Origin of the sequence: Tepidibacillus sp. HK-1 (assembly GCF_001748485.2) — a bacterium.
GTDB classification, from domain to species: Bacteria; Bacillota; Bacilli; order Tepidibacillales; family Tepidibacillaceae; genus Tepidibacillus_B; species Tepidibacillus_B infernus.
Genome location: NZ_BDGM02000019.1, coordinates 1 through 57,071, shown reverse-complemented (window position 1 = coordinate 57,071; position 57,071 = coordinate 1). Strand labels below are relative to the sequence as shown.

Below are 57,071 nucleotides of genomic sequence, written 5' to 3'. Positions count from 1 at the left end.
CGATGGATCTCTGGATCTTCAACGCCTTTTAAGGCCTCAAGGATTTGTTCCTTTGTAATCATGTTGGCACCCCGCTTTACTTTTACAGTTTTTCATAGTACAAACTTTATTATAGCATAAAATATTCCCCTCGTAGTGAGTGATTTTTATTCTGCAGGAACGTCATCACCTGAATAGTATCTTAATATTCCCTGATAAATAGCGAAAGCGATTTTCTGCTGGTATTCTGTTTGATTTAATAAAGCTGCTTCTGTAGGATTTGATAAGAATCCAACCTCTACCATGGTGGAAGGAATATTCGCATATTTTAATACCATAATATCGTTACGGGGTAGGGCAACACGATCTGTATTTTTTAGGTTGATCCTTAATTGCTCTTGGATTAACCTAGACATTTGTTCATTTTCACTTCGAATTGGATAATAAAAGGTTTGTGCCCCATGCCATTTTTCTGAAGGTATACTATTTAAATGGATACTAATAAAAAAGTCTGCATCACTATCATTCGTTAATCTCACTCTATTTTGTAGATCCTCAAGTTTTCGATTAGCGATTCCTCTTGTATGTTCATCTGCCAAATCAACATCTGATTCTCTTGTCATGATCACTAATGCTCCAGCCTCATTTAAATAATCCTGTAGATATTTTGTGATTTTCAGGGTGATATCCTTTTCAACGATACCATCTTTACTGACTGCACCTCCATCAGGGCCACCATGTCCAGCATCTAAAATAAGGATTTTACCTGATAACGGAAGGGACCATACAGACCATGAATCATTTATAGGCACATCATACAACATGATTGTAATTAGCAAAACAAGTGCTAAAATAAAGCTTACGATTTTCATTTTCAACATCGATTTTCCCCCTTGCTATCTTTCTTCCCTTTCATAATGTATGGGACGAGTTAGGGGTTTATGACAAAAAAGAAAAGCACCCAAAAAAATGAGTGCTTTTGAAATCGAAAAAAATTAACGTTTAGAGAATTGTGGTGCACGACGAGCAGCTTTGAGACCGTATTTTTTACGCTCTTTCATACGTGGATCACGAGTTAAGAATCCTGCCTTCTTTAATGTAGGGCGATACTGAGAATCTACTTTTAATAATGCCCTAGCGATTCCATGACGAATCGCTCCCGCTTGACCAGTAAATCCGCCACCTCGAACATTTACTAAAACATCATAGGCATTGGTTGTATCTGTTGCAACCAATGGTTGTTTTACAATTAATTTTAATGTTTCTAAGCCAAAATAATCATCTAAATTGCGTTTATTGATAATGATTTGACCGTCCCCAGGTACCAAACGTACACGGGCTACAGAATGCTTACGACGACCTGTACCATAGTATTGAACTTGTGCCACAAGCTAAACCTCCTTATTAGCCTCTAATTTCCCAAACTTCTGGTTGTTGTGCTTGATGTGGATGTTCTGATCCTGCATAAACTTTTAATTTCATACCTTGTTTACGACCTAATGAACCTTTTGGTAACATACCTTTTACCGCAAGTTCAATCATTTGTTCTGGTTTATTCTTAACCATATCAGCAGCAACTGTTACTTTTAAACCACCTGGATAACCTGAATGACGGTAGTATTTTTTGCTTTGCATCTTCTTACCGGTTAATTCAACTTTACCAGCATTAATAATGATTACAAAATCTCCCGTATCTACGTGTGGAGTAAATTGTGGTTTATGTTTACCGCGAAGGATTGTTGCAGCTTCAGTAGCTAAGCGACCAAGTGTTTTACCTTCAGCGTCGATAATGTACCATTTACGTTCAACTTCGTTAGGTTTTGCCATGTATGTGGTACGCATCGTTTTCCCTCCTAATCTATTACAAATCATCTTTATCCATTATACAAATTCATAGTTGTTCTGATTTTATTTTAAGACCCGGGGCTAGTGGGTTTTAAAATACCAAAGAATATAATACTATACTCAATCATAAGAGTCAAGGATTTTATACGCGAGGTTCTGTTGTCTAATATTGGACATCCCAAAGTGTAAGTCCCTTTGCTGGCGCTGTTAAACCTGCTAATGATCGATTCTTTTTTTCGAAAAGTTCCATTACTTCTTCTGGATCCATTTTATTTCTGCCGACCTCAACCAATGTTCCCACCACGATTCGAACCATATTATACAAAAAACCATTACCTGTAATCTGAAAATAGATTTCATTTTCCTTCTTCCAAAGATCTGCGGCATAAATTTTCCTTACTTTATTTTCGACAGTGGTTTTTGCTGAAGAAAAAGCAGTAAAATCATGTTCCCCTATAAATACTTTGCTTACTGCTTTCATTTTTTCCACATCCAGTGGGTATGGATAATGCCAGGTGTAATGCCGGCGAAATATGTTTACGTATGTATGATGATAGATAGAATATCTGTATGTCTTTTGTCTTACGTCAAACCGAGAATGAAATTCTAATGGGACCTCACTAGCAGAATTGACAACAATATCTTCTGGCAAAAGAGCATTTAGTGCAACAGGCCATTTAGATAAGGGCATCGAGTGGTTAATCTTAAAATTACAAACTTGTTTTTTTGCATGTACTCCTGCATCTGTTCTTCCCGATCCAATAATCTTAACTGGTTGGTTAGTCAGTCTTTGCAATGCATCTTCTAATTCTCCTTGTATCGTTCGTTGATTTGGTTGGACTTGAAACCCATGGAAAGCTGTCCCATCATAACTAACTTCTAGTTTAATATTCTTTATTTCTTCCATCTAAGAACCCCTCAAACTGTTATCATTAAAATAAATAGGAGAAGGAAAATGAACATAAGTAAAAGATCCCTCCATGTAAATACAGACACTCTTAACCTTGTTCTACCTTTTCCACCTCGATAGCCTCTGGCCTCCATAGCAATTGCTAATTCATCTGCACGTTTAAATGCACTGATAAATAATGGAATGATGATTGCCACCATATTTCTTACTCGTTTATGAATTGGACCAGATTCAAAATTTGCGCCTCTGGCTGTTTGGGCTTTTATAATTTTGTCTGTTTCATCAAGTAAAGTTGGAATAAAGCGAAGTGATATAGACATCATTAAAGCCAATTCATGTACAGGTACCTTTAAAAAAGTGAAAGGATACATCAATCTTTCAAGTCCCATAGTTAAATCTATCGGAGATGTGGTTAAGGTTAAAATAGTCGCAGTTAAGACAAGAAGAAGCAATCTTATCGAAATATAAATCGCTTGTTTTACCCCCTCTTCATAAATGGTTAACCAGTGCCACTGAAATAAAAGGTTACCCCCTTTTGTCATGGATAGATGGAGAATAATCGTTAATATAATCATCCAAAAGATAGGGAGTAATCCTTTAAAATAATAAGAGAAAGGAATACGTGAAAGAATAACTCCTGATAAAATAGTTAAGATGAGAACGAAATAGCTTGTTAGATCCTTGGCAAGAAAAACAAGGATAATAAATAAAAACGTAAAAATAAGCTTTGATCTTGGGTCAAGTCGATGTAAAAATGATTGATTCGGTATGAATTGTCCGATAATCATGTATTGAGATAGACTCATACTTTTTTCCCCTTCAATAGCCAATCGATTAAATATTCTTCTAATTCTTCCCTAGAAAAACAATCAAGGGGGATAGGCGGATTTATTTTCTGGTTTAATCGTTGAATAAATTTCGTGATATCAGGAATATCAAGGCCTATTTGCTGTAAACGTTCTTCTTCCTTAAAAATTTCCTTAGGGGTTCCCTCTAATATGATCTTTCCTTGATTCAACACAATAAGACGTTCAACCATATTTGCAATATCATCCATACTATGTGAAACCAAGATTGTTGTTATTTCTCTGGACTGATGTAATTCTTTAATCATGTTGAGAATTTCTTTTCGCCCTTTTGGATCTAAACCTGCAGTTGGCTCATCTAAGATTAATATTTTAGGTTGAAAGGCAATGACTCCTGCGATTGCAACTCTTCTCATTTGTCCCCCACTTAGTTCAAAAGGGGAACGTTTTGCAAATTGTTCATAGTCTAGTCCTACTTGTTTCATTGCTTCTTTTACACGTATTGCTATAAGCTCCTCTGGAAAGTCAAAATTTCGGAGTGCAAAAGAAATATCCTTTTCAACGTTTTCTTCAAATAATTGATGTTCAGGGTATTGAAAAACCACCCCAATCTTATTCCTAATTGGTGATAGATTTTTCCTTTTGGATGACCACGCTAAATCTCCTACTTTGATTGTTCCATTTGTGGGAAGGATGAGTCCACTTATCAGTTGAATCAGTGTCGACTTACCTGATCCAGTATGTCCGATAACACCAATGATCGATCCGCTCTTTATCGTTAGATTTACTTCTTGTAAAGCAATTTTCTCAAAAGGAGTATTTTTCATATAAGTGACAGAAACATCTTTTAACGTAATGTCCATAATGCCTCAATAAACTCCTCTTCTCTTACAAGATCGGTATGAAATGAATATCCTTTTTCTTTAAGTCTATGAGCTAAATCAACGGCAATCGGTACATCTAACCCTGTTTCTTCCAAAAGATCTTTTTTAGACAAAATCTCTTTAGGGGATCCATCTGCAATTATATATCCTCGATCCATGATGAGAATCCGATCAGCCAATAAGGCTTCTTGAACAAAATGAGTAATATGAAGAATGGTAATTCCTTCTTCCTCATTTAATTGTTTTGCCACTTTGAGGACTTCGGCTCTTCCTATTGGATCAAGCATGGATGTCGCTTCATCAAAGATAATCACTTTAGGTTTCATCGCAATGATGCCAGCAATCGCTACTTTTTGTTTTTGGCCTCCAGAAAGATGGTGAGGTTCTGTGTGTTTATATTCTTCTAGATTCACCTTCTGTAAAGCATCTTCAACCCTTTTTGCCATTTCACTTGATTCGATCCCCTGATTTTCTAACCCAAAAGCAACATCTTCTTCGACCGTACTTGCGACAATTTGATTATCAGGGTTTTGAAAGACAACTCCAACATGTTGCCTAATATGCCAAATCAAATCCTCATTCTTTGTGTCGATTTGGTCTACGATCACTACGCCATCTGTAGGATGTAATATTCCATTTAGACATTTAGCTAATGTAGACTTTCCAGAACCATTTGGTCCTAATATCGTGATAAACTGTCCCTCAAAAAGATTTGTAGTTAAATTGTTTAATACCCTTTCTGCATTCTTATACTGAAAGGAAAGATTCCTAAGTTGGATGATTGGTTGCATGTTTTCTGCCTCCAAAGTTAAAAAACTTTCTAAAATCATAAAGAAAAAAGGGCATTGAATCAGAATCAAATGATTCTGCCCTCACCCTTTTCTTTCATCATTATTCTACTAATTCTAAATATACCATAGGTGCTGCGTCCCCGCGGCGAGGCCCAATCTTTAAAATACGTGTATATCCCCCTTGACGTTCAGCAAATCGAGGAGCAATTTCACTAAATAGTTTTTGAACTGCATCCTGACCACTTTCACGATCAGCTACTTCTTTTCGAACATATTCTGCAACTTGACGTCTTGCATGTAAATCGCCACGTTTTGCAAGAGTAATCAATTTTTCAGCAATTGAACGAACTTCTTTCGCCTTTGATTCAGTGGTTTCAATACGTTCATTAATAATTAAATCCGTCACGAGATCACGGAACAGTGCCTTACGTGCTGCTGAATTACGACCAAGTTTTGCGTATGCCATCCCTTGTCCCTCCTTTATTCAGTTCACAATTTCTACTCTTCTTTTTTAAGTTCAAGTCCAAGTTCAAGCAACTTTTGTTGAACTTCTTCCAGTGATTTGCGCCCAAGATTACGAACCTTCATCATATCTTCTTCTGTTTTCGTAGTTAATTCCTGCACGGTATTGATACCAGCACGTTTCAAGCAGTTATAGGAACGAACAGAAAGATCCAATTCTTCAATGGTCATCTCAAGAACCTTTTCTTTTTGGTCTTCTTCTTTTTCCACCATAATTTCCGCTTCTTTTGCTTCTTCAGTTAAGCCAACGAATAAATTGAGATGTTCTGTTAAGATCTTTGCTCCTAAACTAACAGCCTCTTCTGGATGAATACTGCCATCAGTCCATACTTCTAAAGTTAACTTATCATAGTTTGTAACCTGACCTACACGAGTGTTATCTACTGTATAATTAACCCTTGTAATCGGAGTATAAATGGAATCGACTGGAATAACTCCAATCGGTTGATCTTCCCTTTTATTTCTGTCCGCTGGAACATAACCACGACCACGGTTCGCATGAATTCTCATATGAAATCTTGAATTTTCATCGACCGTAGCAATATGAAGATCAGGGTTTAGAATCTCAACATCACTATCTGCACGAATATCAGCAGCAGTGATATCCCCACCACCATCAACATCAATTTCAAGAACTTTCTCTTCATCAGAGTGAATCTTTAAGGAAAGCTTCTTAAGGTTTAATATAATCTCTGATGTATCTTCAACGACACCAGGAATTGTAGAAAATTCATGAAGAACACCATCGATTTGAATAGAGGTTACAGCAGCACCTGGCAAAGAAGAAAGAAGAATTCTTCTTAGAGAATTACCAAGTGTTGTACCATATCCTCGTTCTAAAGGCTCTACTACAATTTTCCCGTAAGTAGATTCTGAATTAATTTCTACGACTTCAATTCTAGGCTTTTCGATTTCGATCATTTATCTAAACCCTCCTTCAAAACGTCCATTTCAATGGCAACCACGATATTCGAGGGTAAGGTACCAAAAAAGAACAATCGGTGGTACCGTTTATTAACCTAACCATGTTCTAAAATAAGTAGATCTAGTTGAGAGAGTACATACTTACCCTATCTTACCATTCTATTATTCACATGTTCAGGCAATCTATACATCTATTGGTAAAAATATCACTAGACACGACGACGTTTTGGTGGACGGCAACCGTTATGAGGTATCGGCGTGACATCTTTAATCATATTAACCTCTAGTCCAGCTGCTTGTAAGGAGCGAATAGCTGCCTCACGTCCAGCACCAGGACCTTTAACTAATACTTCAACAGTTTTCATGCCATGCTCCATTGCTGTTTTGGCAGCTGCTTCAGCAGCCATTTGTGCAGCAAAAGGGGTACTTTTTCTTGAACCTTTAAACCCAAGTGCACCTGCACTACTCCAAGAAATTGCATTACCATGTGTATCAGTGATGGTAACAATGGTGTTGTTAAAAGTAGACTTAATATGTGCTACTCCTGACTCAATATTTTTACGATCGCGCCTTTTTGTACGAGTTGTGGTTTTTCTTGTAGCCATTTCGTCATCCCTCCTTACTTCTTCTTGTTCGCTACGGTACGACGTGGACCTTTACGTGTACGTGCATTGGTTTTAGATTTTTGACCACGGACAGGTAATCCACGACGATGACGAATGCCTCGATATGAACCAATTTCAATTAGGCGCTTAATATTAAGAGCCACCTCACGTCGCAGATCTCCCTCAACCTTAACGTTTTTGTCGATAATTTCACGTAATTTTGCTACTTCATCTTCTGTTAAATCACGTACTCTAGTATCTGGATTGATTCCTGTTTCAGTTAAAAGTTTTTTGGATGTTTGAATACCAATACCATAAATATAGGTTAATGCAACTTCTACTCGTTTATCACGAGGTAAGTCTACACCTGCAATACGTGCCATTTAACACACCTCCTTGAATTAACCTTGTTTTTGTTTGTGTTTTGGGTTTTCACAAATGACCATGACTGTGCCTTTACGACGAATAACTTTGCACTTTTCACAGATTGGTTTGACGGATGGTCTAACCTTCATGTTTATAACCTCCTTATGTGCAAACAAATACCTACTTATAACGATACGTAATCCGACCACGTGTCAAATCATAAGGTGATAACTCTACAGTAACTTTATCACCAGGTAAGATCCTAATAAAATGCATTCTAATTTTCCCTGAAACGTGAGCCAAAATTTTGTGACCATTTTCTAATTGGACTCGAAACATTGCATTAGGAAGAGGTTCAATCACTGTACCCTCAACTTCAATCACATCATCTTTAGCCATTTTCATTCTCCTTTCTCTTCATCCAAAGGCAAGCGGTTTGAAAGATAATCCTGCAAGACATATCGTAATTTTGCATTTGTCACTTTGCCGTTTTTATCTAGAGAATCTACTATTTCTTTAGAAATATATCCAGTTGCTCGTATATGGCGAATGTTTTTCCTTTTTGGTTGGTCAAACTTACGTTTATCACCATCTGCAATGAATATATACCGATCGTTTTCTTTCCCAATAATAACCCCGTATTTCCCTTTTTCGCGTCCTGTTAAAATCTCAACGATTTCACCTATATTTAATAAAGGCTTTTCTTTTATCATCACTTCACCCATCATTTCGTCAAAATTTCATGACCAGACTCTGTAATGATAATCGTGTGCTCAAAATGAGCACATAATGAATGATCTTCAGTAACTACAGTCCAGCGATCAGCTAATGTTTTAACATATCGCTTTCCCATATTTACCATCGGCTCAATCGCTAATGCCATCCCTGGCTTTAGTATAGGACCTCGATTGGGTGGGCCATAATTAGGAACTTGTGGATCTTCGTGTAGATTCTGTCCAACTCCATGACCAACATATTCCCTAACAATAGAGTAACCAAAAGCCTCTACATGTTCTTGAATAGCGTGCGATATATCAGATAATCTATAGGCTGGAGTAGCCTTTTCCAGTCCTTTATATAATGATTCTTCTGTAACTTTCAATAATCGATCTGCTTCGTCAGAGATCTTCCCAACAGGATAAGTCCAAGCAGAATCACCATGATATCCCTTGTATTCTGCCCCGATATCAATACTAATGATATCTCCTTCTTTTAATACACGATCACTTGGAATACCATGAACCAATTCATCATTTACAGAAGTACATATACTTGCTGGAAATCCTCCATAACCTAAGAAAGAAGGAATGGCTCCTTTACTGCGAATGAATTCTTCTGCAATATGGTCAAGTTCTTTTGTTGTAATTCCAGGGCGAATTGCCTCTTTTAAAACTTGATGAGTCTCTGCAACAATTCGTCCAGCAATTCGCATCAGGTCAATCTCAAAATCGGATTTACGTATAATCATTACGCCTGACCTCTCAGTATTTTTTCAATTGAATGAAATACCTCATCGATCTCTTGATTACCCTCTATTGTTCGTAAGACTTGCTTATTCTGATAGTAATTCAATAATGGTTCAGTTTGCTTGATATTTACCTCAAGTCTTGTTGCGACTGTTTCTTCTTTATCATCATCACGTTGATAAAGTTCTCCGCCACATTTATCACATCTTCCCTCAATTTTAGGAGGGTTATAAATAATATGATAAGTAGCACCACATTCACGACAAATTCTACGACCAGTTAGACGATTTAATAATAGATTCTTGTCTACATCTATATTGATTACATGTTCGATCTCTTTATTCATTTCGCCAAGCATTTTATCTAGCGCTTGAGCTTGAGCTACTGTACGCGGAAAACCGTCTAGTAAAAAACCTGAGTTTGTGTCTTCTTTACTTAGACGATCTTTCACAATACCAATTACGACTTCATCGGGTACAAGCAATCCTTGATCCATATAAGACTTTGCTTCTAATCCCATTTTAGTTCCTTCTTTAATTGCGCTTCTAAACATATCTCCAGTAGAAATATGTGGGATTAGAAATTCAGCAACGATTTTTTCAGCTTGAGTTCCCTTACCTGCCCCCGGAAGACCCATGAGCACGATATTCAAAAAACATCCCTCCATCAAAATGGCCTATTTTTACTTTTTAATAAAGCCATCATAATGACGCTTGATCAGTTGTGTTTCAATTTGCTTCATTGTATCAAGCGCTACACCAATAACGATGAGTAATGAAGTTCCACCAATCCTTACAGATTGAGGTAAAGTTGTTGCAGCAGTAAAGATGACTGGTAAGATAGCAACAGCTGCTAAAAAAATAGATCCAGCTAAAGTGATTCGGTTTAACACTTTAGAAATATAGGTGGAAGTTGCCTTTCCTGGTCTAATCCCTGGAATATAACCACCATTCTTCTTCATATTCTCTGCCATTTGTATTGGATTGATTTGTACGAATGTATAGAAATAGGTAAATCCAATAATCAATATCACATAAAGAAACATTCCAAATGGATCAGCATAGTTAAAGTGTTTGATAAACCACTGAGCTATACCATTGTTTGGCCAAAAACTTGCGATCGTTGATGGAAACATGAGTAGAGAAAGCGCAAAGATGACCGGAATAACTCCAGCTGAGTTAACTTTAAAAGGAATGTGGCTGGATTGGCCACCGTACATTTTTCTACCTACAACACGTTTTGCATAATGAACTGGAATCTTTCTAATTCCTTGTTGAACATAAATAACGCCAACAACAATTAGAAGAATGACTAACAAGATCAATAGTAACTTAATAATATTAAGGAATAACTGATCAGTAGCCCCTTTAAATTGGGTATCATAAATCGCATAGATTCCATCAGGAATCCCCGCAATGATACCTGCAAAAATGATAATGGAAATCCCGTTGCCAATACCATTTTCTGTGATTTGTTCACCAAGCCACATTAAGAAAGCAGTTCCTGCGGTTAGCGTAATGGCAATAAGAGCATAAGTTGTGAAACTTGGATCGATGACTAAACCTGGATAAATATTGTTAAAACCAATCGATAATCCAATAGATTGGATCAACCCAAGTACAATCGTGCCATAACGGGTAACTTGAGCTAATTTTCTACGTCCTGTTTCTCCTTCTTTTGCCCACTCAACAAATTTAGGTACAACATCCATAGTTAATAGTTGGACAATGATTGACGCTGTAATATAAGGCATGATACCCATTGCAAAAATAGAAAAATTACGTAATGCTCCACCAGAAAAAGTATTTAAGAAACCAAAAATATCTCTTTCAGTTAAAGCAGTTAACGCATCAGCATTGATATTTGGTACTGGAATAAAACTTCCAATACGGAACACGACTAGCATAAGAAGAGTAAAAATGATCTTCTTACGCAAGTCGTTTACCCTAAATATGTTGGAGATCGTATTAAACATTAGATCACCTCAGTTGTACCGCCTGCAGCAGCAATTTTCTTAACAGCAGTTTCTGAAAACTTATTTGCTTTTACTGTTAGTTTTACAGTCAATTCTCCGTTGCCAAGAACCTTAATGCCATCTTTTACTTGTTTTACATACCCTTTTTCAGTCAATAACTCTGGAGTAACTACAGTACCGTCTTCAAAGTTATTAAGAAGATCTAAATTGATTATAGAGTATTCTTTGCGAGTTGGATTATTAAATCCTCGCTTTGGTAAACGACGGTATAATGGGTTTTGACCACCTTCAAAACCAGGGCGTACACCACCACCGGAACGTGCATTTTGACCTTTATGACCACGTCCAGCCGTTTTACCCGTTCCAGAACTAGTTCCACGTCCTACACGTTTGCGTGTATGACGCGCACCTTTCACTGGTTTAAGTTCATGTAACTTCATGGTAGCACCTCCTCTATCTTAAAGCATGTTATTACGCTTCTACTTCAACTACATCAAGTAAATGCTTTACTTTGTTAACCATCCCACGAATCGCAGGATTATCATTATGAATAACTGTTTGGTTAACTTTACGTAATCCCAAAGTACGAACGACTACTCTTTGTGATTCAGGACGACCTATAACGCTACGTTTGAGGGTGATTTGTAATTTTTTCTCCATCATAATCCCTCCTTATCCTAACAGTTCTTCGATCGATTTACCACGTAATTTAGCAACCTCTTCAACGCGTTTTAAACGTTTCAAACCATCAATTGTGGCATGAACCATATTGATTGAATTTGAAGAACCTAAAGATTTACTTAAGATGTCTTCAATTCCTGCTAACTCAAGTACTGCACGAACAGGTCCACCAGCAATTACTCCAGTACCTTCAGAAGCAGGTTTTAATAACACTTTACCTGCACCGAAAATTCCTGTAATAGGATGTGGAATTGTTTTGCTAGTTAATGGTATATGAATTAGGTTTTTCTTTGCATCTTCAATTCCTTTGCGGATAGCATCTGGCACTTCACTAGCTTTACCAATACCAGCACCTACCCAACCATTTTTATCACCAACGACAACCAATGCACTAAAGCTAAAGCGGCGTCCACCTTTAACAACTTTAGCTACTCGATTGATGTGAACCACTTTCTCTTGTAGATCAAGGGTATTTGGGTCAATTCGCATCTTTTTCCCTCCTTCGTATCCGATTAAAACTGAAGCCCTGCCTCACGCGCAGATTCAGCTAAAGCTTTAATTCTTCCATGATATAGATAACCACCACGATCAAATACTACTGAAACATAACCTTTTTCAACAGCACGTTTAGCTACTAGTTCACCAACTAATTTAGCAGCTTCAATATTTCCGCCGTTTTTAATTTCACCGCTAAGTTCTTTATCTAAAGTGGATGCAGAAACTAGAGTTGTTCCAGTTACATCATCAATCAATTGAGCATAAATGTTTTTAGATGAGCGAAACACGTTTAAACGAGGACGCTCAGCTGTTCCAACAATATTCTTGCGAATGCGTAAGTGTCTTCTTTTACGTATTTTATTTTTATCTTGTTTGTTAATCAACTTCAATTCACTCCCTTCGTTTGAACGAAAGTTCTATTGCTAAGTCGTTTATACAAGAAATTACTTACCTGTCTTACCAACTTTACGACGAATACGTTCATTTTCGTATTTAATCCCTTTTCCTTTATAAGGTTCAGGTTCACGGATTGAGCGGATCTTTGCAGCCATCTCACCAACACGCTCTTTATCGATTCCTTTTACAACCACTTTGTTTTGTGCAGGAACTTCTAAATCAATTCCTTCTTCAGGGAATACTTCAACAGGATGTGAATAACCTACATTCAATGTTACCTTATTACCAGACTTTGCTGCACGGTAACCTACACCAACTAATTCTAAAGTCTTTTCATATCCTTTGGTTACACCCTCAACCATGTTATTGATAATACTACGAGTAGTACCATGTAAGGCACGGTGTAGTTTGTTATCAGATGGGCGTTCAACAGTTAGTTGATTATCTTGAATAACAATCTTGATATCTTTATGAAATGATTTTGTTAAAGTTCCTTTTGGCCCTTTAACAGTCAAAATGTTTTTATCATTTGTAATTTCTACACCTGATGGAATTTCAATCGGTTTTTTACCAATACGAGACATTGTTACACCCCCAATCGGATTTGAGTTGATTACCAGATGTACGCTAAAACTTCTCCACCAACTTGGGCTTTGCGGGCTTCTTTATCAGTTAAGACGCCTTGTGGTGTTGAAAGAATCGCTATTCCTAATCCACCAAGCACTTTAGGAATTTCGTTACTCTTTGCGTAAACACGCAAACCTGGTTTACTAATACGTTTTAATCCAGTAATTACACGCTCATTATTTGAACCGTACTTTAAAAATAAACGGATGATCCCTTGTTTATTATCTTCAACAAATTCAGCATCACGGATAAATCCTTCACGTTTTAAAATTTCGGCAATATCTCTTTTGATTTTGGATGCTGGTACTTCAACGATTTCATGACGAACAATATTTGCATTTCGAATACGAGTTAGCATATCTGCAATTGGATCTGTCATCGCCATAACGAAAAACCTCCTTCCCTAACTAGGTTTTACCAACTAGCCTTCTTCACTCCAGGAATTTGCCCTTTGTAAGCAAGTTCGCGGAAGCAAATACGACACAACTTAAACTTACGCATTACACTATGTGGACGACCACAGCGTTCACAGCGAGTATATTCTCTCACTTTAAATTTTTGAGGCCGTCTTTGTTTAGCGATCATTGACTTTTTTGCCACGCTATTTCCTCCTCAAATTTAAGATCACTTATTTTGCAAAAGGCATTCCTAACTGATTTAATAACTCATGAGCTTCTTCATCAGTATTTGCAGTTGTAACAAATACAATATCCATTCCACGAATTTTATCGATCTTATCATATTCAATTTCCGGGAAAACCAATTGTTCTTTTAAACCTAATGTATAGTTCCCACGACCGTCAAAAGCTTTATTGGATACTCCACGGAAGTCACGCACACGTGGTAATGACACATTAAATAACTTGTCGATAAAATGGTACATACGTTCACCGCGAAGAGTTACTTTTACACCAATAGGCATCCCTTCACGTAATTTAAATCCAGCAATAGATTTTTTTGCACGAGTTACAACAGGTTTTTGACCAGAGATTAACTCTAAGTCAGCAACAGCACTATCTAAAACCTTTGGGTTTTGAACGGCATCACCAACACCCATATTGATTACTACTTTCTCTACACGTGGTACCTGCATCACAGAAGCGTAGTTGAATTTTTGCATCAATGCAGGAACAACTTCTTTACTATATTTTTCTTGTAATCTTGCTGCCATTGTTTTTGCCTCCCTTCTTCACCTGACTACTTATCTAACTCTTCGCCAGACTTTTTAGCAATACGCACTTTTTTACCATTAGCTAAAATTTTATGCCCAACTCTTGTTACTTCACCGGTTTTAGGGTCAACTAACATCACATTTGAAGAATGAATTGGAGCTTCTTGAGATACAATGCCGCCATTTGGGTTTGCTTGAGATGGGCGTGTATGTTTCTTAACAATATTTACACCTTCAACAAGTACACGTCCTTCTTTTGGAAAAGCTTCTAAAATACGACCTTTTTTACCCTTATCCTTACCACTAATAACAATAACTGTATCGCCTTTTTTAACATGAAGTTTATTTTTTGAGGATTTCATAAAAGCACCTCCTTTTAAAACAATTCCCTTAGGATATTTAGATAACCTCTGGAGCTAGAGAAATAATTTTCATAAAGTCCTTTTCACGCAGCTCACGTGCTACTGGACCAAAAATACGAGTTCCACGAGGACTTTTATCATCTTTGACAATAACAGCCGCATTCTCATCAAATCGGATATAAGATCCATCATTACGACGAACACCACGAGTAGAACGAACAATAACCGCCTTAACTACGTCACCTTTCTTGACAACGCCTCCTGGTGTCGCTTCTTTTACCGAACAAACAATAACGTCACCAATATTAGCAAATTTACGATGAGAACCACCTAATACTTTGATAGCCATTAGTTTTTTAGCACCGGAGTTATCTGCTACTTGTAATAACGTTTGTGGTTGAATCATTGAATAGTCCCTCCTTCCGGAACATGAGTAAATATACAGTTTATTAGATAATTACAGCTTCTTCAACAACCTCAACTAATCTCCAACGCTTATCTTTGGATAATGGTCTGGTTTCCATAATTTTAACAATATCGCCAATTTTCGCTTGATTGTTTTCATCATGAGCTTTAAATTTTTTGGTGTATTTAATACGTTTTCCGTATAATGAATGCTTTTTATAAGTTTCAACAGCAACGACGATGGTTTTATCCATTTTGTCACTAACAACTTTACCTATTTGTACTTTACGTTGATTACGCTCTGACATTTGATAACCTCCTTTCAGGATTATTTACTGATCCCTAATTCTCTTTCACGCAAAACAGTTTTCGCACGTGCGATCGCTTTGCGCACTTCTGAAATGCGCGTTGGAGTTTCTAATTGACCTGTTGCCAATTGAAATCGGAGGTTGAATAATTCTTCTTTTAAAGAATTGATTTTTTGTTCTATTTCAGCAGTGGTCATATTTCTTAACTCATTAGCTTTCATTTGCGTCACCACCCACTTCTTCACGCTTAATAAACTTAGTCTTAATTGGCAGCTTATGGGATGCCAGACGCATAGCTTCACGTGCTACTTCTTCAGAGACACCAGCTAATTCAAACATAACTTTACCAGGTTTTACAACCGCTACCCATTTTTCTGGAGAACCTTTACCACTACCCATACGAACTTCAAGCGGTTTTTGAGTAACTGGTTTTGAAGGGAAAATCTTAATCCATACTTTACCGCCACGCTTAATATAACGTGTCATTGCAATACGAGCTGCTTCAATTTGACGATTCGTTACCCATGCTGGTTCTAATGCCTGTAATCCGTATTCACCGAAAGCTATCTCTGTGCCGCCTTTAGCGCGACCACGCATTTTTCCACGATGTTCTTTACGATGTTTTACACGTTTTGGCATCAACATAATTATCTGCCTCCTTCCTTTGTTTCTCTATTCTTCGCAACTGGAAGAACATCCCCGCGATAAATCCAAACTTTTACTCCTAGACGTCCATAGGTTGTATGTGCCTCTGCAGTACCGTAGTCAATATCTGCACGAAGTGTATGAAGAGGAACAGTTCCCTCACTATAACCTTCACTACGAGCAATTTCAGCCCCACCTAAACGTCCACTTACTTGAGTCTTAATTCCTTTAGCGCCGGCACGCATTGTACGTTGAATCGCTTGTTTCATAGCGCGGCGGAAAGAAATACGACGCTCTAATTGTTGTGCAATATTTTCAGCAACTAATGTTGCATTGACGTCTGCATTTTTTACTTCACTAATATTGATATGAACCTTTTTACCAGTCATCTTGCTTAACTGTTGACGAAGAACTTCTACTTCTGCTCCACCTTTACCAATAACCATACCAGGTTTTGCAGTATGAATGGTAATATTCAAACGATTTGCAGCTCTTTCAATTTCAATTTGAGGAACTGCAGCATCATAAAGGCGTTTCTTTAAGAATTCACGAATTTTGATATCTTCAAGTAAAAGATCAGCATAATCTTTACCTGCATACCATTTTGAATCCCAGTCGCGTATAATTCCTACACGAAGTCCATTTGGATTAACCTTTTGACCCACGCTTTATCCCTCCTTTTTTTCCGTTAATACAACAGTGATATGACTCGTACGCTTATTGATACGACTTGCACGTCCCATAGCTCTTGGACGAAAACGTTTCAAGGTAGGACCTTGATTTGCATATGCTTCACTAACCACTAGTTCTTCAACATTCATATTATAATTATGCTCTGCATTCGCAATCGCAGAGTTTAACACTTTTTCAATCACTGGAGAAGCTGCTTTTGGCGTATGGCGAAGAATTGCAATTGCTTCTCCAACTTTTTTGCCCCGAATAAGATCTAATACAAGACTTACCTTGCGAGGAGCAATCCGCACGTATCTGGCTACAGCTTTTGCTTGCATGAACGTAAACCTCCTCTCAACTCAATTAGCGCTTGGTTTTCTTATCATCGCCAGCATGTCCTTTGAAAGTACGTGTAGGTGCAAATTCACCTAACTTATGACCAACCATATCCTCAGTCACATAGACTGGTACATGTTTCCTTCCATCATACACGGCAATTGTGTGTCCAACAAAATCAGGGAAAATAGTAGAACGACGAGACCAAGTTTTGATCACTTTCTTTTCATTTTTTTCGTTCATTTCAACGACCTTTTTCATTAGATGATCATCTACAAAAGGTCCTTTTTTCAAACTACGCCCCATACATAAACCTCCCTTCGAGATGAAGAATAGTGGCAATTGACATATTACTTCTTACGACGACGTACAATATATTTATCAGATGCTTTATTTTTCTTACGAGTTTTGTAACCCAATGTTGGTTTACCCCAAGGAGATACAGGTGATTTACGTCCGATAGGAGCTTTACCTTCTCCACCACCGTGTGGGTGATCGTTAGGATTCATAACAACCCCACGAACAGTAGGTCTTTTACCTAACCAGCGTGAACGTCCAGCTTTACCGATCGTTACGTTTTCATGATCTAAGTTACCTACTTGACCAACAGTTGCACGGCATTCTTTACGAATCATGCGCACCTCGCCAGAGCCAAGGCGAATGATTACGTAGTCTCCATCTTTACCTAGTAATTGTGCTTCAGCACCAGCAGCACGAGCTAATTGTCCACCTTTTCCAGGCTTTAGTTCAATATTGTGAATGACTGTACCAACTGGGATGTTTTCAAGTGGAAGTGCATTCCCAATTTTAATATCTGCATTTGGACCAGATTCAATTTGATCGCCAACCTTTAATCCTAAAGGTGCAAGAATATATCTTTTTTCACCGTCAGCATAATTGATTAAAGCAATATTTGCTGAGCGGTTTGGATCGTATTCAATCGTCGCTACGCGTCCAATCACATTATCTTTGTTACGTTTAAAATCAATGATACGATATTTACGTTTATGACCGCCACCTTGATGACGTACAGTAATTTTCCCTTGATTATTACGTCCAGCATTCTTGTTTAAAGGCGCTAACAAGGATTTTTCCGGTTTGTCTGTGGTGATTTCTTCAAAAGTTAACACTGACATTCCGCGACGGCCAGCTGAAGTTGGTTTATATTTTTTGATTGCCATTGTGTTTTCCCTCCTTCACTGATGAATTAAACTTCAAAAATTTCGATTGGTTTGCTATCTTCTTTTAATGTAACAACTGCTTTCTTCCAAGCAGATGTATATCCACTAAAACGACCATAGCGTTTAGGTTTTGCAGGCATTTTAATGGTGTTTACTTTAGCAACTTTAACTCCAAAAATACTTTCGATCGCAGATTTGATCTCTGTCTTGTTTGAACGCATATCTACTTCAAAAACATATTTATTTTCAGCCATTAAATCACTTGTTCTTTCAGTAACAACTGGGCGCTTAATGATATCGCGAGGATTTTTCATTACGCAAGCACCTCCTCTACTTTCGCCACTGCCTCTTTCGTCATGATCAACTTATCATGTTTTAAGATATCAACAACATTGACACCTTCAGCAGATACGAATTTAACCCCTGGAATATTACGTGTTGATAATGCCAAAACATCATTGTAATCTTTATCAACGATTAATGCTTTACGATCTACTTTTAAATTATTTAAGATGCCAGCCATTTCCTTTGTCTTTGGTGCAGATAATACAATTTCATCCAATACGATGATTTGACTATCTAAAACTTTACTGGAAAGTGCTGATTTTAACGCTAAACGGCGAACTTTTTTAGGAAGTTTGTACGCATAACTTCTTGGTGTTGGACCAAAAACTGTACCACCACCAACCCATTGTGGAGCACGAATACTTCCTTGGCGTGCACGTCCTGTCCCTTTTTGACGCCATGGCTTACGACCACCACCACGCACTTCAGAACGACCTTTAACTTTGTGAGTTCCCTGACGTAAAGACGCTTGTTGCATGACAACAGCATCATGTAGTACTGACTCATTAGGTTTTATTCCAAAGACAGCGTCAGATAACTCGATTTCTCCTATTTGAGCACCATTTACATTATATAGAGCTACTTTTGGCATAGCGAATCCTCCTTTCCTACAACAACTTACTTACCTGCATTTTTTACTGTTTCTTTAATGACAACATAACTATTTTTTGGACCAGGAATAGAACCTTTTACAAGGATAACGTTACGATCTGTATCCACTTTTACAATTTCAAGGTTCTGAATTGTTACTTGGTCTGTACCCATACGTCCTGGCAATGGTTTTCCTTTCAATACTCGGTTTGGAGCAATTGCTCCCATAGAACCTGGGCGTCTGTGATAACGTGATCCGTGCGCCATTGGTCCACGAGATTGATTGTGTCTTTTAATGGAACCAGCAAAACCTTTACCTTTTGTTGTTCCTGTTACGTCAACCATCTCACCTTCAGCAAATAAGTCAGCCTTGATTTCTTGTCCTACAGCGACATCCATAGACATGCCACGGATTTCTTTTATGAAGCGCTTAGGTGCTGTGCCAGCTTTTTTTGCATGACCTAGCTCTGGTTTATTTGCACGGAATTCCTTTTGATCATCGAAACCTAATTGAACAGCTTCATAACCGTCATTTGCAAGGTCTTTTTTTTGAAGAACAACACAAGGGCCTGCTTGCACTACAGTAACTGGTACTACTTTGCCTTCAGGAGTAAAAACTTGTGTCATTCCTAGTTTTTTCCCTAAGATTCCTTTGGCCATATTTGCCACCTCCTATATCTATTTCAACACATTTTCTCATTATAATTTGATTTCGATATCTACACCAGATGGTAAATCCAATCTCATTAATGAATCAACTGTTTGAGGTGTTGGATTTAGAATATCGATCAAACGCTTGTGTGTGCGCATTTCAAATTGCTCACGAGAATCTTTATATTTGTGAACTGCTCTAAGGATTGTGTAAACTGATTTTTCTGTTGGTAAAGGAATTGGTCCAGATACACTTGCCCCAGAACGTTTTGCAGTTTCAACAATTTTCTCAGCGGATTGATCAAGAATTCTGTGATCATATGCTTTTAAACGAATTCTAATTTTTTGTTTTGCCATTTAAATTCCCTCCTTCTCGCCCATTTTATTAACGGACAGTTTCTCAGTAGAAATTTCCTGCTCACATCCATGGCAAAGGGGCCGGGTGTGTCAGCAACCTTCTACCTCATCGCAGTCCTTTGACCAACGATAAATATTATATAAAAAAGAGTCTATTTATGCAAGTTTTATTTTCAATTAATTATTTTGAACGATTTGGTAACGTTGAAAAACATATAGACCAAGGAGGATAATCAATCCACCAATGATCTGTATTAGGGTGGGTGCTTCTTTATATATCAAGGTTGCTAAAATTGAGGCGCCGATTGGTTCCCCTAACAATACCATTGAAATCGTTGTAGCATTCGTATATTTAATTGCCCAATTAAATACGGTATGACCTAGGATATTGGGTATCACAGCTAAGGCAATGAAAACGATCCAGTCTGTTTTTTCGTATTGAGTAAATGAATAGTGAAAAGAAAACGAGTAAATCACCAAAATGATCGTTGAAGAACCATAGACTAATAATGTGTAGGGAAGTAATGTTAATCTTGTTCTTACTTTTTGCCCAAACAGCCAATAAACTGTCACCATAAGTGCACCTAACAATGCAAGTAGATCACCCAAAAGTGCTTTTCCGCTGATACGAAAATCTCCAAGGCCGATCAAAATGCCTCCGATAATTGAAACAAGGCTACCTAATATAGAAAGTAAGGGATATCTCTTTTTAAAAAAAATAGATTCTCCGATCATTGAGAAGATGGGTGACATCGTAACCAATACGACTGAGCTTGCAATAGAAGTATACTTTAGTGATTCGAACCATGTAATAAAGTGAAATGCCAGAAAAAGTCCTGATAAAAAAGAGTATAGGTAATCTTTCTTCTGCAACTTCTTCATCTCTTGAAAATGAAAAAAGAACGTTGGAATGATCATAATTAAAACAGTAAACATCATCCGATAAGTAGCAATGATCGCAGAGGGAGCTGTTGTTTGTTTTACAAGTATAGCGGATGAAGAGACGGCGATGATTCCTATGAATAAAGCTATGGCTAATTTTATTTGGCTGGGTTTATCAGAATTCATTTTATATCCCCCACCTCAGAAAAAAAGAGCCTCAATTGAGGCCCTTTTATTTTAAGATGTTATTACTTAGAAATAGAAGCTACAACTCCAGCACCAACAGTACGTCCACCTTCACGAATAGCGAAGCGTGTACCTTCTTCAATAGCGATAGGAGCAATTAGTTCAACATCCATAGTAATGTTATCTCCAGGCATAACCATTTCTGTACCTTCTGGTAATTTGATAACACCAGTTACGTCAGTTGTACGGAAATAGAATTGAGGACGGTATCCGTTAAAGAATGGAGTATGACGTCCACCTTCTTCTTTTGTTAAGATATAAACTTCTGCTTTGAATGTAGTATGAGGTTTAACAGAACCTGGCTTTGCTAATACTTGTCCGCGCTCGATCTCTTTACGATCAACACCGCGTAATAAAGCACCGATATTGTCACCAGCTTGTGCTTGGTCTAGAAGCTTGCGGAACATTTCTACCCCAGTAACAACAGATTTTTTAGTCTCTTCATGAATACCAACGATTTCAACTTCATCTTGAACTTTAACAGTACCACGCTCAACACGACCTGTTGCAACAGTACCACGACCTGTAATGGAGAATACGTCCTCAACAGGCATTAAGAAAGGTTTATCAGTATCACGCTCTGGAGTTGGAACATATTCGTCAACTGCAGCCATTAATTCATGAATTGCATTAGCCCATTCACTGTCTGGATTTTCTAATGCTTTTAATGCAGAACCTTTAATAACTGGAATGTCGTCACCTGGGAATTCATATTCAGATAGAAGATCACGAATTTCCATTTCAACTAATTCTAATAGTTCTTCGTCGTCTACCATGTCAACTTTGTTCATGAATACAACGATGTATGGTACACCTACTTGACGAGAAAGAAGAATGTGTTCACGGGTTTGTGGCATTGGACCATCAGCAGCAGAAACTACTAGGATGGCTCCGTCCATTTGTGCAGCACCAGTGATCATGTTTTTAACATAGTCAGCGTGTCCTGGGCAGTCAACGTGTGCATAGTGACGATTTGCAGTTTCATACTCAACGTGTGCAGTTGAGATAGTGATACCGCGTTCGCGCTCTTCTGGAGCTTTGTCGATTTGATCATAAGCAGTAGCTTGCGCACCACCTGTTTTAGCTAATACAGTAGTGATTGCAGCTGTTAAAGTTGTTTTACCATGGTCAACGTGTCCAATCGTACCAATGTTAACGTGTGGTTTAGTACGTTCAAATTTTGCTTTTGCCATTTTAATAATCCTCCTTAAGTATATATTTATTTAAAAGAAAGGTACCCGCAGAAAAATCTGCAGGTAAAATTCTATGTGGTTTTTAATACACGAAATTATTCTCCCTTATTCTTGGCAATGACAGTCTCAGCAATGCTCTTTGGAACTTCTTCATAATGGTCAAAGTGCATGGAATAATTACCACGACCTTGAGTACGTGAACGAAGTGCAGTTGCATAACCAAACATCTCTGCTAATGGAACCATTGCACGAATATTTTGGGCTCCTGAAGCAGCTTCCATCCCTTCAATACGACCACGACGGGAGTTAAGATCACCCATTACATCGCCCATATATTCTTCTGGAACAGTAACTTCAACTTTCATTACAGGTTCTAGAAGAACAGGATCACATTTAGATTTTGCAGCTTTTAATGCCATAGAACCAGCAATCTTAAATGCCATTTCTGAAGAGTCAACATCATGGTAAGATCCGTCAACAATGGTTGCTTTTAGATCAATAACAGGATAACCTGCTAGCATACCATTTTGCATGGACTCCTCAATACCAGCCTGAACCGCAGGGATATATTCTTTAGGAACGACCCCACCAACGATTTTATTTTCAAAAATAAAACCTTGGCCTGGTTCAAGTGGTTCAAATTCAATCCAGACGTGACCATATTGTCCGCGACCACCAGATTGACGAACAAATTTACCTTCAACCTTCGCAGGTTTACGAATGGTTTCTTTGTATGCCACTTGAGGAGCACCTACATTTGCTTCAACTTTAAACTCTCGACGTAAACGGTCTACGATGATATCTAGATGTAATTCACCCATACCAGCAATAATGGTTTGTCCAGTTTCTTCATCTGTATGAGTCTTAAATGTTGGATCTTCTTCTGCTAATTTAGCTAAAGCTAGACCCATTTTATCTTGGTCAGCTTTTGTTTTTGGTTCCACAGAAAGACGAATAACTGGTTCTGGGAATACCATTGATTCCAAAATGATTGGAGATTTTTCATCACAGAGCGTATCACCAGTTGTCGTATCTTTAAGACCGACAGCTGCTGCGATATCCCCGGCATAAACGGTACTAATCTCTTCTCTATGGTTTGCATGCATTTGCAGGATACGACCGACACGTTCGCGTTTCCCTTTTGTAGAGTTTAATACATAGGAACCAGAGTTTAGCGTACCAGAGTATACACGGAAGAAAGTAAGTTTACCAACATACGGGTCAGTCATGATTTTGAATGCTAATGCAGAAAATGGTTCACTATCATCTGCATGTCTCTCAGCCTCGGTTTCATCTTCCAAGTGTCCCTTAATCGCTGGAATATCAAGTGGAGATGGTAGGTAATCAACGACAGCATCAAGCATAAGCTGAACACCTTTGTTTTTATATGAAGAACCACATAATACAGGGAAAATCTCTACATTGATTGTTCCCTTACGAAGACCAGCTTTAATCTCTTCTTTTGTGAATTCTTCTCCTTCAAGATACTTCATCATTAAATCTTCATCAAGCTCTGCAACAGATTCGATTAATTTTGTTCTCCATTCTTCAGCTAATTCCTTGTATTCTGCTGGAATTTCACGCTGTTCTGAACGAGTGCCTAGATCATCTAAATAATAATAGGCAACCATATCAATCAAGTCGATAATACCTTGAAATTGATCTTCTGCCCCAATCGGTAATTGAATTGGAACAGCCTTTGCTTGTAAACGGTCATGAATCGTTTGTACTGACTTTAGGTAATCTGCACCAAGTATATCCATTTTGTTTACATAGACAATACGTGGTACTCCATAAGTCGTAGCTTGCCTCCAAACGGTTTCAGTTTGGGGTTCAACACCGCTTTTTGCATCAAGTACTGTTACAGCTCCATCCAATACGCGTAAAGAACGTTCAACTTCTACTGTAAAGTCTACGTGTCCTGGGGTATCAATAATATTGATTCGGTGACCTTTCCACTGAGCAGTTGTAGCAGCAGAAGTAATGGTGATGCCGCGTTCTTGTTCTTGTTCCATCCAGTCCATCGTTGCAGCGCCTTCATGCACTTCTCCGATTTTATGGGTACGACCGGTATAGTAAAGAATACGCTCAGTTGTTGTAGTTTTACCCGCATCAATATGAGCCATGATCCCAATATTACGAGTATTTTGTAAGGAGAATTCTCTTGCCATATTATTTTCTCCTTTCTAGTTCGTTTTGTTAGATTACCAACGATAGTGCGCAAAAGCTTTATTTGCTTCAGCCATTTTATGAGTATCTTCACGTTTCTTCACAGAAGCACCAGTGTTGTTTGCTGCATCTAAAATTTCAGCAGCCAAACGCTCTTCCATGGTCTTTTCTCCACGAAGGCGTGAATAGTTTACTAGCCAACGTAACCCTAATGTTGTGCGGCGTTCTGGTTTAACTTCAACTGGAACTTGGTAGTTCGCGCCACCAACACGGCGTGCTTTAACTTCAAGAACAGGCATAATATTTTTTAATGCTTGATCAAACACTTCCATAGGATCTTTACCAGTACGATCTCTTACAATGTCAAATGCACTATATAAGATGTTTTGGGCTACACTTTTTTTACCATCAACCATCATACGGTTAATTAGACGAGTTACTAATTTACTATTATAAATTGGATCAGGCAATACATCTCTACGAGGTACAGGACCTTTACGTGGCATTCCGTCTCCCTCCTTTTTCTTCGTTATTTATACCATCAATACATTATTTCTTCTCTTTTGGACGCTTTGTACCATATTTAGAACGGCCTTGTAGACGATTTTGAACACCAGCGGTATCTAAAGCGCCACGAACGATATGATAACGAACCCCAGGTAAGTCCTTAACACGTCCACCACGAACAAGAACAACACTATGCTCTTGCAAGTTATGACCGATACCAGGAATATATGCCGTTACCTCGATCCCGTTTGATAAACGCACACGCGCATATTTACGAAGAGCAGAGTTTGGTTTTTTAGGCGTCATTGTACCCACACGAGTACATACTCCACGTTTTTGAGGGGAGTTTTGATTTGTTTGCTCTTTTTTAAAGCTATTATAACCTTTTTGCAAAGCTGGAGATTTTGATTTAACAACCTTTTTCTCTCTTCCCTTACGAACGAGTTGGTTAATTGTTGGCATACTGCCACCTCCTTCCGCATATTTAAGCCCACAGATCCAGGCGGTTCAAAAAACCTCAAAATAAATTGCATGACAAACATCAAAGTCACATAAAGCAACTTGATGTTTATCTTGCAACTTTAATCTTTCAAAATAGCAACAGCTGCAGCCCCTACTTCAATTCCAGAGGCTTTACCTAGTTGCTTCATTGAATCAACATATGTGACGATGAGGTTTTTTTCAGCACCAAACTGAATCACCTTCGAAGTTAGACGTTTATCGGCATCCTTCGCAATTATGATCTCTTGAGCAAGATTTTGCTCAATGGCTTTTAGTGTTTGTTTCAGTCCTATAGATAAGTGCTTTGCCTGTTTTACTTTTTCATAAGACATTTTTACATCCTCCAAAGTACAGGATTTACGCACACTTAAAAATATTATCACCATCAACTTAAAATGTCAATTCTTTTTATGATTCAATTTTTACTACTTCTGGTTCCTCAACAACTAAAGGCTCTGCTTTTTTGATACGAATGTTTCGATATTTAGATAATCCCGTTCCTGCTGGGATTAGTTTACCGATAATCACATTCTCCTTAAGACCTAATAGCTTATCGATCTTTCCTTTAATTGCTGCTTCAGTTAGCACACGTGTCGTTTCTTGGAAAGATGCAGCAGATAAAAATGAATCTGTTTCAAGGGAGGCTTTTGTGATTCCAAGTAAGACTGGCCTTGCAATAGCTGGGTCTTTTCCATTCATAAAGGCATGCTTGTTTGCTTCTTCATATTCATGAACATCTACCATTGATCCTGGAAGTAGATCTGTTCCACCATTCTCAATTACCCGCACTTTACGTAGCATTTGTCTTACCATGATTTCAATGTGTTTATCGTTGATTTCTACACCTTGTAAACGATATACTCTTTGAACTTCTTGTAAAATATAGTTTTGAACCCCTCGTAAGCCTTTAACCCTTAGCATTTCTTTTGGATCAACAGAACCCTCAGTTAATTCATCTCCAGCATCAACTTGAGAATTGACTGAAACTTTAATTCTAGATCCAAATGGTACAGCATAAACTTTTACTTCTGTTTCACCAGTAACTTCTATTTCACGACGGTCTTTCCCGTCTCGAATATCTGTTACGATACCATCTATTTCGGTAATAACTGCTTGCCCTTTTGGATTCCGTGCTTCAAATAATTCTTGAATACGTGGTAGACCTTGTGTAATATCGTCTCCAGCAACCCCTCCAGTATGGAAAGTTCTCATGGTCAACTGAGTACCTGGTTCACCGATCGATTGGGCTGCAATTGTTCCTACTGCTTCGCCAATTTCGACTATTTTACCAGTCGCAAGGTTTCGTCCATAACATTTTTTACATACACCATGTCTTGTTCTACAACTTAGTACTGAACGAATAGATAGGCCTCTGATTTTGGCAGCAGTAATTTTTTCTGCTTTTTCCTCATCAATCAATTCATTTCGTTGAACAATGACTTCATCAGTTTCTGGATGACGAATGGTTTCAAGTGAATATCTACCTACAATTCGATCGTAAAGGTTTTCGATCACTTCGTTTCCATCTTCGATATTCTTTACAAATAATCCTTTATCCGTACCGCAATCTTCTTCACGTACGATCACGTCTTGTGCGACGTCAACCAAACGACGGGTTAAATAACCTGAGTCAGCAGTACGTAAAGCTGTATCCGCTAGACCCTTTCTAGCACCGTGTGTTGAGATAAAGTACTCTAACACAGTTAGTCCTTCACGGAAATTCGATTTAATCGGTAATTCGATAATTCGACCTGATGGTGCCGCCATAAGTCCACGCATACCTGCTAACTGAGTAATCTGTGAAACGTTACCACGTGCACCTGAATTCGCCATCATATAAATGGAGTTAGAACGGTCTAAAGAATCCATTAGAACCTCTGTTAAATCATCCTTTGCTTTGCTCCATATCGAAATAACACGATCATATCGCTCATCTTCTGTAATTAAACCACGACGATATTGTTTAATTACATTTTGAACCTTCTCTTCTGCGTCGCGAAGAATCTGATCTTTTTCTTTTGGTACGATAACATCTGATACTGCAATAGTAATACCTGCTTTTGTAGAATAGGTGAATCCAAGTTCCTTTATTCTATCAAGGATAATCGAGGTTTGTGTTGTATGAAAACGTCTAAATACTTCGGCAATGATTGAACCTAGATAACCTTTTTTCACTGCACCACGGTTTGGTATGTTTTTAATAAATTCGCGTATATTAACCCCTTTATCATAGATAAAGTAATCGTCAGGAGTACCTTCAATTAAATTTTCTTTTGTAGGTGCATTGATATAAGGAAACTCTGGCGGGAAAATTTCATTAAAAATAATTTTCCCTATTGTAGTGACAAGGAGTGCCTTTTGTTGTTTCTCAGTAAACGACGTTTTCTTTAACGCTTTTACAGGTATTGCAACCCTTGCCTGAAGTGTCGCATATCCATTTTGGTAAGCTGCAATAGCCTCATCTGGACTATGAAAGATCATTCCTTCCCCTTTGTCACCTTCTGTCTCAATGGTTAGATAATAACAACCTAGTACCATATCCTGAGAAGGGGTAACAACAGGTTTTCCATCTTTCGGGTTCAGTATGTTATTTGCTGCTAGCATTAGTAATCTTGCTTCTGCTTGTGCTTCAGCAGAAAGAGGGACGTGAACAGCCATTTGATCCCCATCAAAGTCAGCGTTATAAGCAGTACAGACCAAAGGATGCAACTTAATTGCGCGCCCTTCAACCAATGTAGGTTCAAATGCTTGAATTCCTAACCTGTGTAAAGTAGGGGCACGGTTCAGTAATACAGGATGCTCTTTAATAACTTCTTCTAAAACGTCCCATACCTCAGGGCTAACTCGTTCCACTTTTCTCTTCGCACTTTTAATGTTATGTGCGATGCCTTTGCTAACAAGTTCTTTCATCACAAAGGGTTTAAAGAGTTCAAGCGCCATTTCTTTTGGCAAACCACATTGATACATTTTAAGGTTTGGACCAACAACGATAACTGAACGTCCTGAGTAGTCTACCCTCTTTCCTAAAAGATTTTGACGGAAGCGACCTTGTTTACCTTTAAGCATATGACTCAAAGATTTTAAAGGACGATTCCCAGGACCTGTAACAGGTCTTCCCCTACGACCGTTATCGATTAAAGCATCTACTGCCTCTTGAAGCATTCTCTTTTCGTTTTGAACGATGATATCAGGTGCTCCTAAATCTAGTAGTCTTTTTAAACGGTTATTTCGGTTGATCACTCGACGATACAAGTCGTTTAAATCTGATGTAGCAAAACGACCTCCATCTAACTGTACCATTGGACGTAATTCTGGAGGAATAACTGGTAAGACATCTAATACCATCCAAGAAGGAACATTACCAGATATTCTAAATGACTCAAGAATTTCTAATCTTTTAATGATTCGATTTCTTTTTTGGCCTTGAGCCGTTTTTAATTCTTCCTTCAGAAAATCAACTTCTTTATCTAAGTCGATCTCTTCAAGAAGCTTTTTAATCGCTTCAGCCCCCATTCCTGCTTGGAAGGAAGGGCCATATTTCTCTCGATAAGTTCGGTATTCTTTTTCAGAAAGTAGTTGTTTTTTCTCTAGAGGTGTCTCTCCAGGGTCTGTAACTACATAAGAAGCAAAGTATATAACTTCTTCTAATGCCCGGGGTGACATATCAAGTACTAAGCCCATTCGGCTTGGGATTCCTTTAAAATACCAAATATGTGATACTGGGGCTGCTAATTCAATATGCCCCATTCTCTCTCGACGAACTTTTGAACGAGTAACTTCAACTCCGCATCGGTCGCAGACAACACCTTTGTATCGCACTCGTTTATATTTCCCACAATGACATTCCCAGTCTTTTGTAGGACCAAAGATTTTTTCGCAGAATAAACCTTCTTTTTCTGGCTTTAATGTTCGATAGTTAATCGTTTCCGGTTTCTTTACTTCCCCATGAGACCAAGAACGGATTTTTTCAGGAGAAGCTAGACCGATTTTCATAAATTCAAAATTGTTCACATCCAACAAAGGGCATACCTCCCTTATTATTCAAACCAGTCGTTCTAGTCGACGTATTCTTCATTTCCTTCAAGATTTAATGTTAGTTTTTCAGTGTGATGATCATCTTCATCATCAAGTTCTTTCATTTCAATCTCTTCTTCGTTTTCGGAAAGAATCTTCACGTCCATTCCTAAGCTTTGTAGCTCTTTGATCAATACTTTAAAGGATTCAGGAACTCCTGGTTCAGGAACATTCTCCCCTTTTACGATAGATTCATAAGTTTTAACACGACCAACTACATCATCTGATTTTACGGTTAGAATTTCTTGTAGTGTATAGGCCGCTCCATAGGCTTCAAGTGCCCAAACTTCCATTTCACCAAAACGTTGTCCACCAAATTGCGCTTTACCACCTAATGGCTGTTGTGTAACTAAAGAATATGGACCAGTTGAACGAGCATGAATCTTATCATCAACCATGTGCGCTAATTTGATCATATACATCACACCAACGGTTACTGTTCTTTCGAACGGCTCTCCCGTTCTACCATCATAAAGAATCGTCTTTCCGTCCCTTGAGAATCCAGCTTCTTCAAGAGCATCAAAAACATCATTTTCTCTTGCACCATCAAAGACCGGTGTCGCAACATGAATCCCTAATGCTTTTGCAGCCCAACCAAGGTGGACTTCTAATACCTGCCCGATGTTCATCCTTGACGGAACACCTAATGGATTTAATACAATCTCAACAGGTCTTCCGTCTGGTAAAAATGGCATATCTTCTTCAGGTAGTACTCGGGCGATAACCCCCTTATTACCATGTCGTCCAGCCATTTTATCCCCTTGAGAAATTTTCCGTTTTTGAGCGATATAGACACGTACCAACTGATTTACACCTGGAGGTAGTTCGTCTCCATTCTCTCGAGTAAATACTTTAACGTCGACAATGATCCCATCTTGTCCATGAGGCACTCTTAAAGAGGTGTCTCTTACTTCACGCGCCTTTTCACCAAAAATTGCATGTAGTAATCTCTCTTCAGCTGTTAATTCTGTTACCCCTTTAGGAGTTACTTTTCCGACTAAGATATCGCCAGGTCGTACCTCAGCTCCAATTCGAATAATCCCACGCTCGTCTAAATTCTTTAAAGCTTCTTCACCGACATTGGGAATATCCCTAGTGATTTCTTCAGGCCCAAGTTTTGTATCTCTTGCCTCTGACTCGTATTCTTCGATATGGATTGAGGTATAAACATCCTCTTTGACTAGTTTTTCACTTAGAAGGATCGCATCCTCGTAGTTATAACCTTCCCATGTCATAAAGGCAACTACAACATTCCTACCTAGCGCAATTTCTCCCATTTCAGTCGAAGGACCATCGGCAATAATGTCGCCAGCTTTTATTACATCTCCTTTACGAACAATAGGCCTTTGATTAATACATGTTCCTTGGTTAGAACGCATGAACTTATGAAGTTTATATTTTACAATATCTCCACTAATAACCCTGCCATCAATCTCTTTTTGTTCACGAATCCATATTTCACGTGCATCTACACGCTCTACAATACCGTCTTGCTTTGCAACAATACAAACACCAGAATCTTTGGCTGCCTTATGCTCCATTCCAGTTCCGACCAATGGTGCTTCAGGTACTAATAACGGAACAGCTTGGCGCTGCATGTTAGAACCCATCAAGGCACGGTTTGAGTCATCATTTTCCAAGAATGGAATCATTGCAGTTGCCACAGAAACAACCTGTTTTGGAGATACATCCATAAAGTCTACACGTTCTTTTGGTACAATCAGGTTTTCATTTTTGTATCTAGCAACAACTTCATCTTCTAGGAAGTTACCCTCATCATCTAACTTCGCGTTTGCTTGAGCAACAACATAGTTATCTTCCTCATCCGCAGTTAAATATACAATTTGATCAGTAACGCGATGAGTTTCAGGATCTACTTTTCGATAAGGAGTTTCAATAAAACCATATTCATTTACTCTTGCATAACTGGATAAAGAGTTGATTAAACCAATGTTAGGACCCTCTGGAGTTTCAATCGGACACATTCTGCCATAATGTGAATGGTGAACGTCACGAACTTCAAACCCAGCCCTTTCTCTTGTTAAACCTCCAGGACCTAAGGCACTTAAACGCCTTTTATGTGTTAACTCTGCCAGAGGGTTAGTTTGATCCATAAATTGTGATAACTGACTACTACCAAAGAACTCTTTAATCGCAGCTATCACTGGTCTTATATTAATAAGAGCTTGAGGGGTAATCATATTTGCGTCTTGAATCGACATTCTTTCGCGAACGACTCTCTCCATTCTTGATAATCCAATTCGGAATTGGTTTTGTAATAATTCTCCTACTGAACGTAAGCGTCTATTACCAAGGTGGTCAATATCATCTGTATCCCCTACCCCATATAACAAATCAATAAAGTAGCTTATAGAGGCTATAATATCTGCTGGTGTAATATGTTTTATCGATTTGTCAATGATGCGATTTGAGATTACTTTGATTACTTTACCATCTTCAATTGGTGAAAAAATATTGATCGATTGTAAAGGAATGGTTTCTTCTACAACTCCACCCCTTGGTTCTAATTCAATATAATTAACACCATTTTCAAGGAAAGGCAAAATTTTATCTAATAATCTTCGATCAATCACTTGGCCAGCTTCTGCAATAATTTCCCCTGTTTCTGGGTCAACAAGCGTTTCAGCTAGTCGTTGATTAAATAACCTGTTTTTAATATGAAGCTTTTTATTTACTTTATATCGGCCAACTTCAGCCAAATCATATCTTTTTGGATCAAAGAATCTTGAAACTAATAAACTTTTTGCATTTTCAACAGTAGGTGGTTCTCCAGGGCGTAGACGCTCGTAGATTTCAATTAACGCTTTCTCAGTGGAATCTGTATTATCTTTATCTAAGGTATTTCTTATATATTCATTATCACCTAACAAATCGATGATCTCAGCGTCTGTCCCAAATCCTAATGCCCGCAAAAGTACAGTAACTGGTAGCTTTCTAGTCCGATCAATTCGAACATAAATCACATCTTTAGCATCAGTTTCTAATTCTAGCCAAGCACCACGGTTAGGAATCACAGTGGAAGTGAAAGCCTTTTTACCGTTTTTGTCAACTTTTGTGCTAAAATAAACACTAGGGGAGCGAACTAATTGACTGACAATAACCCTCTCTGCTCCGTTGATAATAAATGTTCCGGTGTCCGTCATTAGCGGGAAGTCTCCCATAAAAACTTCTTGTTCTTTTACTTCACCAGTTTCCTTATTAATCAAACGCACTTTTACTCTTAGTGGTGCAGCATAAGTTACATCTCGCTCTTTGGAGTCGTCTACAGAATACTTGGGTTCTCCTAAACTATAATCGAAGAACTCTAAAATTAAATTCCCTGTAAAGTCCTGAATAGGAGAGATATCTTTAAACATCTCCCTTAGCCCGACATCCAAAAACCAATCATAAGACTTTTTTTGGACTTCAATAAGATTAGGTACCTCCAATACCTCTTTGATTCTAGCATAACTTCTACGTTGTCTTCGGCCTAACTGTACAAGATGACCCGCCAAGTCTTTTCACCCCTTAAGACCAGTGTTTTGAAATGCAAACAAAAAGAAAAATGGGTTAGATAACCTCATTTTTATTCAACTTATTATATTATTGATTTCTTTCCATTTTTTAATAAATCCATTCTCATCTATGTAAAAATTATTGTATAAGATGATTGGCAGAAATTTTCTAACTTAGCATTTTGTAATATTACCACAAACGAAATATGTAGTCAAGCCTTGAAATTCATTTATTTCGTATTCTTGATAATATAATATCCTTTACTACGTGCTACAATTTCTACCGATGAAAATAAGGTATTCAGTTTGTTGGTGGCTGAAGGTGCACCCTGCTTTTTTTGTATGACGATCCAAAACTCCCCACCTTCACGTAAATGGTTAAAGGCACCCTCGAATAGTTCAAATACAACGGATTTACCTGCTCTTATTGGAGGATTTAACATAATTAAATCGAAGTTCTTTTCATCTATATGATCGAAACCATTACTATGTTTGACTTCTAATGAAACCTGCTGATTGATTAATGACTGGTTTAGGCGAATATTTTCCTTTGTGAGATTAATCGCTCTTTCATTAATATCTACGAAAAGAACATAACCATGATCTAATAGCGAAGCAATCGTAATTCCTACTGGTCCATAACCACAACCCATATCTAATATTTTTTTATGATTTGAGAGTTTGACAGTTTCTATTAATAAGGAAGTGCCAAAATCAACTCTTTGTTTTGAGAAAACCCCTGCGTCTGTTTTGAATGTAAAGATTTTATTATAAAAATTAGCTTTAAACCATCTTTCATCATGGGCAACATTTGGACTTTGGGTATAATAGTGCTCACTCATAAAAAACTCCTTAGGGATTTGAAATAGATTTTAAAAAACCCGCTGAGCAATCAGCGGGTTATACATTAATCAAGATTATTTAACTTCAACAGATGCTCCAGCTTCTTCTAATTTAGCTTTAATAGAATCTGCTTCTTCTTTGGAAACTTTCTCTTTTAATGGTTTTGGAGCATTATCAACAAGCTCTTTTGCTTCTTTTAAGCCTAAACCAGTGATTTCGCGAACAACTTTAATTACGTTGATCTTTGAAGCACCAGCACTTGCTAAGATAACATCAAATTCAGTTTGTTCTTCAGCTGCTTCAGCGCCTGCAGCTGCGCCACCAACAACAGCTACAGGAGCCGCTGCAGTAACACCAAATTCTTCTTCAATTGCTTTTACTAAATCATTTAATTCAAGAACAGACATATTTTTAATCGCTTCAATAATTTGCTCTTTACTCATTTTTATTTTCCTCCTATTTTATCAAATTATAATTTTGTATAACAGGTATTAAGCCTCTTGTCCGGCATTTTTTTCTGCAACGGCTTTAACAGCAAGTGCCATATTACGCATTGGAGCTTGTAATACACTAAGCAACATAGAAAGTAATCCTTCGCGTGATGGTAATGAAGCTAAAGCTTTTACTTCATCGACACTAACAAGTTTGCCTTCTAGTACCCCAGCTTTAATCTCTAATGCTTCGTGTTTTTTAGCAAAATCAGCAAGTACTTTTGCTGGAGCAACAACATCATCAAAACTAAATGCGATGGCAGTAGGGCCAGTTAAAAATTGATCAATCTCTGTAAGTTCAACTTCAGCTGTCGCACGGCGAACCATGGTGTTTTTAAGTACTTTGTATTCCACACCGGCTTCACGAAGGGCTTTACGAAGTTCTGTTACTTCAGCAACATTTAGACCACGATAATCTGTAATGATTGTTGTTTTGCTATCACGTAGTTTTTGAGCAATTTCTGCAACTAATTGCATTTTTTCTTCACGAACACTCATCTTTACACCTCCTGCATCACATAATTCCCGTAGAACAACCATTAAAAAATGCCTTCGCAAACAGCAAAGGCATAATAATCCCGAAGAATATATTAGAACCTCGGTAGGATATTAAGCTTTATGCACCTACTGTCTACGGTAAAATGATTATTTAGTTACTTACAGTTTTATATAGTAGCACAACAAAGGTTATATGTCAAAATCCTTTATTTTACAACTTTAGATAAATTGATTTTGACACCTGGTCCCATTGTTGAGCTTACTGTCACATTACGTACATATTGTCCTTTAGCAGCTGCTGGTTTTACTTTAATTAAAGTATCAATAATCGTTTGTAAGTTCTCAATAAGCTTTTGATCATCAAAAGAGACCTTACCAATAGGAGCATGGATATTTCCTGCTTTATCTACACGATATTCAATCTTACCAGCTTTAATTTCATTTACTGCTTTAGCAACATCAAAAGTAACTGTACCAGTTTTAGGGTTTGGCATTAATCCTTTTGGACCTAGGACACGACCAAGTTTACCTACTGCTCCCATCATGTCCGGTGTTGCAACAACAACATCAAATTCAAACCAACCTTGTTGGATTTTATTGATGTAATCTTCATCACCAACATAATCTGCCCCAGCCATTTCGGCTTCTTTTGCCTTTTCCCCTTTAGCAAATACCAATACGCGTTGTGTCTTACCAGTTCCGTGTGGTAATACAACTGCGCCACGAATTTGTTGATCTGCCTTTTTGGGGTCAACTCCTAAACGAACAGCAACTTCTACTGTTTCATCAAACTTAGCTGGTGCTACTTTTTTTACAAGTGCAACAGCCTCTGCAGGATCATATGTTTTTGCCTTATCTACTTGTTTTAAAGCCTCTAAATATTTTTTACCAAATTTAGCCATTTTTCTTTCCTCCTTTGTGGTTATGCGGTTATACCTCCCACGATTTAGGGTTGGCTACATTAAACCAACCCCGTCCAAGCCATCTCATTAGCATTAGTCTTCAATTACGATTCCCATGCTACGCGCTGTACCTTCTACCATTCGCATAGCTGCTTCTACACTAGCTGCATTTAAATCAGGCATTTTTTGCTCAGCAATTTGACGTACTTTATCGCGTTTTACTGTAGCAACTTTTTTCCTATTTGGTTCACCAGAACCACTTTCTATTCCAGCAGCTTTTTTAAGTAATACTGCAGCAGGTGGGGTTTTTGTAATAAATGTAAAAGAACGATCCTCAAACACAGAAATCTCAACAGGAATAATCAATCCTGCTTGATCTGCTGTACGAGCATTAAATTCTTTACAGAATCCCATAATATTTACACCTGCTTGACCAAGCGCAGGACCAACTGGTGGTGCTGGGTTTGCTTTTCCAGCAGGAATTTGAAGTTTAACAACTTTGATTACTTTTTTCGCCATACGACACACCTCCTAAATTCGTAATGCGTTGTAGTTCGATTAAATTTTTTCAATTTGTGTAAAATCTAATTCAACAGGAGTTTCTCTACCAAACATGTTAACTAACACTTTAACTTTATGTTTCTCTGCATTGATTTCTTCAATATGACCAACAAAGTTTTGAAATGGCCCTTCAATGACTTTTACGTTTTCTTTTAATACAAAGTCTACTTTAGGACGAGCCTCTTCCATTCCCATTTGTTTAAGAATCGCTTTGGCTTCCTCGTCCAATAGGGGGGTTGGTTTAGAACCAGCGCCAGATGAACCCACAAAACCTGTAACACCAGGTGTGTTACGAACGACATACCACGAATCATCTGTCATAATCATTTCTACTAAAACATAGCCTGGAAAGACTTTTTTCATGGTAGATTTCTTTTTTCCGTCCTTGTTCTCAATTTCCTCTTCCATTGGAACAAGAACTCTAAAAATCTTATCTTCCATGCCCATGGATTCAACCCGTTTTTCCAAATTGGTTTTTACCTTATTTTCATACCCTGAATAAGTATGAAGGACATACCATCTTTTTTCCATACTACGATTGGACGCTTGTCCATACCCTCCCTTTTCAGGCAATTACTTTCCTAACCCTATTAGTTGCAACAATGAAGAAATCCCTAAGTCAACCACAAAAAAGAAGACTGTTACGAAAACGACAGTAGAAACCACAATCGTCGTGTAACTAACCAACTCTTTTCGATTAGGCCAGCGAACTTTTTTAAGCTCACGTATCCCATCACGAATAAAATCTATTGTTGAAGTAAATCCGTTTTTGATTTTGTTGAGAAATCCCATAACCGCACCCCCATTATCGAGTTTCGCGATGTAATGTATGATCATTACAGAACTTGCAATACTTCTTCATTTCAATGCGGTCAGGATTGTTTCGCTTATTCTTATTTGTGGTATAGTTGCGTTGTTTGCATTCGGTGCAAGCTAATGTTACTATAACCCGCATGGTTGTACACCTCCCACGTTCGATCTTTCAGTCACCATATTAAATAATCCTTAACGGCATCATTTGCACATCATAAATGTGTATTTGCATGGTTACCTCAAATACTTTATCACAATCGAATTTTGATGTCAAGATTTTTTATACTATATAGAAAAAGGGCTTATCTGAAGCCCTTCTGATTAAAAAATTAGATATGAATTTCATTTCTTCCTTCAAGATAACGCTCTAATTTTCTTTTTACCCTTTGCAATGCATTATCAATCGATTTAACATGTCGATTAAGGTCTTCAGCAATTTCCTGATAAGAACGGCCATCTAAATATAATCTTAAGACTTGACGTTCCAAATCGCTTAGAATTTCTCCTAATTTTTCTTCAATATCATCAAATTCTTCTTGATTAATGACTAATGCTTCCGGATCCATCAATTTGTTAGTACAAATCACATCGAGTAATGTGCGATCAGAATCTTCGTCGTAAATTGGCTTGTCCAACGAAATATATGAATTGAGGGGAATATGTTTTTGTCTTGTAGCTGTTTTAATTGCGGTAATAATTTGTCTGGTTACACACAATTCGGCAAATGCCTTGAAAGAGGTGAGTTTGTCTCCTCGATAATCTCTTATCGATTTATATAAACCAATCATTCCTTCTTGAACAATATCCTCCCGATCAGCACCAATAAGGAAATAAGATCGCGCTTTTGCTCGCACAAAATGCTTATACTTATGTATAAGATACTCAAGCGCATCGTGGTCTCCAGCATGGATATAATCCACTAAATCTTCATCTACTATATGCTCATATCGAGCTAATAGCTTCTTCTCCTCGAGGTTGACACTCACCGCGATCCCTCCGATTATTCTACTGTTCGGTCGTACAATTTATAATCGTATACCACATTATATATTATGTAATCTAGAATCGTCAATAAAACCCTATTTTTCCCTACGCCAATTTTCTAAAATTTTCATCATTTCATCATCAAGCGATGAAAAAATATTACGTTTTAATTCTTTATTTTGTTTTTCAACATTTCTTTTTACTGAGTCCATCATTGATTCTTTTTCAATCCTTAACTCTCTAGCAGAGATTCTTAAGGCTCCTTGTCCAAAAATAACTCTTTGTTCTGTATAGTCAGAGGTAGCAACATAAATCTGCCTTCTTCGGTGATCCAACTTTTTAACCAACTTTTCTATTAATTCATCAGCTGTTTCATTCTCTTTGGTATAGTAGATCGTAATCCTTTTATATTGGTACTTTTTCCCTTCCCCAGGAACTTGATGTGCGTCAAAAACAACAATTATCTTTCTGCCAGTATAAGCTTGATATTCTGTTAACCAATTTAACAGTTCATCCCTAGCTTCTTCTAATCGCCCTTGATCTTTTAATTCCCTTAAATTTGCCCAAGCTCCTATGATATTGTATCCGTCGATGATCAGAATTTCTTCCATGAAATTTCCCCCAGAAGTTAGAAACCTCGATTTCGGTATACTTCAAACATCATAATGGCCGCAGCAACAGAAGCATTTAAAGAGTTAACATGTCCTTTCATAGGCAATTTTACGATAAAATCGCACTTTTCTTTAATGAGCCGGGACATCCCCTTACCTTCACTACCAATGACTAACACAATAGGAATCTGATAATCCACTTCGGTGAAAGATTGTTTTGCTGATGCATCTGTACCAACCACCCAAAAACCCTCTTCTTTTAATTGATCAAGGGTTTGCGCTAAATTGGTTACCCTTGTTACAGGCACATATTCGATTGCACCTGCTGAGGTTTTAGCCACTGTTGCAGTTAAACCAACAGACCTTCTTTTGGGAATGATGATCCCATTTACTCCTACTACATCCGCTGTCCTTAGGATTGAGCCTAAATTATGAGGATCCTCGATCTCATCTAGCATAACAAAAAAAGGGATTCCATTGGTTTCTTTAACCTTTTGCAGTAGATTTTGAAAATCTTCATATCGATAAGCTGCAATAGAGGCAATAACCCCTTGATGATCGGTTGTTTCCGCCATTTGATCCAATTTTCTCCTAGGAACAAATTGTGTGATAATACCTCGTTCCTTTGCCATGACTAACACTTTGTTCATCGCTACTTTTTGAGTCCCTTCAGCGATATAGATTTTGTTGATGGAACGCTCTGATTGTAATGCTTCAATGACCGGATTTTTTCCCATAATAAAAAGATTATCATTTTTGTCCATTTTCTTCACCATCTTGTCTTTTGTCATTATATTGGATCGCTTCAAAAACAATTTGTTCTAGGCGGTCTATTTGATGAGATAAATATAGAAATCCAATTAGTGCTTCAAAAGCAGTACTATGTCGATATTCAATGACATTTGCATTTTTAGGAACTGTAGATGATTTTGTATTACGGCCACGCTTAACAATATCTGCTTCTTCCTCGGTTAATAATGGCATAATATAATGAAGTACCCTTGATTGGGCTTTTGCTGATACATAGGAAATTGCTTGCTTATGCAGTACATTAGGTTTTCCACCTTTAGAGAGGATAAATTCTCTAATGTACAGTTCATAGACTGCATCACCCATATAAGCTAAGGTTAAAGCGTTCATTTCTTTAGGATTTAGTGGCTTCCGATCCATCTTCATAATCATTTCCTTTTCCATCTTACTCCTTGAGGAGTATCTTCTAAAAGAATACCCTTTTCAAATAATTGATTTCTTATCTCATCAGCTCTTTGCCAGTTTTTATTCTTCCTAGCTATATTTCTTTCCTCGATCAATTCTTCGATCCAATCCTCACTGCTACTTTTTGTTCCCTCTATAAGTAACGGCTCTAAACCAAGAATGTTTAACCAAGTTTTCATGATGTCTAGCATTACTATCATGGTTTGTTTGCTTACTTTTTCTTGTTGAATATAAATGTTTATTTGTTTCATTAAATCAAATAAGACAGTAATGGCATTTGCTGTATTAAAATCGTCATCCATTTCTTTTTCAAATCTCACTTTTAATTCCTCAACAACCTGTTTCATCTCTTCTTCTAATAAATGATCGTTTTCCTCTATTTCTAGACGATGTAGTAAATTATCTATAGATATCTTAATTCTATCCACACTATTTTTAGCTTGAATAAGTAAATCCTCCGAAAAGGAAATGGGGTGCCTATAATGAACGCTTAAGATTAAGAACCTTAATACCATTGGTTCATATTGTTCGATTAATTCACGAACGGTCAAAATATTACCAAGTGACTTTGACATTTTTTCATTATTAATATTAATATAACCATTATGCATCCAATAGTTTGCTAATGGCTTATGGGTTAACATTTCTGATTGAGCGATCTCATTTTCATGGTGAGGAAAGATTAAATCTGCTCCACCTGCATGAATATCAATGGTTTCACCCAAATACTTTTTAACCATAGCAGAGCATTCAATATGCCATCCAGGTCTTCCTTTCCCCCATGGACTTTGCCATGACGTTTCTCCTGGTTTAGCAGACTTCCATAAGGCAAAGTCTAAGGGATTCATTTTTTTCTCTCCAATTTCAATTCTAGCCCCAACCAGTAAATCATCTACTGATTGATTAGATAACTTACCATATCCCTCAAATGCTTCCGTTTTAAAATAGACATCTCCTTCTTTTTCATAAGCCGCATTTTGATTGACTAATTCCTGTATAAAGTTTTTAATTTCATCTATATTTTCTGTTACTTTAGGATTAACATTCGCTTGTCTGATATTTAATGCCTTGGCATCCACTAAAAATTCTTGAATAAAACCTTCAGAAATCTCTTTTACTTCCTTTTTAAGTTCATTCGCTTTATTGATAATTTTGTCATCAATATCAGTGAAATTTTGAACATAGTTTACCTCATAACCTTTATACTCTAAATAACGACGTACTGTATCAAATACAATCAATGGTCTAGCATTACCTAAGTGGATCAAGTTATAAACCGTCGGTCCGCATACATACATGCTGACTTTCCCTTCTTGAATTGGTTTAAACACACCCTTTTTTCGAGTCAAAGTATTATAAATTTGTATCATTTTATTTCCCACCTTTAAGCTTATCAAGTTCTCTTTTCAATTCATCAATTTGCGTTTGCATCGAACGGATCATATCTGCGATTGGGTCAGGCAAATGAACTTGGTCTAGCTCATCTTTTATCCTCATCCCATTTTGGATTACGATTCTACCAGGGATGCCAACAACCGTAGAATGAGGAGGAACTTCACGTAAGACGACAGAGCCTGCCCCAATCTTTGAATAGTCGCCTATTTTCATCGACCCTAATATTTTGGCTCCTGAGGCAATTAAAACATGATTGCCGATCGTTGGATGCCTTTTCCCTTTTTCCTTTCCAGTACCACCTAATGTAACCCCTTGATAGATTGTCACATCATCTCCGACTTCACAAGTTTCACCTATAACGACACCTGATCCATGATCAATAAATAATCTCCTTCCTATTTTGGCAGCTGGGTGAATTTCAATTCCAGTCAAAAACCGGGCAAAATTTGAAACGATTCTAGCCAATAAACGGAAGTGATGATTCCATAAATAATGGGCAAATCGGTAATACCATATGGCATGAAGCCCAGAATAAGTGAGCATTACCTCCCAGAACCCCCCAGCAGCTGGATCCTTTTCCTTTATATTTTGGACATCTTCCTTTATTCTCTCCCACATACCTTCTCACCTCACACGTTATAACTAAATAGTCAAAAATGTGACGACCTCCATCGAAGAGTATTCCGATTACTTTTGCGGGGTACCATGGATATTGAAAGAAAGTTATGCTTTCTCTGCTTTTTAAAAAAAAACCGCCTCTATGCCTAGGCACAGAGGCGGTATATCCGTGGTTCCACTCTGTTTAGAATGTATAAATAATACATCCTCACTTTTATTCCGATAACGGGGGACCCGTTGAAACCTACTTATATTTCAGCCCAATGCTCAAAAGTGCATTTCAATGATTGATTGACAAACTTCTTTCAGCCTAGGAAGTTTTCTCTTAAGACAATTAATCATTTACTCTCTTTCTCATCGCAATTCTATAGTTTTCTACCCTATTTTATTCTTATTCTCTATTTTTCATGCCTTGTTGTCAAGAAGCGACTAATACGTTTTAAAACTTTCTCTTTTCCTAATAAGTATAAGGTTTGAGGAAGATCTCTTCCATGCATTAATCCTGTTGCAGCAACTCGGATAGGCATAAATAATTGTTTACCTTTATACCCTGTTTCTTTTTGAACGCTTTTTAATGCGGCTTGAATCGTTTCTGGTTGGTATTCAGTCAATTCATCTAATTGTTTATAAAATGCTTCCATTATAACCGGAATATGGCTCTCAGCAAGTATAGCTTGTTCTTCTGTTCCATATTGAACATCTTCTTCAAAGAACACCGTAGATAAATCAACGATTTCCTTCGCATAATTCAATTGATCCTGATAGAGTCCAACTAAGGTTTTTACCCAATGTTCTTGCTCTTCATTTAACTTCTCTGGAAGTAATCCGGCCTGTTGTAAATGAGGAAGACACAAATCATATATTCGCTCTAATGATGCCATTTTAATATAGTGATTATTCATCCAATATAATTTGTTTACATCAAAAACTGCAGGACTCTTGGAAACCCTTTCTAATGTAAATTGTGCGATCATTTCTTCCTTTGAAAGGATTTCTTCTTCCCCTTCAGGACTCCATCCAAGTAATGCGACAAAATTTACAATCGCTTCAGGTAAAAAACCAAGTGTTTTATACTGTTCCACAAACTGAATAATCGATTCATCACGTTTACTCATTTTTTGCCGGTCTTGATTAAGGATAAGAGAAACATGGGCAAATTGTGGGATATCCCAACCAAAGGCATGATAAATAACTAATTGTCTAGGTGTATTGGATAGATGTTCTTCCCCACGAATAACATGGGTGATCTTCATTAAGTGATCATCAATGGTTACAGCAAAATTATAGGTTGGAATTCCATCTGGCCTTACAATAACAAAATCGCCAATCCCATTCGAATCAAACTCTACTTCTCCACGTACAGCATCATTTACCTTTAAAATCTGGTCTTCAGGTACGTGAAAACGAATACTAGGCTTTCTTCCTTCTTTTTCATATGTCTCTTTTTGTTCAGGGCTTAATAGTCTACACTTCCCTGAATATCTTGGTGTCTCTCCCTTTTCGATATAACTTTGCCTTTCTACTTCTAATTCCTCAGATGTACAATAGCAATGGTATGCATGACCTTGCTTTAATAATATATCTACATGGTTACGATATATATCTAAGCGATCCATTGAACGATACGGCCCATACTCTCCACCTATATCGACTGATTCATCCCAATCTAATCCAAGCCATTTTAAACTAGCCAAAAGTTTTTCTTCTGCACCCTCTACATTTCGAGATTGATCGGTATCTTCAATCCGGATAATAAATCGGCCATTTTTTCTTCTTGCTAATAGATAGTTAAATAAAGCTGAACGAGCACTTCCTATATGTAAATGTCCTGTTGGACTTGGTGCAAATCTTACCCTTACTTGATCTGACATGAAGAATCCCTTCCTTCATATTTATTTATGCATGTTTTATCATAGCATAATCTTTATTTCCAATCACCATTTTGATAATAAAACGACTGCTTGTGCAGCAATTCCTTCTTCCCTACCTGTAAATCCTAATTTTTCCGTTGTGGTAGCTTTAATATTGATTTGGTTTATTTCACATTCTAAGATAGTAGCAATAATTTCTTTCATTTTAGGGATATGTTCTGCCATTTTAGGTTTTTGCGCAATAATTGTCATATCCGCATTTTCTATTGTAAAGCCTTCTTCTGTTGCGTACTGCCAAACCTTTCTTAATATCTCTTTACTATCAATCCCTTTAATTGTTGGATCATGATCGGGAAACCATCGCCCAATATCTCCTTTTGCTAATGCTCCTAATATCGCATCTGCTAATGCATGAAGCAGTACATCAGCATCAGAATGACCTAATAAACCCTTGTCATAAGGGATATGTACACCACCTATAATCAATTTCCTATTTCCCACAAATTGATGAACATCAAAGCCTTGTCCAATTCTTATCAATTCTCTTCACTCCATTGGTCTGATATCGCTTTAGCAATCAAAAGATCTTCAGGTGTGGTAATTTTAATGTTCTGATAATCACCTTCAAGAACATGTACTTTCACGCCAAGTCTTTCGACTAAAGAGGCGTCATCTGTACCAATAAAAAGATCAGCTTTTGCTTTTTTATATGCTTCTTTTAAAATAGACAGACGAAAAGCTTGTGGGGTTTGTATTGCCCACAAGCTCTTACGATCAGGCGTATTGATAATGATACCTGATTCGTCAATCACTTTTACCGTATCTTTGATGGGAACACCTAATACAACAGCATCAAAGATTTGAACCTTATCTATTAGATTTTTTATATGTTGTTCCTTCAGGAATGGTCTTGCACCATCATGCACCATTACCCATTCTGAGTGTAAAAATGCTAGGCCATGATCGATACTTTCTTGTCTTTCGGCTCCTCCATCTACGATTGCATCTACCGAAATATGATATTCCCGTAATAATTGCTGAACTAATTCTTTTTCTCTAGGATTAACGACAAGTATAATTTCATCGATCCATGGTTTTTGATAAAACCGTTCTAAAGTATGAATAAGAATAGGTTTGCCATTCAAATGAAAGAATTGTTTGTTAAAACCAAGCCCCATTCTTTTCCCTTGCCCAGCAGCTGGGATAAGCACTCCACATTTCATTGTACCAATCACCTATAACGCCTTTTCTAATAATTTGGGTTTTGCAAAAATCATTCTACCTGCTGAAGTCTGTAAAACGCTTGTGACTAAAACGTCAATATGATGCCCAATAAATTCTCTTCCGCCTTCAACCACAATCATTGTTCCGTCATCAAGATAAGCAATCCCCTGGTTATATTCCTTTCCATCCTTAATCACTTGAACATTCAATTCTTCACCAGGTAGTACCACAGGTTTCACTGCATTAGATAAATCATTGATATTAAGTACAGGTACGCCTTGTAGCTCGCAAACTTTATTTAAATTAAAATCATTGGTTACTACTTTTCCCTCTAGAACCTTTGCTAATTTTACAAGTTTACTATCTACTTCTTGAATCTCCTCAAAATCTCCTTCGTAAATAACCACATTAATATCTAATTCTTTTTGAATCTTATTTAAAATATCAAGACCACGTCGCCCTCTATTTCGTTTTAAAGTATCGGAAGAATCTGCAATATGCTGTAATTCTTCTAGTACAAAATGAGGAATAACTAGAATCCCTTCAATAAAACCAGTTTTACAAATATCTGCTATTCTCCCATCGATAATAACACTTGTATCCAGAATCTTGTGTTCGTATTTTGGGACTTGCTCTTTTTTATAAGTTTTATCCTTGTTTAGTTTCCCTAAAGAAAGGATAGAAACGATCTCATCTCGTTTTTTAAATCCGAGTCTAAATCCAAAATATCCTAAGAAAACGGAAAGGAAAATAGGAACAACCACATTAACAATAGGGATAATATTAATCGCTTGGGAAAGTAAAGCAGCAACAATAAGCCCCAATATCATTCCAATCATACCAAATAAAAAATCAATAATAGGAATCTTTAATATCAGTTCCTCCCCTTTATGAACCCATACGATGATGGTATCCATAAACCAAGCTGTTGATAAATATAAAATGAGTGCACCAAAAACCATACCTATGATTGATAAGACGACTTCATTTAAACCAAATAAATCATTTCGGAGCAAACGTATCAAATCAGGCATGTAAAGAAAACCTAATGTTCCTCCAAGAAAAATAAAAAATATTTGAAATGCTCTTTTCAACATTTCTTCACCTCCTTTTTCCAGTATTAACATTCCAAAGAAAAACAAACCTCAAATTACTTTATTTATCATATTAACGTTCCATTGTAGAAAAAAAGCGTCAAAAAGACGCGTCTTTCTCAGAAATAATATTTTCTAATAACTTAAATGCCTCTTCTTGTTTTAGTTCCTTTGCAAGCACAAGTTCACTTATCAGAATTTGTTTTGCATTTTCCAGCATTTTCTTTTCACCAGTGGATAATCCTTTTTCTTGATCTCTTAACATTAAATTACGTACAACATCTGCTATTTCATAAATATCTCCACTTTTCATTTTATCCAAGTTTGCCCGGTAGCGACGATTCCAATTTGCCGTATTATCTTTTTGGTGGTTTTTAAGTATGTCCATTACGTGATCGATTTCTTTTTCATCTACTACCTGTCTAAGACCGATTTCACTAACATTATTCATCGGAATCATCACTTTCATATCACCAATAGGGATACGCATGATATAATATCTCTTTTTTTCACCTAGAATTTCCTTCTCTTCAATAGATTCTATTACACCTGCGCCATGCATCGGATACACCACTTTATCCCCAACATTAAACAATATTCGTCACCCCCGGCTTAGAAATACGTTTCCATTTTATCACATTTTAATTATAGTGTCAAATTTAAAATTATTATATTAGCATACTATGTAGCTGTAAGTCAATATAGTTCAAACATAAAATTTATTTTTTTAAAATACTACTCTATACGTTCAACAATCATAAATAGTTTCAAAAAAAAAAAAGAAAAAAGACCTATATAAAATAAGTCTTTTATGAATGGTTCTTTCCTCTATTTAAGTTCAGATTCTAACTCATCATCAGTCAAATGATCTTTTTTTTTGGAAAATCCTTTTCGAATCCCGTAAATCGCATATAAAGCTAATGGTAAAAAGACAATTTTAGGGAATTCAGTTGGATACTTCACCGCTATTATGACAACTAAAAGAATAATAACAGGGGTAATCCAATAAGCTGCTTTAGGAATTCCAACTTTTTTAAAGTTAGGATATTTAATATTACTGACCATTAAATAAGATAGAAAAATCATCGTTAAAGATAAAACGACTGGTGAAAAAACCTCATGGTATAGGGTAATTGTCGCCAAAACTCCACCAGCAGCGGTAATTGGCAAACCAATAAAATAGCCTGGTATTCCAGCCTTAACGTTGAAGCGAGCAAGTCTTAATGCACCTGCAATTGGGAATATAGCTGTCACAAGCCAACCTAAAGGGCCTTGATCATGTATAACAGCTACATACATGATAAAAGCTGGAGCAACTCCAAAGGAAATAACATCTGAAAGAGAATCCAGTTCCTTTCCAAATTCACTCTGTGTGTTAAGAACCCGAGCAATTCTACCGTCTAAACCATCTAGTAACATGGCAATAATCACCATGATTGCAGCATATTCCGGTACTCCCTGAAATGCTAAAATGATTGAAATGATTCCCAAAAATAAATTCCCAACCGTAAATAGACTGGGAAGTATGCGATTAATCATTCTAAATACCTCCCGATCATCGTTTTTCCAGAATAAACTTTATCCCCCTTTTCTACAACAATTTCTGTCTTAACAGGTAAATAAAGTTGTGTTCCAGAACTAAATTTAATCATTCCTATTTTATCACCCTTTTTAATTTTTTGCCCTAATTTTGACCAATTTACAATTCGCCTTGCCATAATTCCAGCGATTTGAACAACGAGTACCTTCATTTTTTCATTTTCTATCCCTATAAAATTTTTTTCGTTTACTACATGGCTTTCAGGTCTTGTGGCAGGGATAAATTTGCCTTTTTTGTACTCTATAAATTTAACTTCACCTGAAATTGGACTACGATTGATATGAACATCTAATGGGCTCATAAAAATACTTATGCAGATAGCCCTCTGCTTCATGAATGATGTTTCTTCAATTTCACGAATATCTGTAATCACCCCATCTGCAGGAGCCATGATGGCTAATTCATCATTGATAGGTGATTCTCGCTTAGGATCCCTAAAAAAGTAAAGAACAAATAAGATAAGACCAATCCCAATCAATGATAACCAAGATTGGATTTCATATAAGACGCCAGTTAAGATCAAAAGAATACCAAGTGTAGGTAGTCCTTCCTTAATCAAAGCATGATGTTTCACAATCTCACCTCAATAGAGTTTAAATATGTCGATCAATGAAGACTTGTTCCTGGATTCGCTTGAGTCCTTCTTTAATCGCCCTAGCTCGAACCTCACCAATTCCATCAACATCATCTAATTCTTCAATTGTTGCCATCATCACTCTTGATAATTGAGAAAATTGCTCTACTAAATTGTTAATAATTGGACTTGGCAACTTTGGAATTCGACTTAATATACGGAAACCTCTAGGAGAAACAGGTTCTTCTTGAATATTGATGTTACCTGTATATCCAAGTAAACGAACAATATTTTGGCTTTCCAATAATTCATCTGGAGTTAATTTCTTTAACTCAGTTAAGACACGTTTAACTTCTTCTTCATTTTGCTCTTTATGGTAGTCTTTCATTAAACGGTACGCTTCATTTTCAATATTTGCTACCAATTCTTCAAGCTGCATGCTAATCAAACGACCTTCTGTTCCTAATTCATTGATAAATCGCTCAATTTCAGATTTTATTCGCTGAACCATTTCAATTCTTTGTATGACCAATACAACATCATTTAAAGTGACTAATTCTTCGAATTCCATAGCTGATAAATTCGTAAGAGCCTGATCCAAAACAGATTTATATTTTTCTAGTGTTTGTATCGCTTGATTTGCTTTCGTTAAAATAACACCAATATCTTTTAAAGCATAACGATAATTACCTTGATATAAGGTGATGACATTTCTTCTTTGTGAAATAGAAATGACCAAATGGCCTGTTTGTTTTGCAACCCTTTCCGCTGTTCGATGCCTTATTCCTGTTTCACTTGAAGAAATAGCAGTATCGGGATTTAAATGGGTGTTAGCAAATAAAATCCTTTTCAAATCATCACTTAAAATAATCGCTCCATCCATTTTCGCCAATTCGTATAGGTGGGCAGGCGTAAAGTCACAATTGATGGAAAATCCCCCATCTACGATATCCATTACTTCATTACTATATCCAACGACAATCAACCCGCCAGTTTTTGCCCTAAGAACATTTTCTAACCCTTCTCTAAAGGGGGTTCCAGGTGCAACTAATTTTAAAACACTGCTCATAAATTCTTCTCTTTTTATCTCTTTAGTCATGCCTTACCCTCCCAAAGCAATATCTAGAGCTTCCGCAATGGTTTTAACCCCAAGCACTTCGACCCCTGAAGGAATATTCCAGCCTTTTATATTATTAAAGGGTATGATAATCCGATTAAAGCCTAATTTTTTAGCTTCAAGAACTCTTTGCTCAATTCTTGATACCCCTCTTACCTCACCAGTTAAACCAATTTCACCTATATATACGTCATGTGACTGAACCGCTCTGTCCCTAAAGCTAGAAGCGATACTTACTGCTATTGAGAGATCAATGGCAGGCTCTCCTATTTTTACCCCTCCAGCGATATTAACAAAAGCATCCTGATTTTGCAAAAACATACCTAACCTTTTTTCTAAAACTGCCATAATTAAAGCCACACGTTGTTGGTCGACCCCAGTAGCCATTCTTCTAGGAGTTACAAAGCTAGTAGGTGATAATAAAGCCTGTACCTCTACTAGCACAGGTCTAGTCCCTTCCATACTTGCAACAACAGAAGAACCTGCGACTCCCATTGGACGCTCAGATAAAAATAATTCGGAAGGATTTTTAACCTCGATTAGACCTTCCTCCTTCATTTCGAATATACCCATTTCATTGGTGGATCCGAAACGATTTTTGACTGCCCTTAGAATTCGATAGGTATGATGTCTTTCCCCTTCAAAATATAAAACAGTGTCTACCATATGTTCTAATAATCTGGGTCCGGCAATTTCTCCTTGTTTTGTGACATGACCAACAATAAAAATGGCGATACCTTTTGATTTGGCAATCCTCATTAGGTGTGCTGTCGATTCACGAACTTGTGCTACGCTTCCTGGGGCTGAAGTGATCTGTGGATGATAAACTGTTTGAATCGAATCAATAATAACGATCATAGGATTGGTCTTGTCTATATGAGCTTCAATTTGTTCTAATTGATTTTCAGTTAATACCCATAACTCTTCTGCATGAACCCCTAAACGTTCTGCTCGCAATTTCGTCTGTTTCACTGACTCTTCACCCGAAACATACAAGACACGGTTTCCTGAACGAGCAATGCTTTGCGATGATTGTAACAATAAAGTGGATTTTCCTATACCAGGATCTCCACCAACCAAGATTAGGGAACCTGGTACAATTCCTCCACCTAAAACACGATTTAATTCTTCTATATTTGTATTTATTCTTGGCTCTTCTTCAACATTTATTCCAGATATTGATTGTGGGGAGGAAGACCAGGAAATTTGTAAACGATTTGGACTAGATGTTTTCTGTTCTATTTCCTCTACCATAGTATTCCATTGATGACAACCTGGACATTTTCCCATCCATTTTGGGCTTTCATATCCACATTCTTGGCATATATATTTACTTTTTATTTTACTCATCTAAATTTCCCCATTTTTATATCTACTATTTATATATCATACCGTATTTAATTACGAACTACAACGATAAGAGAAAAGGACCCCTTAAATAGAGTCCTCATAACACTTTTAAAAAAATTACTTTTTAACGACTAAAGCATCATTTTCAACATCTATCGTTACAACGTCACCTTTCTTAATATTTCCTTTTAAAAGTTCCTCAGAAAGTTTATCTTCGATATGCTTTTGAATGGCTCTACGCAAAGGTCGAGCACCAAAATTAGGATCATATCCTTCTTTTGCTAAGAACTCTTTCGCTCCTTCATTTAGTATAAAATCAATTCCTTGTTCTTTTAACCTTTCACGCAACTGATTGGCCATAAGAGTAACAATTTCCTTAATATCCTCTTTTGAAAGTGCATGGAAAACAATCACTTCATCAATTCTGTTCAAGAACTCAGGTCTAAAGTTACGTTTTAACTCACTCATAACTCGATTCTTCATATTTTTATAATCATCTTCTGCTGTTCTCGTTGTAAATCCTAATCCAGTGTCTTTCTTAATCATCTCGGCGCCAACATTGGATGTCATAATCACTACTGTGTTTTTAAAATCAACCATTCTTCCTTTACCATCTGTTAAACGACCATCTTCTAAAACTTGCAATAGAATATTAAAGACTTCTGGATGAGCTTTTTCTATTTCATCAAGTAAAACGACGGAGTATGGCTTTCTTCTAACCTTTTCAGTTAATTGCCCACCTTCTTCATAACCAACATATCCTGGAGGTGCCCCAATTAAACGAGAGGTTGCATGTTTTTCCATATATTCCGACATATCAATACGAATGACTGCATTCTCATCGCCAAACATCGCTTCAGCTAATGCTCTTGCTAATTCAGTCTTTCCAACCCCTGTTGGTCCAAGGAAAATAAATGAACCAATAGGTCTTTTAGGATCTTTAAGTCCTGCTCTTGCTCTTCGAATCGCTCTAGAAATTGCCTTAACTGCTTCTTCTTGACCGATAACTCTTTCATGTAATATCGATTCCATTTTTAATAATCGTTCTGTCTCTTCTTCAGCCATTTTTGTTACAGGAATCCCTGTCCAGCTAGCAACCACATGAGAAATATCATCAATAGAGACCTCTGTGTCTGTACGTCCCTGCTGTTCCTTCCATTTATTTTTGGTTACTTCTAATTCTTCTTTTAGTTGTTGTTCTCTATCCCTTAAAGAAGCTGCCTTTTCAAATTCCTGACTCTGTACAGCAGAATCCTTTTCCTTTTTGATTTCGGCTAATTTTTCCTCTAATTCTTTTAAATTTGGTGGGACTGTATAGCTATGAAGGCGAACTTTTGAAGCAGCTTCATCAATCAAATCAATTGCTTTGTCTGGTAAGAAACGATCAGTGATATATCGATCAGATAATTTCACCGCTTGTTCAATTGCTTCATCAGAAATTTTCACCCGATGATGTGCTTCATAGCGATCTCTTAATCCTTTTAAGATTTGTATTGTTTCTTCAACAGTTGGTGGATCAACCATAATGGGTTGAAAACGACGCTCTAACGCAGCGTCTTTTTCAATATATTTACGATACTCATCCAAAGTTGTTGCACCGATTGCTTGCAGCTCACCTCTAGCTAAGGCAGGTTTTAGAATATTTGAGGCATCAATAGCCCCTTCTGCTCCACCTGCTCCTATTAGCGTATGAAGTTCATCGATAAATAGAATGATATTACCGGCTTGTCGAATTTCCTCCATTACCTTTTTTAGCCGATCCTCAAACTCACCACGATATTTTGTTCCGGCTACTAAAGTCCCCATGTCTAGTGACATCACTCTTTTATCCCTTAATGTTTCAGGAATCTCATTATTTACGATTCTCTGAGCCAACCCTTCTGCAATTGCTGTTTTCCCAACTCCAGGTTCTCCAATCAGAACTGGGTTATTTTTTGTTCTTCGACTTAATACTTGAATCACACGTTCAATTTCCTTTTCTCTACCAATCACAGGGTCTAATTCACCATTTTTCGCAATAAAAGTAAGGTCTCTCGCTAAAGAATCTAAAGTTGGGGTATTATGGTTAGCGTGATGCGGCTGATGCGATGAAACCGCCTCTGTGTTTCCAAGTAATTGCAATACTTGTTGCCTAGCTTTATTTAAGCTAACACCTAAATTATTTAGTACCCTTGCTGCTACGCCTTCTCCTTCACGGATAAGCCCTAATAAGATATGCTCAGTTCCCACATAAGTATGTCCCAATTTCCTAGCTTCGTCCATTGATAACTCTATTACTTTCTTTGCTCTAGGCGTATAGGAAATGGTCATAGGTTTCCCTTGGCCTTTACCTATTAAGGACTCAACTTCAGCTTGAACTTTTTCTAAGCTGATATTTAAAGATTGCAAAGCTTTTGCCGCAATTCCTTCTCCCTCTTTAACTAACCCTAATAAAATATGTTCAGTTCCTATATTATAATGCCCAAGTCTAACTGCCTCTTCTTGAGCTAATGCTAAAACCTTTTGTGATCTTTCAGTAAAGCGTCCGAACATCATGATTTTTTCCTCCTTCTTTTTACCTTTTAGTCAATCTTTCTCTAATGATTGTAGCTCTACGCACATCTCTTTCCTCTGGTGTTAGGACATCACCGGCATCCAATTGTAGAAAACCTGGTTGAGTCAATACCATCAATTCATTTAATATTGTTGATGAAACACCTTTAATCATCGCCAAATCTATTCCTAGCCTTACATCTGACAATCGTTGCATTGCTTCCTTAGAATCCATTATTTTTGCATAAGATAAAATACCATAGGATCTTCCAACCCTATCTTCTAACTTTGTTTTAGATTCCAGAAGCAAGTTTTTTCTAAATTGTCTTTCATGGTCGATAATTTGGTTAACGACCCCTTGTAAATTATCAATAATATCCTCTTCCGTTTGTCCTAAGGTAATCTGATTGGATATCTGAAATAGATTACCTAGTGCTTCACTTCCCTCACCATATATCCCTCTAACGGTTAATCCTACTTGAGTAATAGCAGAGATGATTCGGTTGATTTGTCCCGTTATAACCAATGCCGGCAAATGAAGCATAACAGATGCTCTAATTCCTGTACCTACATTTGTTGGGCAACTGGTCAAGTAACCTCTTTTCTCATCAAAAGCATATTCAAGCTTTTGCTCTAATAAATCATCTATTTGATTTGCCATTTTCCAAGCCTCATAAATTTGAAATCCCGGATATAAACATTGAATCCTAAGATGGTCTTCCTCATTGATCATAATACTAATTGCTTCATTTTCACTTAGCGATACAGCCCCTCTACGGGATTCATGAGCTAGATTTGGACTGATTAAATGTTTTTCTACCAGAACCCTTCTTTGTAGCTCACTTAAATGTTCTATTTCAATTAATTCAAATTTACTAATTTTCTTTATTGCTTCTTGGTTCAAAGCCCTACTGATTTCATCAACTACTGCTCGCGCTTCAGAATCAGTTTCTAACAAAGGGAAAGGATGATTTCTTAAATTTCTTGCTAAACGTAATCGACTACTGATCACAATATCTGATTCAGGTCCAGCACCACTCATCCATTCACTTATTGGATTTCTTAAAAATCGATCTAATGACATTTCGCCTCAACCCCGTCTTTCCGTAAGTTTGAGCTCAAGTTCTTTAATTTTATCCCTAATTTTTGCCGCTTCTTCAAATTCCTCTAAAGCTATCTTTTTTTGAAGTTGATCCTTTAATTCTCGAAGTTCCTTCTTTAATTTTATTTTTCCCCCTGTACGAGTAGGAACTTTGCCACTATGCTGACTATTGCCATGGATTCGTCTAAAAATGGGTTCCAATTGAGGCTCAAAATATTGGTAACAGTCACTACATCCAAACTTACCCGTTTTTTTGAATTGATTAAAAGTTAAACCGCAATTTTTACAACGTAAAGGATCCATAGATGTATTTGGAGAATGACCATGTACCATTTGGTCAAAATTTAATAATCCTGATAGTAACTGGGGAAATGAAAAAACATTTGTATCAGTAGGTATGATTTCTCCTTTTTCCTTTGCACATTGCTCACATAAATGCATTTCGTTCTTTTGTCCATTTATAATTTTGGTAAAGTGAAGTGTTGCTGGTTTTTCCCCACAATTTTCGCAAAGCATTCAACTTCCCTCCTTCTATTTCGAAAAAATAACCCTTAATGTTGCCTTTAGTATATTTGAACGGATTTGATCACGTATTGGTAATGGTAAACTTAGTACTTCTCTACTAATAATTGATTTTATGATGGAATACTCATTTTCATTAATAATCTTTTCTTCTTTTAATCTTTCTATTATAGTAATCGCTTGTGATTGAGCAATTTCTGACCCTATCAATTTATTTAAAGCCTTATAAAAAGAATCGTTTGATTCAATTTCTAACTTTTTTATCCTAATGTAACCTCCACCACCTCTTTTACTTTCAACAGAAAATCCTTTTTCTAGTGAAAAACGGGTACTGATTACATAGTTAATTTGGGAGGGAACAACTTGGAATTTTTCTGCTAGTTCACTTCTTTGAACTTCAATAACCCCGTCGTCACTAAATTCAAGAGCGGTTTTTAAAAATTGTTCAATGATGTCAGATATATTCCTCATTCTATCCTCCAATCGAAATAAAATTGACTTTGACTAACTTTGACCTTTATTTATATTATAATATCTATTTTGTATTTTGCCAATTCCCTAAAAGTTACTCGAACTTTTCATCTTTGAAGCATTGGTTATATAAAAAAAACAGAGCAGAATACTACTCTGTATTTTAACCAAGATATACTTCTTTTACACCCTTCACTTGTTTGATTGATTCTAGCCATTCAACACTGCCAAAATTTGATCAAAGGATTGAATGACCACATCTGCATTTTTTAATTCATCCTTAGATGAAAAGCCAAAATCACATCCAATCACAAAAAGCTTATTCGTTTTACCTGCTTCAACATCAGATTGTCGATCTCCTACCATTACTCCATTTTCAATCGAATAATCTTGAACCAGTTTTTTTACTAAATCATTTTTGCTCTTTGTTTCAAATTCGCCAGCACTATACATTGCTTCAAAATAATGATCAATACGAAAAGCTTTTGCAAGTTCTTTAATATATGTTTCTAGCCCATTACTGGCAACAAACAACCGATAACCTTGATTTTTTAATTGTAATAAAGTCTCAATGACTTGAGGGTATAAAGCTCCGTATCCTTCGCTTACTCCCTCAATCTCATAATGGAGCATATAATCATTTGCTTTTTTATGTGCTTCTAAGGAAAGATGAGGTAATAATGTTTGCCATATATCTTCTAATGTCTTTCCTATAACAGATAATAATTCCTCTTCACTAAATTTTTTCCCTATGTAATACCCTTCAGCTTCCAATCTTGCAAAGGTTTTCTCAAATGATGGAATCACTAATTTTTCTGTCTGAAATAATGTTCCATCAAAATCAAAGATGATAGTATCCACTTCATTGTTCAATTTATATACTCCTTTCTTAAAGAAGAAAAGTGCATTTATTATTTCTCATTATATAACAACTTAACGTTTTTTACTCCCCTAGCTTTCAAAACACAATAACTTTCTTCGACTTTCATAAGAAAAGGTTGTATATTCCATCGTGCTCCGTCATCCGTGCCCTTCTATGAATAAAGATTAAGGAGAGAAGGGCACTTTTGAAAGTCGCAACTTATGGAATATACAAACCCCTAAATGACAAGTGCAAGAAAGTTATACTTTCTTATCTTTTAACAAAGCCAATAAAAAAAGCTAACCACATGGTTAGCTTTTTTTATTGCCTGGCAACGTCCTACTCTCCCAGGACCCTTCGGTCCAAGTACCATCGGCGCTGGAGGGCTTAACGATCGTGTTCGGGATGGGAACGAGTGTATCCCCTCCGCCGTCA

General features: G+C 37.1%; 75 protein-coding genes, 1 rRNA gene and 2 other annotated features (1 of these 78 running past the window's edge). All 76 genes read right to left on the bottom strand.

From position 1 onward, the window contains the following. On the bottom strand, positions 1–62 hold the start of the coding sequence (locus tag BEN26_RS10695) for an Mrp/NBP35 family ATP-binding protein (RefSeq protein ID WP_069799539.1). The gene continues 1,012 nt to the left of window position 1, outside the view; only the first 62 of its 1,074 coding nucleotides appear in the window; its start codon is at positions 60–62; its stop codon lies off the left edge, out of view. Positions 63–146: 84 nt separating this feature from the next. Then, complete coding sequence (gene cwlD, locus BEN26_RS10690; RefSeq protein WP_068727284.1) at positions 147–860, bottom strand: N-acetylmuramoyl-L-alanine amidase CwlD; 714 nt, start codon at positions 858–860, stop codon at positions 147–149. A 114-nt stretch (positions 861–974) separates the two neighbouring features. Beyond that, positions 975–1,367: a 30S ribosomal protein S9 gene (gene rpsI / locus BEN26_RS10685; protein WP_068727281.1), complete on the bottom strand. Its 393-nt coding sequence runs from the start codon at positions 1,365–1,367 to the stop codon at positions 975–977. Between the two features lie 16 nt (positions 1,368–1,383). Next, positions 1,384–1,821 (bottom strand): 50S ribosomal protein L13, encoded by a 438-nt coding sequence (gene rplM / locus BEN26_RS10680; protein WP_068727279.1) that lies wholly within the window; start codon positions 1,819–1,821, stop codon positions 1,384–1,386. Between the two features lie 166 nt (positions 1,822–1,987). Continuing rightward, positions 1,988–2,722, bottom strand: a complete 735-nt coding sequence (gene truA / locus BEN26_RS10675) for a tRNA pseudouridine(38-40) synthase TruA (protein ID WP_068727716.1) — start codon at positions 2,720–2,722, stop codon at positions 1,988–1,990. A gap of 20 nt (positions 2,723–2,742) precedes the next feature. Then, a complete protein-coding gene (locus BEN26_RS10670; RefSeq protein WP_069799541.1) occupies positions 2,743–3,540 on the bottom strand; it encodes an energy-coupling factor transporter transmembrane component T family protein in 798 nt (265 codons plus the stop codon). Next, entirely contained in the window at positions 3,537–4,403 is an 867-nt protein-coding gene (locus BEN26_RS10665) for an energy-coupling factor transporter ATPase (protein ID WP_069799543.1), read from the bottom strand. Before BEN26_RS10665 ends, BEN26_RS10670 begins: the two co-directional genes overlap by 4 nt. Next, the gene (locus BEN26_RS10660) at positions 4,388–5,215 is read right to left on the bottom strand and encodes an energy-coupling factor transporter ATPase (RefSeq protein WP_069799545.1); all 828 of its coding nucleotides are present in this window, start codon (positions 5,213–5,215) and stop codon (positions 4,388–4,390) included. Before BEN26_RS10660 ends, BEN26_RS10665 begins: the two co-directional genes overlap by 16 nt. 100 nt (positions 5,216–5,315) lie before the next feature. Continuing rightward, positions 5,316–5,681 (bottom strand): 50S ribosomal protein L17, encoded by a 366-nt coding sequence (rplQ, locus tag BEN26_RS10655; protein ID WP_068727271.1) that lies wholly within the window; start codon positions 5,679–5,681, stop codon positions 5,316–5,318. A gap of 32 nt (positions 5,682–5,713) precedes the next feature. Then, positions 5,714–6,658 (bottom strand): DNA-directed RNA polymerase subunit alpha, encoded by a 945-nt coding sequence (locus BEN26_RS10650; protein WP_068727267.1) that lies wholly within the window; start codon positions 6,656–6,658, stop codon positions 5,714–5,716. A 212-nt stretch (positions 6,659–6,870) separates the two neighbouring features. Then, the gene (gene rpsK, locus BEN26_RS10645) at positions 6,871–7,266 is read right to left on the bottom strand and encodes a 30S ribosomal protein S11 (RefSeq protein ID WP_068727264.1); all 396 of its coding nucleotides are present in this window, start codon (positions 7,264–7,266) and stop codon (positions 6,871–6,873) included. Positions 7,267–7,280: 14 nt separating this feature from the next. After that, on the bottom strand, positions 7,281–7,649 hold the full coding sequence (rpsM, locus tag BEN26_RS10640; RefSeq protein WP_069799547.1) for a 30S ribosomal protein S13: 369 nt from the start codon (positions 7,647–7,649) through the stop codon (positions 7,281–7,283). A gap of 18 nt (positions 7,650–7,667) precedes the next feature. Continuing rightward, the gene (rpmJ, locus tag BEN26_RS10635; protein WP_003322638.1) at positions 7,668–7,781 is read right to left on the bottom strand and encodes a 50S ribosomal protein L36; all 114 of its coding nucleotides are present in this window, start codon (positions 7,779–7,781) and stop codon (positions 7,668–7,670) included. Between the two features lie 31 nt (positions 7,782–7,812). Further along, positions 7,813–8,031 (bottom strand): translation initiation factor IF-1, encoded by a 219-nt coding sequence (gene infA, locus BEN26_RS10630; protein WP_068727259.1) that lies wholly within the window; start codon positions 8,029–8,031, stop codon positions 7,813–7,815. A gap of 2 nt (positions 8,032–8,033) precedes the next feature. Further along, positions 8,034–8,345 (bottom strand): KOW domain-containing RNA-binding protein, encoded by a 312-nt coding sequence (locus tag BEN26_RS10625; RefSeq protein ID WP_069799596.1) that lies wholly within the window; start codon positions 8,343–8,345, stop codon positions 8,034–8,036. Between the two features lie 11 nt (positions 8,346–8,356). Next, the gene (gene map / locus BEN26_RS10620) at positions 8,357–9,100 is read right to left on the bottom strand and encodes a type I methionyl aminopeptidase (RefSeq protein ID WP_068727257.1); all 744 of its coding nucleotides are present in this window, start codon (positions 9,098–9,100) and stop codon (positions 8,357–8,359) included. Further along, on the bottom strand, positions 9,100–9,750 hold the full coding sequence (locus BEN26_RS10615) for an adenylate kinase (RefSeq protein WP_069799549.1): 651 nt from the start codon (positions 9,748–9,750) through the stop codon (positions 9,100–9,102). Before BEN26_RS10615 ends, map begins: the two co-directional genes overlap by 1 nt. A 30-nt stretch (positions 9,751–9,780) precedes the next feature. Continuing rightward, positions 9,781–11,073 (bottom strand): preprotein translocase subunit SecY, encoded by a 1,293-nt coding sequence (secY, locus tag BEN26_RS10610; protein WP_068727253.1) that lies wholly within the window; start codon positions 11,071–11,073, stop codon positions 9,781–9,783. Then, positions 11,073–11,513, bottom strand: coding sequence for a 50S ribosomal protein L15 (gene rplO, locus BEN26_RS10605; RefSeq protein WP_068727250.1), 441 nt, complete (start codon positions 11,511–11,513; stop codon positions 11,073–11,075). Before rplO ends, secY begins: the two co-directional genes overlap by 1 nt. Before the next feature lie 31 nt (positions 11,514–11,544). Further along, the gene (gene rpmD / locus BEN26_RS10600; RefSeq protein ID WP_068727248.1) at positions 11,545–11,733 is read right to left on the bottom strand and encodes a 50S ribosomal protein L30; all 189 of its coding nucleotides are present in this window, start codon (positions 11,731–11,733) and stop codon (positions 11,545–11,547) included. A 12-nt stretch (positions 11,734–11,745) separates the two neighbouring features. Further along, positions 11,746–12,243: a 30S ribosomal protein S5 gene (rpsE, locus tag BEN26_RS10595; protein WP_068727245.1), complete on the bottom strand. Its 498-nt coding sequence runs from the start codon at positions 12,241–12,243 to the stop codon at positions 11,746–11,748. A 23-nt stretch (positions 12,244–12,266) separates the two neighbouring features. Then, complete coding sequence (gene rplR / locus BEN26_RS10590; RefSeq protein ID WP_082732548.1) at positions 12,267–12,635, bottom strand: 50S ribosomal protein L18; 369 nt, start codon at positions 12,633–12,635, stop codon at positions 12,267–12,269. Positions 12,636–12,695: 60 nt separating this feature from the next. After that, the gene (rplF, locus tag BEN26_RS10585) at positions 12,696–13,232 is read right to left on the bottom strand and encodes a 50S ribosomal protein L6 (protein WP_068727236.1); all 537 of its coding nucleotides are present in this window, start codon (positions 13,230–13,232) and stop codon (positions 12,696–12,698) included. Positions 13,233–13,261: 29 nt separating this feature from the next. Next, a complete protein-coding gene (gene rpsH, locus BEN26_RS10580) occupies positions 13,262–13,660 on the bottom strand; it encodes a 30S ribosomal protein S8 (protein ID WP_068727234.1) in 399 nt (132 codons plus the stop codon). Between the two features lie 29 nt (positions 13,661–13,689). Further along, entirely contained in the window at positions 13,690–13,875 is a 186-nt protein-coding gene (locus tag BEN26_RS10575; protein WP_068727232.1) for a type Z 30S ribosomal protein S14, read from the bottom strand. Between the two features lie 28 nt (positions 13,876–13,903). Next, positions 13,904–14,446 carry a 50S ribosomal protein L5 gene (gene rplE / locus BEN26_RS10570; RefSeq protein ID WP_068727230.1) on the bottom strand — a complete coding sequence of 181 codons (543 nt, stop codon included), beginning with the start codon at positions 14,444–14,446 and terminating at the stop codon, positions 13,904–13,906. A 26-nt stretch (positions 14,447–14,472) separates the two neighbouring features. After that, entirely contained in the window at positions 14,473–14,808 is a 336-nt protein-coding gene (gene rplX, locus BEN26_RS10565; protein WP_069799551.1) for a 50S ribosomal protein L24, read from the bottom strand. A 37-nt stretch (positions 14,809–14,845) separates the two neighbouring features. Continuing rightward, entirely contained in the window at positions 14,846–15,214 is a 369-nt protein-coding gene (gene rplN / locus BEN26_RS10560) for a 50S ribosomal protein L14 (protein WP_068727225.1), read from the bottom strand. 43 nt (positions 15,215–15,257) lie between these two features. Continuing rightward, positions 15,258–15,521, bottom strand: a complete 264-nt coding sequence (gene rpsQ / locus BEN26_RS10555; RefSeq protein WP_068727222.1) for a 30S ribosomal protein S17 — start codon at positions 15,519–15,521, stop codon at positions 15,258–15,260. Positions 15,522–15,541: 20 nt separating this feature from the next. After that, on the bottom strand, positions 15,542–15,742 hold the full coding sequence (gene rpmC / locus BEN26_RS10550) for a 50S ribosomal protein L29 (protein ID WP_068727220.1): 201 nt from the start codon (positions 15,740–15,742) through the stop codon (positions 15,542–15,544). Next, the gene (rplP, locus tag BEN26_RS10545; RefSeq protein WP_068727218.1) at positions 15,732–16,166 is read right to left on the bottom strand and encodes a 50S ribosomal protein L16; all 435 of its coding nucleotides are present in this window, start codon (positions 16,164–16,166) and stop codon (positions 15,732–15,734) included. Before rplP ends, rpmC begins: the two co-directional genes overlap by 11 nt. A 2-nt stretch (positions 16,167–16,168) precedes the next feature. Continuing rightward, positions 16,169–16,831, bottom strand: a complete 663-nt coding sequence (gene rpsC / locus BEN26_RS10540) for a 30S ribosomal protein S3 (protein WP_068727216.1) — start codon at positions 16,829–16,831, stop codon at positions 16,169–16,171. Positions 16,832–16,834: 3 nt separating this feature from the next. After that, positions 16,835–17,176, bottom strand: a complete 342-nt coding sequence (rplV, locus tag BEN26_RS10535) for a 50S ribosomal protein L22 (protein WP_068727213.1) — start codon at positions 17,174–17,176, stop codon at positions 16,835–16,837. A 25-nt stretch (positions 17,177–17,201) separates the two neighbouring features. Then, positions 17,202–17,480 carry a 30S ribosomal protein S19 gene (rpsS, locus tag BEN26_RS10530; protein WP_068727211.1) on the bottom strand — a complete coding sequence of 93 codons (279 nt, stop codon included), beginning with the start codon at positions 17,478–17,480 and terminating at the stop codon, positions 17,202–17,204. A gap of 44 nt (positions 17,481–17,524) precedes the next feature. Beyond that, positions 17,525–18,355, bottom strand: coding sequence for a 50S ribosomal protein L2 (gene rplB, locus BEN26_RS10525; protein WP_069799553.1), 831 nt, complete (start codon positions 18,353–18,355; stop codon positions 17,525–17,527). Positions 18,356–18,381: 26 nt separating this feature from the next. Beyond that, entirely contained in the window at positions 18,382–18,669 is a 288-nt protein-coding gene (gene rplW / locus BEN26_RS10520) for a 50S ribosomal protein L23 (protein ID WP_068727206.1), read from the bottom strand. After that, entirely contained in the window at positions 18,669–19,292 is a 624-nt protein-coding gene (gene rplD / locus BEN26_RS10515) for a 50S ribosomal protein L4 (protein ID WP_068727204.1), read from the bottom strand. Before rplD ends, rplW begins: the two co-directional genes overlap by 1 nt. Before the next feature lie 26 nt (positions 19,293–19,318). Next, a complete protein-coding gene (gene rplC / locus BEN26_RS10510; RefSeq protein WP_069799555.1) occupies positions 19,319–19,951 on the bottom strand; it encodes a 50S ribosomal protein L3 in 633 nt (210 codons plus the stop codon). Positions 19,952–19,990: 39 nt separating this feature from the next. After that, positions 19,991–20,299, bottom strand: coding sequence for a 30S ribosomal protein S10 (rpsJ, locus tag BEN26_RS10505; protein ID WP_068727202.1), 309 nt, complete (start codon positions 20,297–20,299; stop codon positions 19,991–19,993). A gap of 177 nt (positions 20,300–20,476) precedes the next feature. Next, on the bottom strand, positions 20,477–21,367 hold the full coding sequence (locus tag BEN26_RS10500; RefSeq protein WP_069799558.1) for a DMT family transporter: 891 nt from the start codon (positions 21,365–21,367) through the stop codon (positions 20,477–20,479). A gap of 62 nt (positions 21,368–21,429) precedes the next feature. Continuing rightward, positions 21,430–22,620, bottom strand: coding sequence for an elongation factor Tu (tuf, locus tag BEN26_RS10495; protein ID WP_069799560.1), 1,191 nt, complete (start codon positions 22,618–22,620; stop codon positions 21,430–21,432). 95 nt (positions 22,621–22,715) lie between these two features. Beyond that, positions 22,716–24,791 (bottom strand): elongation factor G, encoded by a 2,076-nt coding sequence (gene fusA, locus BEN26_RS10490; RefSeq protein ID WP_069799562.1) that lies wholly within the window; start codon positions 24,789–24,791, stop codon positions 22,716–22,718. A 33-nt stretch (positions 24,792–24,824) separates the two neighbouring features. Beyond that, on the bottom strand, positions 24,825–25,295 hold the full coding sequence (rpsG, locus tag BEN26_RS10485) for a 30S ribosomal protein S7 (protein WP_068727195.1): 471 nt from the start codon (positions 25,293–25,295) through the stop codon (positions 24,825–24,827). 43 nt (positions 25,296–25,338) lie between these two features. Beyond that, on the bottom strand, positions 25,339–25,758 hold the full coding sequence (rpsL, locus tag BEN26_RS10480) for a 30S ribosomal protein S12 (protein WP_068727192.1): 420 nt from the start codon (positions 25,756–25,758) through the stop codon (positions 25,339–25,341). A gap of 119 nt (positions 25,759–25,877) precedes the next feature. Next, complete coding sequence (locus tag BEN26_RS10475; RefSeq protein ID WP_068727190.1) at positions 25,878–26,129, bottom strand: 50S ribosomal protein L7ae-like protein; 252 nt, start codon at positions 26,127–26,129, stop codon at positions 25,878–25,880. A 76-nt stretch (positions 26,130–26,205) separates the two neighbouring features. Next, positions 26,206–29,817 (bottom strand): DNA-directed RNA polymerase subunit beta', encoded by a 3,612-nt coding sequence (gene rpoC, locus BEN26_RS10470; RefSeq protein WP_068727188.1) that lies wholly within the window; start codon positions 29,815–29,817, stop codon positions 26,206–26,208. Positions 29,818–29,852: 35 nt separating this feature from the next. Further along, positions 29,853–33,386: a DNA-directed RNA polymerase subunit beta gene (rpoB, locus tag BEN26_RS10465; RefSeq protein ID WP_068727185.1), complete on the bottom strand. Its 3,534-nt coding sequence runs from the start codon at positions 33,384–33,386 to the stop codon at positions 29,853–29,855. Positions 33,387–33,616: 230 nt separating this feature from the next. Further along, positions 33,617–34,228 (bottom strand): class I SAM-dependent methyltransferase, encoded by a 612-nt coding sequence (locus BEN26_RS10460; RefSeq protein ID WP_068727183.1) that lies wholly within the window; start codon positions 34,226–34,228, stop codon positions 33,617–33,619. Positions 34,229–34,303: 75 nt separating this feature from the next. Then, the gene (gene rplL / locus BEN26_RS10455) at positions 34,304–34,672 is read right to left on the bottom strand and encodes a 50S ribosomal protein L7/L12 (RefSeq protein ID WP_068727181.1); all 369 of its coding nucleotides are present in this window, start codon (positions 34,670–34,672) and stop codon (positions 34,304–34,306) included. A gap of 48 nt (positions 34,673–34,720) precedes the next feature. Next, on the bottom strand, positions 34,721–35,218 hold the full coding sequence (rplJ, locus tag BEN26_RS10450; RefSeq protein WP_084818825.1) for a 50S ribosomal protein L10: 498 nt from the start codon (positions 35,216–35,218) through the stop codon (positions 34,721–34,723). A 33-nt stretch (positions 35,219–35,251) separates the two neighbouring features. Then, positions 35,252–35,375, bottom strand: a sequence feature (ribosomal protein L10 leader region). Positions 35,376–35,424: 49 nt separating this feature from the next. After that, complete coding sequence (gene rplA, locus BEN26_RS10445) at positions 35,425–36,120, bottom strand: 50S ribosomal protein L1 (protein WP_068727177.1); 696 nt, start codon at positions 36,118–36,120, stop codon at positions 35,425–35,427. Positions 36,121–36,213: 93 nt separating this feature from the next. Next, entirely contained in the window at positions 36,214–36,639 is a 426-nt protein-coding gene (gene rplK, locus BEN26_RS10440) for a 50S ribosomal protein L11 (RefSeq protein WP_068727175.1), read from the bottom strand. 39 nt (positions 36,640–36,678) lie between these two features. Then, positions 36,679–37,212, bottom strand: coding sequence for a transcription termination/antitermination protein NusG (gene nusG, locus BEN26_RS10435; protein WP_069799598.1), 534 nt, complete (start codon positions 37,210–37,212; stop codon positions 36,679–36,681). Positions 37,213–37,254: 42 nt separating this feature from the next. Then, positions 37,255–37,473 carry a preprotein translocase subunit SecE gene (secE, locus tag BEN26_RS10430; RefSeq protein ID WP_068727173.1) on the bottom strand — a complete coding sequence of 73 codons (219 nt, stop codon included), beginning with the start codon at positions 37,471–37,473 and terminating at the stop codon, positions 37,255–37,257. A gap of 13 nt (positions 37,474–37,486) precedes the next feature. Continuing rightward, positions 37,487–37,636, bottom strand: a complete 150-nt coding sequence (rpmG, locus tag BEN26_RS10425; protein ID WP_082732547.1) for a 50S ribosomal protein L33 — start codon at positions 37,634–37,636, stop codon at positions 37,487–37,489. Between the two features lie 187 nt (positions 37,637–37,823). Continuing rightward, positions 37,824–38,480 (bottom strand): RNA polymerase sporulation sigma factor SigH, encoded by a 657-nt coding sequence (sigH, locus tag BEN26_RS10420; RefSeq protein ID WP_069799566.1) that lies wholly within the window; start codon positions 38,478–38,480, stop codon positions 37,824–37,826. Between the two features lie 93 nt (positions 38,481–38,573). Further along, a complete protein-coding gene (locus BEN26_RS10415) occupies positions 38,574–39,089 on the bottom strand; it encodes an NYN domain-containing protein (RefSeq protein ID WP_069799568.1) in 516 nt (171 codons plus the stop codon). Positions 39,090–39,106: 17 nt separating this feature from the next. Further along, positions 39,107–39,853: a 23S rRNA (guanosine(2251)-2'-O)-methyltransferase RlmB gene (rlmB, locus tag BEN26_RS10410; RefSeq protein WP_069799570.1), complete on the bottom strand. Its 747-nt coding sequence runs from the start codon at positions 39,851–39,853 to the stop codon at positions 39,107–39,109. Further along, positions 39,840–40,271: a Mini-ribonuclease 3 gene (locus tag BEN26_RS10405; protein ID WP_304650439.1), complete on the bottom strand. Its 432-nt coding sequence runs from the start codon at positions 40,269–40,271 to the stop codon at positions 39,840–39,842. Before BEN26_RS10405 ends, rlmB begins: the two co-directional genes overlap by 14 nt. Then, positions 40,268–41,674 (bottom strand): cysteine--tRNA ligase, encoded by a 1,407-nt coding sequence (gene cysS, locus BEN26_RS10400; protein ID WP_069799574.1) that lies wholly within the window; start codon positions 41,672–41,674, stop codon positions 40,268–40,270. Before cysS ends, BEN26_RS10405 begins: the two co-directional genes overlap by 4 nt. Before the next feature lies 1 nt (position 41,675). After that, positions 41,676–42,317: a serine O-acetyltransferase gene (cysE, locus tag BEN26_RS10395; RefSeq protein ID WP_068727161.1), complete on the bottom strand. Its 642-nt coding sequence runs from the start codon at positions 42,315–42,317 to the stop codon at positions 41,676–41,678. Between the two features lie 151 nt (positions 42,318–42,468). Then, positions 42,469–42,684 (bottom strand) — a binding site (T-box leader). A gap of 31 nt (positions 42,685–42,715) precedes the next feature. After that, a complete protein-coding gene (gene gltX, locus BEN26_RS10390) occupies positions 42,716–44,188 on the bottom strand; it encodes a glutamate--tRNA ligase (protein WP_069799575.1) in 1,473 nt (490 codons plus the stop codon). Between the two features lie 63 nt (positions 44,189–44,251). Continuing rightward, a complete protein-coding gene (gene ispF, locus BEN26_RS10385) occupies positions 44,252–44,728 on the bottom strand; it encodes a 2-C-methyl-D-erythritol 2,4-cyclodiphosphate synthase (RefSeq protein ID WP_068727157.1) in 477 nt (158 codons plus the stop codon). Beyond that, complete coding sequence (ispD, locus tag BEN26_RS10380) at positions 44,725–45,411, bottom strand: 2-C-methyl-D-erythritol 4-phosphate cytidylyltransferase (protein ID WP_069799578.1); 687 nt, start codon at positions 45,409–45,411, stop codon at positions 44,725–44,727. Before ispD ends, ispF begins: the two co-directional genes overlap by 4 nt. A 12-nt stretch (positions 45,412–45,423) precedes the next feature. Continuing rightward, a complete protein-coding gene (locus BEN26_RS10375) occupies positions 45,424–46,509 on the bottom strand; it encodes a PIN/TRAM domain-containing protein (protein ID WP_068727152.1) in 1,086 nt (361 codons plus the stop codon). A 97-nt stretch (positions 46,510–46,606) separates the two neighbouring features. After that, on the bottom strand, positions 46,607–47,101 hold the full coding sequence (locus tag BEN26_RS10370) for a CarD family transcriptional regulator (RefSeq protein ID WP_068727149.1): 495 nt from the start codon (positions 47,099–47,101) through the stop codon (positions 46,607–46,609). Between the two features lie 233 nt (positions 47,102–47,334). After that, positions 47,335–48,045 (bottom strand): CDP-diacylglycerol--serine O-phosphatidyltransferase, encoded by a 711-nt coding sequence (gene pssA, locus BEN26_RS10365; protein ID WP_181482271.1) that lies wholly within the window; start codon positions 48,043–48,045, stop codon positions 47,335–47,337. Continuing rightward, positions 48,042–48,680: a phosphatidylserine decarboxylase family protein gene (locus BEN26_RS10360; RefSeq protein ID WP_220126427.1), complete on the bottom strand. Its 639-nt coding sequence runs from the start codon at positions 48,678–48,680 to the stop codon at positions 48,042–48,044. The genes pssA and BEN26_RS10360 overlap by 4 nt, the downstream gene beginning before the upstream one ends. 19 nt (positions 48,681–48,699) lie before the next feature. Further along, the gene (gene disA, locus BEN26_RS10355) at positions 48,700–49,779 is read right to left on the bottom strand and encodes a DNA integrity scanning diadenylate cyclase DisA (RefSeq protein WP_068727141.1); all 1,080 of its coding nucleotides are present in this window, start codon (positions 49,777–49,779) and stop codon (positions 48,700–48,702) included. 3 nt (positions 49,780–49,782) lie between these two features. Beyond that, positions 49,783–51,147, bottom strand: coding sequence for a DNA repair protein RadA (radA, locus tag BEN26_RS10350; protein ID WP_069799584.1), 1,365 nt, complete (start codon positions 51,145–51,147; stop codon positions 49,783–49,785). Positions 51,148–51,264: 117 nt separating this feature from the next. After that, positions 51,265–53,682, bottom strand: coding sequence for an ATP-dependent Clp protease ATP-binding subunit (locus tag BEN26_RS10345; RefSeq protein ID WP_069799586.1), 2,418 nt, complete (start codon positions 53,680–53,682; stop codon positions 51,265–51,267). A gap of 19 nt (positions 53,683–53,701) precedes the next feature. Continuing rightward, positions 53,702–54,763: a protein-arginine kinase McsB gene (gene mcsB / locus BEN26_RS10340; protein ID WP_069799588.1), complete on the bottom strand. Its 1,062-nt coding sequence runs from the start codon at positions 54,761–54,763 to the stop codon at positions 53,702–53,704. 6 nt (positions 54,764–54,769) lie between these two features. After that, entirely contained in the window at positions 54,770–55,297 is a 528-nt protein-coding gene (mcsA, locus tag BEN26_RS10335; protein WP_068727133.1) for a protein-arginine kinase activator protein McsA, read from the bottom strand. 15 nt (positions 55,298–55,312) lie between these two features. After that, complete coding sequence (locus BEN26_RS10330) at positions 55,313–55,774, bottom strand: CtsR family transcriptional regulator (RefSeq protein WP_069799590.1); 462 nt, start codon at positions 55,772–55,774, stop codon at positions 55,313–55,315. A 210-nt stretch (positions 55,775–55,984) separates the two neighbouring features. Further along, positions 55,985–56,647, bottom strand: a complete 663-nt coding sequence (locus BEN26_RS10325) for an HAD family hydrolase (RefSeq protein ID WP_069799592.1) — start codon at positions 56,645–56,647, stop codon at positions 55,985–55,987. Between the two features lie 315 nt (positions 56,648–56,962). After that, positions 56,963–57,071: ribosomal RNA gene (gene rrf / locus BEN26_RS10320) — 5S ribosomal RNA — on the bottom strand; the annotation flags it as partial.

Coding starts and splice junctions, on each gene's coding strand:
- infA (WP_068727259.1), bottom strand. CDS start 8,031: ATGGCTAAAGATGATGTGATTGAAGTTGAGGGTACAGTGATTGAACCT.
- mcsA (WP_068727133.1), bottom strand. CDS start 55,297: ATGCTTTGCGAAAATTGTGGGGAAAAACCAGCAACACTTCACTTTACC.
- rplL (WP_068727181.1), bottom strand. CDS start 34,672: ATGAGTAAAGAGCAAATTATTGAAGCGATTAAAAATATGTCTGTTCTT.
- rpmJ (WP_003322638.1), bottom strand. CDS start 7,781: ATGAAGGTTAGACCATCCGTCAAACCAATCTGTGAAAAGTGCAAAGTT.
- gltX (WP_069799575.1), bottom strand. CDS start 44,188: ATGTCAGATCAAGTAAGGGTAAGATTTGCACCAAGTCCAACAGGACAT.
- secE (WP_068727173.1), bottom strand. CDS start 37,473: ATGGGATTTCTCAACAAAATCAAAAACGGATTTACTTCAACAATAGAT.
- rplC (WP_069799555.1), bottom strand. CDS start 19,951: ATGGCCAAAGGAATCTTAGGGAAAAAACTAGGAATGACACAAGTTTTT.
- cysE (WP_068727161.1), bottom strand. CDS start 42,317: ATGTGGGAGAGAATAAAGGAAGATGTCCAAAATATAAAGGAAAAGGAT.
- rpsK (WP_068727264.1), bottom strand. CDS start 7,266: ATGGCTACAAGAAAAACCACAACTCGTACAAAAAGGCGCGATCGTAAA.
- map (WP_068727257.1), bottom strand. CDS start 9,100: ATGATTATACGTAAATCCGATTTTGAGATTGACCTGATGCGAATTGCT.
- rpsQ (WP_068727222.1), bottom strand. CDS start 15,521: ATGTCAGAGCGTAATCAACGTAAAGTACAAATAGGTAAAGTTGTTAGT.
- rplQ (WP_068727271.1), bottom strand. CDS start 5,681: ATGGCATACGCAAAACTTGGTCGTAATTCAGCAGCACGTAAGGCACTG.
- BEN26_RS10330 (WP_069799590.1), bottom strand. CDS start 55,774: ATGAGGAATATATCTGACATCATTGAACAATTTTTAAAAACCGCTCTT.
- rplA (WP_068727177.1), bottom strand. CDS start 36,120: ATGGCTAAATTTGGTAAAAAATATTTAGAGGCTTTAAAACAAGTAGAT.
- rplF (WP_068727236.1), bottom strand. CDS start 13,232: ATGTCTCGTATTGGTAAAAAACCGATTGAAATTCCATCAGGTGTAGAA.
- BEN26_RS10500 (WP_069799558.1), bottom strand. CDS start 21,367: ATGAATTCTGATAAACCCAGCCAAATAAAATTAGCCATAGCTTTATTC.
- cwlD (WP_068727284.1), bottom strand. CDS start 860: ATGTTGAAAATGAAAATCGTAAGCTTTATTTTAGCACTTGTTTTGCTA.
- ispD (WP_069799578.1), bottom strand. CDS start 45,411: ATGAAATGTGGAGTGCTTATCCCAGCTGCTGGGCAAGGGAAAAGAATG.
- rplO (WP_068727250.1), bottom strand. CDS start 11,513: ATGAAGTTACATGAACTTAAACCAGTGAAAGGTGCGCGTCATACACGC.
- rlmB (WP_069799570.1), bottom strand. CDS start 39,853: ATGGACAAAAATGATAATCTTTTTATTATGGGAAAAAATCCGGTCATT.
- BEN26_RS10415 (WP_069799568.1), bottom strand. CDS start 39,089: ATGGAAGAAATTCTGATCATCGACGGATACAATATCATAGGAGCTTGG.
- BEN26_RS10665 (WP_069799543.1), bottom strand. CDS start 4,403: ATGGACATTACGTTAAAAGATGTTTCTGTCACTTATATGAAAAATACT.
- rplP (WP_068727218.1), bottom strand. CDS start 16,166: ATGTTGATGCCAAAACGTGTAAAACATCGTAAAGAACATCGTGGAAAA.
- rplV (WP_068727213.1), bottom strand. CDS start 17,176: ATGCAAGCAAAAGCTGTAGCCAGATACGTGCGGATTGCTCCTCGCAAG.
- nusG (WP_069799598.1), bottom strand. CDS start 37,212: ATGGAAAAAAGATGGTATGTCCTTCATACTTATTCAGGGTATGAAAAT.
- rpsG (WP_068727195.1), bottom strand. CDS start 25,295: ATGCCACGTAAAGGTCCTGTACCTCGTAGAGATGTATTGCCTGATCCA.
- rpmC (WP_068727220.1), bottom strand. CDS start 15,742: ATGAAAGCTAATGAGTTAAGAAATATGACCACTGCTGAAATAGAACAA.
- BEN26_RS10670 (WP_069799541.1), bottom strand. CDS start 3,540: ATGAGTCTATCTCAATACATGATTATCGGACAATTCATACCGAATCAA.
- rpsM (WP_069799547.1), bottom strand. CDS start 7,649: ATGGCACGTATTGCAGGTGTAGACTTACCTCGTGATAAACGAGTAGAA.
- BEN26_RS10345 (WP_069799586.1), bottom strand. CDS start 53,682: ATGATGTTCGGACGCTTTACTGAAAGATCACAAAAGGTTTTAGCATTA.
- radA (WP_069799584.1), bottom strand. CDS start 51,147: ATGAGTAAAATAAAAAGTAAATATATATGCCAAGAATGTGGATATGAA.
- BEN26_RS10625 (WP_069799596.1), bottom strand. CDS start 8,345: ATGATAAAAGAAAAGCCTTTATTAAATATAGGTGAAATCGTTGAGATT.
- rplB (WP_069799553.1), bottom strand. CDS start 18,355: ATGGCAATCAAAAAATATAAACCAACTTCAGCTGGCCGTCGCGGAATG.
- rpmG (WP_082732547.1), bottom strand. CDS start 37,636: ATGCGGGTTATAGTAACATTAGCTTGCACCGAATGCAAACAACGCAAC.
- BEN26_RS10475 (WP_068727190.1), bottom strand. CDS start 26,129: ATGTCTTATGAAAAAGTAAAACAGGCAAAGCACTTATCTATAGGACTG.
- rplN (WP_068727225.1), bottom strand. CDS start 15,214: ATGATTCAACCACAAACGTTATTACAAGTAGCAGATAACTCCGGTGCT.
- BEN26_RS10405 (WP_304650439.1), bottom strand. CDS start 40,271: ATGATTATGAAGATGGATCGGAAGCCACTAAATCCTAAAGAAATGAAC.
- rpsH (WP_068727234.1), bottom strand. CDS start 13,660: ATGGCGATGACAGATCCAATTGCAGATATGCTAACTCGTATTCGAAAT.
- rpmD (WP_068727248.1), bottom strand. CDS start 11,733: ATGGAGAAAAAATTACAAATCACCCTCAAACGTAGCGTTATAGGTCGT.
- rplK (WP_068727175.1), bottom strand. CDS start 36,639: ATGGCGAAAAAAGTAATCAAAGTTGTTAAACTTCAAATTCCTGCTGGA.
- rplM (WP_068727279.1), bottom strand. CDS start 1,821: ATGCGTACCACATACATGGCAAAACCTAACGAAGTTGAACGTAAATGG.
- BEN26_RS10650 (WP_068727267.1), bottom strand. CDS start 6,658: ATGATCGAAATCGAAAAGCCTAGAATTGAAGTCGTAGAAATTAATTCA.
- BEN26_RS10375 (WP_068727152.1), bottom strand. CDS start 46,509: ATGTTGAAAAGAGCATTTCAAATATTTTTTATTTTTCTTGGAGGAACA.
- rplJ (WP_084818825.1), bottom strand. CDS start 35,218: ATGAGTGTTCGTGAAGAAAAAATGCAATTAGTTGCAGAAATTGCTCAA.
- rplE (WP_068727230.1), bottom strand. CDS start 14,446: ATGGCAGCAAGATTACAAGAAAAATATAGTAAAGAAGTTGTTCCTGCA.
- rplW (WP_068727206.1), bottom strand. CDS start 18,669: ATGAAAAATCCTCGCGATATCATTAAGCGCCCAGTTGTTACTGAAAGA.
- rplD (WP_068727204.1), bottom strand. CDS start 19,292: ATGCCAAAAGTAGCTCTATATAATGTAAATGGTGCTCAAATAGGAGAA.
- rplX (WP_069799551.1), bottom strand. CDS start 14,808: ATGAAATCCTCAAAAAATAAACTTCATGTTAAAAAAGGCGATACAGTT.
- rpsL (WP_068727192.1), bottom strand. CDS start 25,758: ATGCCAACAATTAACCAACTCGTTCGTAAGGGAAGAGAGAAAAAGGTT.
- BEN26_RS10460 (WP_068727183.1), bottom strand. CDS start 34,228: ATGAGTGAGCACTATTATACCCAAAGTCCAAATGTTGCCCATGATGAA.
- rpsJ (WP_068727202.1), bottom strand. CDS start 20,299: ATGGCAAAACAAAAAATTAGAATTCGTTTAAAAGCATATGATCACAGA.
- rpsS (WP_068727211.1), bottom strand. CDS start 17,480: ATGGGGCGTAGTTTGAAAAAAGGACCTTTTGTAGATGATCATCTAATG.
- mcsB (WP_069799588.1), bottom strand. CDS start 54,763: ATGTCATTAGATCGATTTTTAAGAAATCCAATAAGTGAATGGATGAGT.
- disA (WP_068727141.1), bottom strand. CDS start 49,779: ATGACTAAAGAGATAAAAAGAGAAGAATTTATGAGCAGTGTTTTAAAA.
- tuf (WP_069799560.1), bottom strand. CDS start 22,620: ATGGCAAAAGCAAAATTTGAACGTACTAAACCACACGTTAACATTGGT.
- pssA (WP_181482271.1), bottom strand. CDS start 48,045: ATGATTAATCGCATACTTCCCAGTCTATTTACGGTTGGGAATTTATTT.
- rpsE (WP_068727245.1), bottom strand. CDS start 12,243: ATGCGAATTGACCCAAATACCCTTGATCTACAAGAGAAAGTGGTTCAC.
- secY (WP_068727253.1), bottom strand. CDS start 11,073: ATGTTTAATACGATCTCCAACATATTTAGGGTAAACGACTTGCGTAAG.
- fusA (WP_069799562.1), bottom strand. CDS start 24,791: ATGGCAAGAGAATTCTCCTTACAAAATACTCGTAATATTGGGATCATG.
- cysS (WP_069799574.1), bottom strand. CDS start 41,674: ATGATACAAATTTATAATACTTTGACTCGAAAAAAGGGTGTGTTTAAA.
- BEN26_RS10660 (WP_069799545.1), bottom strand. CDS start 5,215: ATGCAACCAATCATCCAACTTAGGAATCTTTCCTTTCAGTATAAGAAT.